At 46.1% G+C, this 44,136-nt stretch carries 27 protein-coding genes, 4 tRNA genes and 2 pseudogenes; 20 read left to right on the top strand and 13 right to left on the bottom strand.

The window, feature by feature from the left end; translation table 11 throughout:
- The first annotated feature begins 10 nt into the window (after positions 1-10).
- From L876_RS0114400 to L876_RS0114370, 7 genes are all read left to right on the top strand, one after another.
- Positions 11-5,464, top strand: a complete 5,454-nt coding sequence (locus L876_RS0114400) for a VCBS domain-containing protein (protein ID WP_037428834.1) — start codon at positions 11-13, stop codon at positions 5,462-5,464.
- 131 nt (positions 5,465-5,595) lie between these two features.
- Positions 5,596-7,776, top strand: a complete 2,181-nt coding sequence (locus L876_RS0114395) for a type I secretion system permease/ATPase (protein ID WP_028764451.1) — start codon at positions 5,596-5,598, stop codon at positions 7,774-7,776.
- Positions 7,769-9,151: an HlyD family type I secretion periplasmic adaptor subunit gene (locus L876_RS0114390; RefSeq protein WP_028764450.1), complete on the top strand. Its 1,383-nt coding sequence runs from the start codon at positions 7,769-7,771 to the stop codon at positions 9,149-9,151. Before L876_RS0114395 ends, L876_RS0114390 begins: the two co-directional genes overlap by 8 nt.
- 32 nt (positions 9,152-9,183) lie before the next feature.
- The gene (locus tag L876_RS0114385; protein ID WP_028764449.1) at positions 9,184-10,596 is read left to right on the top strand and encodes a TolC family outer membrane protein; all 1,413 of its coding nucleotides are present in this window, start codon (positions 9,184-9,186) and stop codon (positions 10,594-10,596) included.
- Positions 10,596-11,201, top strand: a complete 606-nt coding sequence (locus L876_RS0114380) for an OmpA family protein (RefSeq protein ID WP_028764448.1) — start codon at positions 10,596-10,598, stop codon at positions 11,199-11,201. The genes L876_RS0114385 and L876_RS0114380 overlap by 1 nt, the downstream gene beginning before the upstream one ends.
- 23 nt (positions 11,202-11,224) lie before the next feature.
- Positions 11,225-11,932, top strand: coding sequence for a transglutaminase-like cysteine peptidase (locus L876_RS0114375; RefSeq protein WP_028764447.1), 708 nt, complete (start codon positions 11,225-11,227; stop codon positions 11,930-11,932).
- Between the two features lie 8 nt (positions 11,933-11,940).
- Entirely contained in the window at positions 11,941-13,860 is a 1,920-nt protein-coding gene (locus L876_RS0114370; RefSeq protein ID WP_028764446.1) for a bifunctional diguanylate cyclase/phosphodiesterase, read from the top strand.
- A 315-nt stretch (positions 13,861-14,175) separates the two neighbouring features.
- Here L876_RS0114370 and L876_RS0114365 read toward each other — a convergent pair.
- From L876_RS0114365 to L876_RS0114350, 4 genes are all read right to left on the bottom strand, one after another.
- Positions 14,176-14,252: transfer RNA gene (locus tag L876_RS0114365), tRNA-Pro, on the bottom strand.
- A gap of 58 nt (positions 14,253-14,310) precedes the next feature.
- Positions 14,311-14,387: transfer RNA gene (locus tag L876_RS0114360), tRNA-Pro, on the bottom strand.
- Between the two features lie 15 nt (positions 14,388-14,402).
- A tRNA-His gene (locus tag L876_RS0114355) sits at positions 14,403-14,478 on the bottom strand.
- Between the two features lie 45 nt (positions 14,479-14,523).
- A tRNA-Arg gene (locus L876_RS0114350) sits at positions 14,524-14,600 on the bottom strand.
- A 218-nt stretch (positions 14,601-14,818) separates the two neighbouring features.
- Between L876_RS0114350 and L876_RS0114345 the strand changes: the two genes are divergently transcribed.
- Positions 14,819-17,464: a sensor domain-containing diguanylate cyclase gene (locus L876_RS0114345; protein ID WP_028764445.1), complete on the top strand. Its 2,646-nt coding sequence runs from the start codon at positions 14,819-14,821 to the stop codon at positions 17,462-17,464.
- An 18-nt stretch (positions 17,465-17,482) separates the two neighbouring features.
- On the opposite strand, the gene rep is transcribed toward L876_RS0114345, so the two are convergent.
- Positions 17,483-19,495 (bottom strand): DNA helicase Rep, encoded by a 2,013-nt coding sequence (gene rep / locus L876_RS0114340; RefSeq protein ID WP_028764444.1) that lies wholly within the window; start codon positions 19,493-19,495, stop codon positions 17,483-17,485.
- Between the two features lie 170 nt (positions 19,496-19,665).
- Here rep and L876_RS0114335 point away from each other — a divergent pair.
- The 8 genes and pseudogenes from L876_RS0114335 to L876_RS0114300 form a co-directional block, all read left to right on the top strand.
- Positions 19,666-20,082, top strand: a pseudogene (locus L876_RS0114335) (efflux RND transporter permease subunit); the annotation flags it as partial.
- 164 nt (positions 20,083-20,246) lie between these two features.
- Positions 20,247-20,498, top strand: coding sequence for a ubiquinone biosynthesis accessory factor UbiK (gene ubiK / locus L876_RS0114330; RefSeq protein ID WP_028764442.1), 252 nt, complete (start codon positions 20,247-20,249; stop codon positions 20,496-20,498).
- A 159-nt stretch (positions 20,499-20,657) separates the two neighbouring features.
- The gene (gene creD / locus L876_RS0114325) at positions 20,658-22,031 is read left to right on the top strand and encodes a cell envelope integrity protein CreD (protein WP_028764441.1); all 1,374 of its coding nucleotides are present in this window, start codon (positions 20,658-20,660) and stop codon (positions 22,029-22,031) included.
- 75 nt (positions 22,032-22,106) lie between these two features.
- Positions 22,107-22,895: a phosphatase PAP2 family protein gene (locus L876_RS0114320; protein WP_248674627.1), complete on the top strand. Its 789-nt coding sequence runs from the start codon at positions 22,107-22,109 to the stop codon at positions 22,893-22,895.
- A 10-nt stretch (positions 22,896-22,905) separates the two neighbouring features.
- Positions 22,906-23,382, top strand: coding sequence for an Lrp/AsnC family transcriptional regulator (locus L876_RS0114315; protein ID WP_028764439.1), 477 nt, complete (start codon positions 22,906-22,908; stop codon positions 23,380-23,382).
- A gap of 277 nt (positions 23,383-23,659) precedes the next feature.
- A pseudogene (locus L876_RS21820) lies at positions 23,660-25,017 on the top strand (sodium-dependent transporter).
- Positions 25,018-25,148: 131 nt separating this feature from the next.
- Entirely contained in the window at positions 25,149-27,041 is a 1,893-nt protein-coding gene (locus L876_RS0114305; RefSeq protein WP_028764438.1) for a hypothetical protein, read from the top strand.
- A gap of 350 nt (positions 27,042-27,391) precedes the next feature.
- Positions 27,392-27,769: a hypothetical protein gene (locus L876_RS0114300; protein ID WP_081730718.1), complete on the top strand. Its 378-nt coding sequence runs from the start codon at positions 27,392-27,394 to the stop codon at positions 27,767-27,769.
- A gap of 66 nt (positions 27,770-27,835) precedes the next feature.
- Here the strand turns inward: L876_RS0114300 and L876_RS0114295 are convergent, their stop codons facing one another.
- The 7 genes from L876_RS0114295 to ilvC all read right to left on the bottom strand — a co-directional run bounded on the left by L876_RS0114295 (position 27,836) and on the right by ilvC (position 37,628).
- Positions 27,836-28,978, bottom strand: coding sequence for a pyridoxal-phosphate-dependent aminotransferase family protein (locus L876_RS0114295; protein ID WP_028764436.1), 1,143 nt, complete (start codon positions 28,976-28,978; stop codon positions 27,836-27,838).
- Between the two features lie 231 nt (positions 28,979-29,209).
- A complete protein-coding gene (ilvA, locus tag L876_RS0114290; RefSeq protein WP_028764435.1) occupies positions 29,210-30,760 on the bottom strand; it encodes a threonine ammonia-lyase, biosynthetic in 1,551 nt (516 codons plus the stop codon).
- A gap of 1 nt (position 30,761) precedes the next feature.
- Positions 30,762-32,612 (bottom strand): dihydroxy-acid dehydratase, encoded by a 1,851-nt coding sequence (gene ilvD, locus L876_RS0114285; protein WP_028764434.1) that lies wholly within the window; start codon positions 32,610-32,612, stop codon positions 30,762-30,764.
- 142 nt (positions 32,613-32,754) lie between these two features.
- A complete protein-coding gene (locus L876_RS0114280) occupies positions 32,755-33,678 on the bottom strand; it encodes a branched-chain amino acid transaminase (RefSeq protein ID WP_028764433.1) in 924 nt (307 codons plus the stop codon).
- Positions 33,679-33,703: 25 nt separating this feature from the next.
- The gene (gene ilvM / locus L876_RS0114275; RefSeq protein ID WP_028764432.1) at positions 33,704-33,961 is read right to left on the bottom strand and encodes an acetolactate synthase 2 small subunit; all 258 of its coding nucleotides are present in this window, start codon (positions 33,959-33,961) and stop codon (positions 33,704-33,706) included.
- Complete coding sequence (ilvG, locus tag L876_RS0114270; protein ID WP_028764431.1) at positions 33,958-35,631, bottom strand: acetolactate synthase 2 catalytic subunit; 1,674 nt, start codon at positions 35,629-35,631, stop codon at positions 33,958-33,960. The genes ilvM and ilvG overlap by 4 nt, the downstream gene beginning before the upstream one ends.
- 515 nt (positions 35,632-36,146) lie before the next feature.
- Complete coding sequence (ilvC, locus tag L876_RS0114265; protein ID WP_028764430.1) at positions 36,147-37,628, bottom strand: ketol-acid reductoisomerase; 1,482 nt, start codon at positions 37,626-37,628, stop codon at positions 36,147-36,149.
- A 168-nt stretch (positions 37,629-37,796) separates the two neighbouring features.
- Between ilvC and ilvY the strand changes: the two genes are divergently transcribed.
- The 3 genes from ilvY to L876_RS0114250 all read left to right on the top strand — a co-directional run bounded on the left by ilvY (position 37,797) and on the right by L876_RS0114250 (position 40,632).
- Positions 37,797-38,678 (top strand): HTH-type transcriptional activator IlvY, encoded by an 882-nt coding sequence (gene ilvY, locus L876_RS0114260; RefSeq protein ID WP_028764429.1) that lies wholly within the window; start codon positions 37,797-37,799, stop codon positions 38,676-38,678.
- 66 nt (positions 38,679-38,744) lie between these two features.
- Entirely contained in the window at positions 38,745-39,560 is an 816-nt protein-coding gene (locus L876_RS0114255) for a substrate-binding periplasmic protein (protein ID WP_028764428.1), read from the top strand.
- A 247-nt stretch (positions 39,561-39,807) separates the two neighbouring features.
- The gene (locus L876_RS0114250) at positions 39,808-40,632 is read left to right on the top strand and encodes a GGDEF domain-containing protein (RefSeq protein ID WP_028764427.1); all 825 of its coding nucleotides are present in this window, start codon (positions 39,808-39,810) and stop codon (positions 40,630-40,632) included.
- Positions 40,633-40,693: 61 nt separating this feature from the next.
- On the opposite strand, the gene paeA is transcribed toward L876_RS0114250, so the two are convergent.
- Positions 40,694-42,028, bottom strand: a complete 1,335-nt coding sequence (gene paeA, locus L876_RS0114245; RefSeq protein WP_028764426.1) for a polyamine export protein PaeA — start codon at positions 42,026-42,028, stop codon at positions 40,694-40,696.
- Between the two features lie 422 nt (positions 42,029-42,450).
- Between paeA and L876_RS0114240 the strand changes: the two genes are divergently transcribed.
- A complete protein-coding gene (locus L876_RS0114240) occupies positions 42,451-43,974 on the top strand; it encodes a YifB family Mg chelatase-like AAA ATPase (RefSeq protein WP_028764425.1) in 1,524 nt (507 codons plus the stop codon).
- The last annotated feature ends 162 nt before the right edge of the window (positions 43,975-44,136 follow it).

Here is a 44,136-nt window from a genome sequence, read left to right as displayed (position 1 = left end):
CAGCGTTCCGGTGATCACTTACACCACCAATACCGGTGCAAGTGCGACCTTAACCATTGAAGTCACCCCTGTTGATGATGCCTCTGTGCTGGCTAACGACAGCAACACCATTGCAGAAGATACCGTCGCCACTGGCAACGTATTGGATAACGACAGCGATATCGACAGCGACTTGTCAGTGGTTAGCTTCACTGTTAACGGCGAAACCGTTGCAGCGGGCACCACGGTTGAGGTGGAAGGCGGCTCATTAGTCATCAATGCCGATGGCACCTACACCTTCACCCCGAATGACAACTGGAACGGCAGCGTTCCGGTGATCACTTACACCACCAATACCGGTGCAAGTGCGACCTTGATGATCACTGTAACTCCAGACGGCGACATCCCTGTGTTCGCCGGTGACGACAGTGGAGCGGTTACCGAAGATGCCAGCAACCCAACCCTGACTGACACTGGCCTCCTCACCATTGATGATGCCGATGCAGGTCAGTCTGTATTCCAAGCCGGTAACGGCACGCCGAGCAATGGCGCACTGGGCAGCTTAACCATCGATACCAATGGCAACTGGACGTACAACGTTGCCAACGCCGAGGTGCAGTACTTGGCTGAAGGCGAGACCAAAGTCGAAACCTTTGTGGTACTAAGCGAAGATGGCACCGAGCACACCGTCACCATCACCATCACGGGCACCAACGATGTGCCAACTTTGTTGCCTGACACTGGCAGTGTGACAGAAGATACTGCGGTTAACGTCGATGGAAACCTCATCACCTCGGGCATCTTAGATGCGGGCACGGACGGCGATGCAGGTGAAGACAAGTTCACCGCAGACACATTGACGGGCCAATACGGAACCCTGTCCGTCGACGCTTACGGCAACTGGATCTACACCGCTGACAACAGCCAAAGTGCGATCCAAAACCTTAATAGCGGAGAGTTCTTAACGGAAGAGTTTAAAGTTTATAATGCAGACGGTGTAACTTGGACAACCGTCACCATTACAATTAATGGTGTTAATGATGTTTCCGGCGGCAGCAATGTCGACTTGACGGTCGATGACGCTAACACCCTAGGCTCTGCGACAGATAGTGACAGTGCAGGCCTTAGTTTCACTGCGGGTGCACATGATGTTACGGCATTTGCATTTACAAACTTAAACGACATTACTGTAGATGGTTTAGATGGCAACCTTACTTGGTCATTAGATGCATCAGGCAATCTAATTGGTAGTATCGGCAACACTGACGTACTGCAGTTATCCTTAACTGGCAACGCAATCTCAGCAGGCAATGCAGGATCAGTAAGTGTTTCGGTAACCTTGCTTGATAACCTGTCTCACAATGTATCTGTTAATGACCTTACGGTTGATGGCATCACTGTAATTGCAACTGATGCATCTGGTGCTACAGCTACAGGCACTGTCTCGGTTAAAGTGGTCGATGATGGTGTAGACCTAACGCCACAGGATCTTGTTGGCAATAATGCGGTGGGTCAGTATGAAGGTGTTATTAACGTCGATGGTGCAGATCAAAACTATAGCGCAGATCTGTCGAGCAATATTTCCGGTGGTGGCACATTCTCAAATTCAGGAATTACTGCGGGAGGGTTAACCGTCTTCTATTATGTCGATCCAAGCAACCCAAGTATCTTAATCGCGTATTCTGATGCCAGTGCTACACCTTCGGCTTATGATCCTGATAATAACGGTCAATCCATAATATTTACCTTATCGATAGATCCAAATAGCGACAGCTATCAGCTTGATGTCGTACGCCCAATTGACCAAGTAGAAACGATTACCGTTGCAGATATGAGTGGTGGTAAAGGAGGTAACACTCCAGCAGCTTATGTCACATTCGATGGAACTAATTACATTATAAACAACGATATCAGTGATGTAGATCCAACCCATGAGATGATCTTCACGCTTACATCAACTTCTGGTTTAGTCTCTAGCACAGTCAACGGTAATACCAATGGGTTTGGTGTACAGAACGCTTGGGTAGACCAAGGCGAAGCGCTAATCGTAGACTATGCCGATAATGTCGCCTCCGCATCGATTCAGTTTGAGGGAGCGACTTACGCTCACTTTAAAGCCTATGATGCAAACGGAAACCTGCTGGGTGAAGGTGATATCACTAGTGGTCAAGTGATCAGTAACTTGGGTGAAATTAGTTACATAGAGGTGTCCACGAGTGCACAAGGTAACCATGCGAATTTCCAATTTACTGGCACCTCAGCACAAAACATCGTTACTGAGACGACGGATGTCGATCTTGATTTCAATGTGACGGTAACAGATAGCGATGGCGACAGCGCAAACGGTTCTATTCATGTTGACCTCAATGCTCCAGGCACAAACACACCGACATCGCCAACAGCGTTGACAACTGGTGCTATGTCCTTGCTCAGTGAAGGCGATCTTTACAGTAATGGTTCCGATGCTGACTCCCAGCAATTACGCTTTAAGTCTGGCAGTGAATCTATTACTTCATTCCAGTTTGGCAACACAGATAACATCCAAATATCTGGTGTTAACGCAAACATTAAATGGTCATTTAATGACAATGGCCAGTTAATCGGCACTTTTATGGGGAAAGAGGCTATCAGCCTAACTCTAAATGGCGGCCGTATTGAGAGTGGTGAAGAAGGCAGCGTATCGGTAACAGTAGAGCTCTTAGATACCTTCCCTCACAATGTTAGCGCAGAAAACTTAGTCATTAGTGGTATTGATGTGATTGCTGTTGATGCACAAGGCAATAGCGCTACATCTAGCATGACTGTTCAGGTAGCAGATGATGCTCCGGAAATCGCTGATGCTGCCACTGTAGCTGTATCAGATACCGACATCCCTGATGCACTAGTTGGCAGTTTCTCCCTAACAAATAGTCGGGGTAGTAGTAGTGACCTAGATTTTGATGGTTTCACTATCACAGCGAGAGGTTTCACCTCTGCCACAGATTCAACGCTAACAGAATCTAACATATTCGGTAACAGTAGTGGCATCGGTGTTCAAAGTGTTAACTCTCCGTACCTTAACCTAGCAGGCGAAGTTGATTTCCGTCAGTTTGCTGATGGAACATCAGCATCAGAAGAAGTCATTATTACGCTTGATGCAGGCAGGCTTGCTTATGGTGTAAACATTGATTTCGATAATATGTTTCGCGGCGAGCGTGAAGTTGGCGTAGTCGATTTTTACCGTGATGGACAGCTTATAGGCTCGCAAACTTTTAGCTCTAATGCTGACAGCGGAGACTATGCCGAACGATTTAACGTAATGCAGGGTGGTTTCGACCAAATGGTTATTCGAGCACTCGATAATGGCGTTAACAATCCGAGTGACAACAGCGATTTTGCAATCAAGAGAATCGAATTTTTAGGCTATGACGATATCGCTTCTGGCTACGCTACTGGTTCGGTAGATACCGATTGGGGAGCTGATGGTATAGGCTCTCTGGTATTTGATGGAACGGATGAGAATGGCTTATTTACTAGTGATGGTCAAAGCATCTTGACCTCACTGTCAGGTAATACACTCTTAGGCCAGACAGATTCGGGAGAGCTGGTATTTAAAGTCGAGTTTACCCCAAGCACTGGCCAGTGGGAGTTTTATCAATATAAAGCTATTGAACAAACATCCGATGGGCAGTTGGACTTTAACGTATCCGCGACCGATTCTGATGGAGATAGTGCAGAAGGTCATTTTGCAGTAACACCTCAGGTTGTAGTGCGCGATTACATTCAAACAAACGGTACTGACGGTGACAACACGATTGATGGTTCAGAAAACCATGACGTAATAGTGAGTGATACCTCTGGTATTCAAATTGTGCAAGGTGAAAACTATAATATTGCGTTCATCCTTGATTCTTCTGGCAGTATGAGTAGTGCAATTGAAGCAGCTACATCTCAGTTATTACAAGTATTTACAACACTGCAGTCAAGTGCAACGGGCTTACACTCTGGTGTGGTAAATGTTCTACTTGTCGATTTTGATTTTGATGCCAACATATCTCTATCAGTGAACCTTGCAGACCCTAACGCACTCGACACCTTAACTCTTGCTTTAAGCAAAATTAGTGACGATGGATGGACCAACTATGAAGCTGCATTTGATGCTGCTATAGAGTGGTTCACCAATGGAGATGCTGCAAGCAACAATGGTACTAACCTCACTTATTTCATTACCGATGGTGAGCCAAATTATTATATGAAAGAGACTCCAATTACTGATATTGAAGTGTTGGACTATAAATATAGCAGCGATATGGGCTTAGCTGATTTAATTCATCTTTATACCCCAGGACAAGCTTTAGTTTACAACGGGCTTGAGATTATCGCAGCAAACGGCATCGTTTATGAGTGGAAAGAGAAAGGTAATAATAATGGCTGGGGCAGTAAAACAGAAATAGGCCAATTAGAACTAGACGCCAATGGTAACTACTTCGTTGCGATACCTACTGAGGGATCTAATGAAGCGGTAAGCGGAGCTCAGAGCGCATTCCAAGTACTAGACACTCTTTCTAACGTCGAAGCTATCGGCATTGGCAGCGGCATCAGTCTCAACAGGTTAACCCCTTATGATTCTGATGGTAATGTTGCTACTAATATTGATGCGAGCAAGCTGGCCAGTGTTATTTTAGGCTCAGAGCAATTATTGCTCCAAGGCGATGACACAGTAAACTCAGGCGATGGCAACGACATCATCTTCGGTGACATAGTGGCATTTGATGGCATCGAGGGACAAGGCTACGCTGCACTGCAAAAATTTGTTGCGCAACAAACTGGTGAAAATCCGGCTGACGTTTCTATTCAAGATGTTCACGAGTATGTGTCAGCAAATCCATCACTGTTTGACACATCACGTAGTGATGATGGTAACGATATTCTCGCCGGTAACCGAGGGGATGATATTCTCTTCGGCCAAGGTGGTAATGACGAGCTTCATGGCGGTAGTGGTGATGACCTATTAATAGGCGGAAGTGGTCTGGACCATCTTATTGGTGGTTCTGGGTCTGACACCCTTATCGGTGGATTAGGTGACGATACCTTAACGGGTGGTACTGATGCAGACACCTTCGTGTGGCAGCAAGGTGAGTCTGGTACTGATCACATTACCGATTTCGATATCAATCAAGATAAGCTAGATCTAAGTGACCTGTTGCAAGGTGAGAGCGGTGATAATTTGTCTAATTACCTGCATTTCAGTTTCAATGAAGGTAATACTACGATATCTATCAACGCTGATGGAGATGGTGACACCGATTACGATCAGTTTATCGTGCTAGATGGCGTTGACCTCAGTTCACTTGGTAATACTGATGGGCAGATAATCAATAGTTTATTAGGAAATAATGGCGAGGGGGCGCTCATCGTTGATCAATCCGACGACATAGCTACACAAAGTAGTGCATCCGAACAGAACTTGTTAGATCTGAATGACTCACCAATAATGATCCCTTAACAAATGGAGATAATCGCACTAGTGAACGCCAGAGTTAGCTAGTGCGATTATTACTTTTGTTATGTGAACGTATTACTTCTATAATTGTTTTACGATAAATATTAATAAAATCTTAAGGATAAGTTTTTAAGGTGCAAGCATCAGCGTCTCCAAAAACTGAACAATGGACAGTTTCAGCCTCCCAAAGAGTGACTGTCGATCCCTTGTTAGACAGTTTAGTGTTATTAACCGAATACTTCGGCAGCCCCTGCTCTAGCGAGTCATTAGCCGCAGGGCTACCGCTGTCTGGCAGTGTATTAACACCTGAACTGTTACCACAAGCCGCTGGACGTGCCGGACTTGCAGCAAAACTCACCCGCAAAGGCCTAGATCAAGTCTCACCGATTTTTTTGCCTTGTATTTTGTTACTCAAAGACAAAAAAGCCTGCTTATTGCGGGAAATCGATATTGATAATGATAAAGCTGTCATTCAACTGCCTGAAACTGGCGGAGAAGAACAGCTCTCTATCGAAGAGCTTGAAGCAATTTATGTGGGTTATCTGTTTCTGGTTAAACAGCAATACCGCGGTGACATGGGCTTTGACCTGCACCTTCATGACAATAATGGCCACTGGCTGGTGCAAACGCTTAAAGACTCCGCCCCCATTTATCGTGACGCCCTGATCGCATCGGTTCTGGTCAATCTCTTTGCACTAGTCTCTCCATTATTCATCATGAATGTCTATGATAAAGTGGTGCCTAACCTCGCTTTCGAGTCCTTATGGGTACTCGCTATCGGTGCAGGTATCGCTTACATTTTTGACTTAGTGATGCGGCAGCTTAGGGCCTACTTAATTGATGTTGCCGGTAAAAAAGTTGACATCATTGTCTCATCTCGGTTGTTTGCTAAAGCGATAGGTATCCCACTTGAAAAGCGCTCTCCTAGTGTAGGTGGCATGGCAAGACAACTGGGGGAATTCGATAGTATTCGAGAGATTTTGACCTCGGCGACGATAACCACATTAGTCGATCTGCCCTTTGCAATATTCTTTGTCATCGTCATTTATATTGTGGCAGGCGACCTTGCATTAATCCCCCTCATTGGCGGTGCAATCATTATTATTTACACGCTCATTATGCAGCCACGTTTAAAGGCTGCTATCGAGGAGAGTAATAAGTTTGCCAGTTTAAAACATGGTCACCTTATCGAATCTCTCGCATCGCTTGAGTCAATAAAATCCAGTGGCGCTGAAGGTTTAGTGCAAAAAAGCTGGCAACAGATGATTGGGCACACGGCCAATTGGCAATTAAAAGCCAAGAAGATCTCCACCTCAGTCACGAATGTTGCTAACTTTACAGTGCAACTGTCAGTCGTATGCGTGGTGATACTTGGTGTGTACCGTGTTGCTGACAACGCTATCTCTATGGGTGGCATTATCGCGGCGGTGATCCTCTCTAGCCGTGCTATCTCTCCTATGGCTCAGCTGGCTGGATTGATGACTCGCGGTAACCATACCGCTAGCGCGCTACGACAATTAGATCAAATCATGACGCAAGAAGATGAGTTTGAAAACAAAGGTCATCTTGTCAGTAAACAACGTCTGCAAGGGCAAATCAATGCGGATCACATCAGCTTTAACTACCCAGGTTCAGAGCGCCCCGTATTGCACCCTATGTCCGTCTCTATCACCCCTGGTGAGCGCGTTGCAATTATTGGTCGTAACGGTTCAGGTAAAAGTACCCTAGCAAAACTATTAGTGGGTCTCTATCAGCCCTCTAAAGGTAGCTTACGCTATGATGGGTTAGATTCGGCGCAAATCCACCCTACTGATTTACGCAGAAACTTTGGATACTTACCTCAAGATATCACCCTATTTCACGGTACCATACGTGACAATATTCTATTTGGTACACGTCAGGTGACTGAACATCAACTCATTCGAGCCGTTCAGCTTTCAGGGGTTAATCAGTTTACCGACATTGAAACCGAAGGCTTAGATCAGCAAGTGGGCGAAGGCGGTCAATCGCTATCTCGTGGCCAGCGACAAACCATCGCCCTCGCACGAGCAACACTGAATGACCCACCAGTATTGTTAATGGATGAACCGACCGCTAGCTTGGATGCACGCGCTGAAAAACAGTTTATTCGTGCCATGCAAAATGTCACAAAAGAAAGAACCCTTTTGCTAATCACTCATAAAATGCACTTACTTAACTTAGTGGATCGCATTATTGTGTTAGATCGTGGGCATATTGTCGCCGACGGTCCTAAAGAAACCGTTCTTAATCAGCTCTCCAAAGGGTTATTAGCGGGAGGGCCGAAGAGTGAGTAAGCACCTAACTACCCATGAACTAGAAATGGTCGATGACGTGTATGGTGCGATGATGACTGATGCACCAACAAGCCATAGATTGATCATTTGGGCACTCTCTGCATTAGCGCTATGCTTTTTACTTTGGGCCTATTTTGCTGAGCTTGATCAAGTCACTACAGGAATGGGAAAAGTGATCCCCTCCTCTCAAATTCAAGTAATTCAAAGCTTAGATGGCGGCATTATGCAGGACCTCTATGTACAAGAGGGGATGGTGGTCACAAAAGGTCAACCACTCGTGCGCATTGATGATACCCGTTTTCGCTCCGATTTCGCCCAGCAAGAACAAGAAGTCTACAGTCTACAAGCTAATGTATTGCGTCTGCGTACCGAGCTTAACAGCATCACCATTTCCGATATGGCTTCTGACTGGCGAGAGCAGGTCAAAGTAGTCAAGCAACCACTGCAATTTACACAAGAGTTAGTTGAAACAGAGCCTGATTTAGTACGCCGACAAACAGAAGAGTATGAAGGTAGACTCGACAATCTCAGTAATCAATTAGAAATTCTTGCAAGGCAGATACAGCAGAAACAGCAAGAAACCCAAGAGCTCGCGTCTAAAATCAGTACACTCACCACGAGTTTCCAACTGGTCACGCGAGAATTGGAGCTTACGCGCCCCTTAGCAGACAAAGGCATTGTACCGGAAGTCGAGTTACTCAAACTTGAACGTATCGTGAATGATATACGTGGCGAGCTCGCGTCAGTCCGCTTATTGCGACCAAAAGTAAAAGCCTCTCAAGATGAGGCGATTTTAAAGCGTCGTGAGGCGGTATTCGTCTTTACCGCAGAGACTCGCACACAACTCAATGACATGCAAACCCGCTTGTCACGTATGACCGAGGCGCAAGTTGGCGCTCAAGATAAAGTGAGCAAGGCGGAAATCGTTTCGCCAGTCAATGGTACAATTAAAACCGTCCACATCAATACGCTCGGCGGCGTGGTGCAACCCGGTATAGACATCATCGAGATTGTACCGTCAGAAGATCAGCTACTGATTGAAACCAAAATTGTTCCAAAAGATATCGCATTTTTACATCCTGGCTTACCCGCCATTGTCAAAGTTACCGCTTATGACTTCACCCGTTATGGTGGCTTGAATGGCGTTGTAGAGCACATTAGTGCCGATACAACACAGGATGAAGAGGGAAACAGTTTCTATCTTGTAAGGGTTAGAACTGAACTATCAAGTTTAACGAAAGACGATGGAACCCAGATGCCTATTATTCCAGGCATGTTGACCTCGGTTGACGTAATAACTGGGCAAAGATCAGTTCTTGAGTACATACTTAATCCAATTTTGAGGGCAAGAGATTCTGCCCTGCGTGAACGTTAAGTTCACAACAAATAACCAGGGGGGTTAACCTAATGAGAAAGCAAACTGTACATCACCTAAAGCGAAGCGCCATGGCGCTAGCGATTAGTGCGATGTTGATACCAGGTATGGCCGCTAGCCAAACGCTTGAACAAGCTGTAGCGCATACGCTGGATACCAATCCCGATATCCGCATTGCCTTTAATCGATTTAAAGCACGTGAAGAACAAGTCAATCAAGCTATCGCTGGCTATATGCCTACTGTCGATATTAGCGGTGGGTATGGCTGGGAACAAACCAATAGCCCATCGAGCCGTCGTAAAGCAGGTCAGGGCGACGTGGACGATGAAGGTGTTATCGAGTTGATGCGTGGTGAAGTTGGCTTTAGCATCAAGCAGATGTTATTTGATGGCTTCTACACCTCAAGTGAAGTTGACCGCTACAGCTTTGAAGCAAGCGCCGATCAATGGGCACTGTTTGCTGCTGCCGAAGATATGGCGTTAGATGTGGCTAAAGTCTACGTCAACTATATCCGCAGTGAGCAAGTACTTACACTTGCAGAAAAAAACCTGCAAAGCCATAAAGATATTTACGAACAGATTAAACAACGCACTGACTCAGGGCTAGGTTCGATTGCTGATTTATCGCAAATTACTGGTCGTCTTGCGCGTGCCAACGCTAATGTGATTTCAGCTAAGAATAATTTCTATGATGCCAAAGCACAATTTATGCGCATTGTAGAAAAAGCGCCTGAAAATTTAATAGTACCAGTGCCTGATGACGATATGTTGCCAACAGATCTCAACAATAGCCTCAAGGTTGCACAAGAGAGTCATCCAATCCTTAAGTCAGCGGCTAGTGATATTTCTGCAGCAGAAAATGAGCGTTCATCCGCCCAGTCAAACTACTACCCTAAGCTTTCGTTAGAGCTTGGCGGCAATTGGAACGACAACTTAGACGGTGAAGACGGCTACTCTGCATTCGCATCGCAAAATGTTGGTGGTCACAGCAATGATCTCGTCGCGATGGTGCGGGTTAAGTACAACTTGTTTGCTGGCGGTAAAGATCTCGCCCGAGAAAAAGAAGCCGCTTATAAAGTCGGTGAAGCGAAAGAGATCCGTCAGCGTGCTTATCGCCAAGTGATCGAGGGGGTTAACCTCGCTTGGAATGCCTATGAACTATTAGAGCCTCAAAAAATGTATATCCGAGACCATGTTGTGGCGGCAAAAGATACCCAAGTCGCCTATAGCCAGCAGTTTAATCTTGGCCAACGCACTCTACTCGATTTATTGGATACCGAGAACGAGCTGTTTGAGGCACGAAAAGATTATCTAGAAGCGGAATACGATGAAATCATCGCTGAGTACCGTATCTTAAATGCTACAGGAAGACTATTGGAATCACTTCGAGTGACACGCCCAGACGTTTGGCAAGGTGAGCGTGACTACGAAGGGGGAGTAAAATAATGAAAGCCCTATTAATTATACTCAGTATCGCACTTATTGGTGGTTGTTCTATGCGTGATACCGTAAATATGGACACACCAACCAACCAAGTATTCGATCTCAATGATAACGATAAAGATGGCGTCATTGTCGCTCGTGAACGATGCAACGATACCGTCATGGGAGCAACCATTGATAACTATGGCTGCGGTAAAATAAAACCCATTAATGAGCGACAAGAACTCAAGATTCTTTTCGCTAACGACTCTTACTATATCGATCCGCAATATTATGATCAGGTAGAAACTATCGCTACATTTATGCGAGAGTACCCAAACACTAAAGTGACCATTGAAGGCCACTGTAGTAAAACGGGTTCTTATGATCACAATTTAGCACTATCTCAAAACCGCGCTAACGCTGTAATATCAACGTTATCAGAGCGCTTTGGTATTGAAGCAGATCGATTAACCGCTATCGGCTACAGCTATGACAGACCGGTTGATCCAACGCATACGCAGATGGCTCACACACGCAACAGACGTGTTATTGCAGAAGTCACAGGCGAAGATACGACCGCAGATATGAAATGGCATATCTATACGGTAGATGAAGAAGTTAAATAATACGTCGTTAAAAGTCGGGGAAGATGAGCGCTAAACACCGCAGGCATAAGCATTATCAAAAGGTCTGCCACTTTAGCATTGTGGCAGTGACTTTTGGTATCTCTTGCCTTTACGCTTCTCCGACTCAAAAACTCGACGTTAACCATATCACCTCTACATTAGAGGCAAGATATGGTGAGCGTGCTGGAAAAAGAGTTAATGCTTGGTTCAAGGTGCTTGAAGAGTCAAAAGGTCTTAGCGAGCAAGAGAAGATTGTTAAGGTAAACAATTTTTTCAATCTTTTTCGATTTATCGATGACATCAAACTCTGGGGTGATAGTAATTATTGGGCTAGCCCTATGGAGTTTATCGGCGTAAATGGTGGTGATTGTGAAGATTTCTCTATCGCTAAATACTTCACTCTACTACAACTGGGCATACCCGATGAGAAGTTGCGGATCACTATGGTCAAAGCGACCTCAGTCAATCAATACCATATGGTGTTAGCCTACTATGAAACACCAGGTTCAATCCCCTTGGTACTGGACAACTTAGATCGACAAATAAAGCCCGCAACACAAAGAAAAGATCTCATTCCTGTTTACAGTTTTAATGGTCGACAGCTGTGGTTAAACAAAGAGAAAGGACGCGGTGTACTGGCAGGTTCATCTTCTCGTCTTGAAAAATGGAATGACCTTAAACACAGATTGGGTGTTGAGAGACTCAGAATGCCCAAATTAAGATTGGAGTAGCTAGAACAATGACACTGTTTCGACAGATATACTCACTGCTGTTCGGCTTGTTTCTCGTAGTCGTTATGAGCCTAGCCTATGTGCAATTTACTGAGACACAGAGTTTCTTAAGTAAGCAGATGGAATCGGATCTTAACAACACCAGCAACAGCCTGGGCATTATGCTAGTACCCGACCTCGAAGCCGGTGATATCGTGGGTGCTGAAACCCTGATCAATGTCATCTTTGAAGGTGGCTACTATCAGCAAGTAAAGCTCACCTGGTTGGTCGATGGAAAACAACAAGTTTGGGAAAACGACCTTAAAATTGATGGTGTACCGCAGTGGTTTATTGATTTAGGTTTCTTTAAGACCATCAAACGAGAGAGCACTATTACCTCAGGTTGGATTCAGCTGGCGAATTTAGAAATCACCGCTCACCCAGGATTTGGTTACCATGAATTATGGCGCTCACTGACAAACGCCATCATCATGATATCGATACTTTTTTTAATCGCGATCATGCTGGCCCGCTTTGGGTTAACTTGGATCCTTAAACCCTTACACGACATCGCCGAACATGCCACAGATATCGCCCACCGAAAATTCGGACCAGATATGGCCTTACCTAAAACCTCTGAACTTAAATCAGTGGTTTCTGCTTTCAATAGCATGTCACACCAACTTAAACAGATTTTTAGCTCCCTAGATGAAGAGGTCTCCGAGTTAAGAAAGAAAAACCTTGTCGACCAAGTCTCAGCACTCCCCAATCGTCAGTATATGATGGGCCGTCTCAATAGCTGGTTAGGTGAGCCCAATAATGGCTCGTTAATGATGGCTAAGTTTGATTGGCTCGAAGATGTTCATGGCAAGTATGGCTACCAAGTTCGCGATGAAACTATTCGCTTACTCTCTGAAAAAATGAAAGAGCAACTCGACGAAATTGCGCCTTCTGTTATCGCACGAATTGCCGCCTATGAGTTTGCCTTCCTTATAACCAGTGGTGAGCAAGAAGTATGCAGTAAATACTTACATACACTTATTAGAACGGTGAATCAGGAGATATCTAAGGCTGGTTGTAAGCCTAATGAGCAGTTTTATATTGGTATCGCCCAGCGTACTGACGACATGAATGTGTCACAGATTTTGGCGCAAACCGATAATGCACTACAAAAAGCTATCGCCGATGATAAGGTGTTCCACTGGTTTGAAAGTAACGAAAAACAGCTTTACACCAGAGAGCAGTGGCGAGAGCACTTAAGCTCAGCGATCAAAAACAAGAACTTTCAATTTAAATGGCAACCGGTTTATCTCACAGAGCGTGACGAGATAGTACAGCGCGAACTTTATTGTAAATTAGAAATCGCTGGCAAAGAGATCCATGCGGGGCAATTTATGCCTTATGTGGAGTTGCTATCTTTAGGCTCTCTGCTCGACCGGTGCCTCATCGAAACTATTGCTGATAGCGGGTTACTTGATAGAAATCATGAGCCTGTCGCTATTAACTTAACGTTCCATAGTTTAAGTGACAAGAAGTTCCACGAGTGGCTTAATCATTTCTTACGCAACCATCGCTTGGCAAAACGTATCGTCTTCGATATCCCTGAAGCTGGGGTATACAGTGACCCTGAGTCGTGCGAAGCACTTTGCCATATCATTCGAGACAATGGGGCACACTTTGGTATTGACCACTTTGGGCGTCAATTTGGCTCAATGGCCTACTTGCAAACTCTCAGACCGAGTTACGTCAAATTGGATCAGTCTTTCGCCTTTTATGATGAAAGTGAGCACAGCAGTGAATTATGTCGCGCACTGGTTAACGTTGCTAGAGGCCTGGATATCCAAATCATTGTCACAGGGATTCAGGAACAGCCACAGCTGGCACGTTTCGAGCCATTGAAGACCAATGCCTATATGGGCTTTATCTATCCACCAGAGCCCGTTGAGTAGTCAATAACACCTATCAGCATAAAAAGGCTGCCTTACGGCAGCTTTTTTATTGTCTACGATACTCATTGGTGGGGGCCAAAACGAAAAAAGCCTGCTGATTTTTCAGAAGGCTTTCGAAAGTAGTCGGCAATGAAAAGCGTGAGGATTCGAATCTCTGACGCTTTGACCCGCTACCCCTCAATCCGCTACCTCTCAATCCGCTACCCCTAAATCCGCTGACCAGAAGACTCAGTCATCGAATAGATCAGCTGGCTGAATCATTCAAAATGCTAAAACGAAAAAAGCCTTCTGATTTCTCAGAAGGCTTTTCGAAAGTGGTCGGTGATAGAGGATTCGAACCTCTGACCCTCTGGTCCCAAACCAGATGCGCTACCGGGCTGCGCTAATCACCGAAAATCTTTAATCTTACTTAACTTACAAATACCGAGCATTGCTCGCTACTTTATAATGTGGTCGGTGATAGAGGATTCGAACCTCTGACCCTCTGGTCCCAAACCAGATGCGCTACCGGGCTGCGCTAATCACCGAATATTAAGAAGAAGTGGGGTGACTGATGGGACTTGAACCCACGACAACCGGAATCACAATCCGGGGCTCTACCAACTGAGCTACAATCACCACTGATTTTAATCTTCTTACTGCTAACTTAACCTCAAACCCAACTGGTGCACCCAGAAGGATTCGAACCCTCGGCCTCACCCTCCGGAGGGGTGCGCTCTATCCAGCTGAGCTATGGGTGCCTGCCTTGTTAGCGCCGCATATAGTATGGATTATTTAACGGCACGTCTATAGCTATTACGGTTTTTTTTATGCGTTTGCTCAACTTTTAACAGATTTAGGCCTTTTACGATGGTGTTGGGGTCAAAATTATGACTTGGTGATGGTGCTTTTTTATGCTATCAATAGCTATTACCTCAAACCTAATCAATAAAAATAAATTTAAGCGATTGGCGGAGCCATGTTTAGGGAAAAAACAAACCAATACTCGCCACGAGAAATTGGTCGGTTATTTAAAAGGATTAAACGCTTAAAGAGCCTCGCTCGAAAATACAAGCGTTCAGAAATCATTCAAAATACTCTGTTAGATATCTCAAATCTAGCAGCACGTGTTGAGCACGCTGACGAATTTTACGCGGGCATTCAAAATAATCTCAATAAGCTGTTGCCCGCTGACAATTTTTTCATCGCTATCCTGAACCTGCAAACCAATAGACTCGATGTACCATTTTTCGTTGATGAAAAAGATCAACACCCCAGCAAGCTCTATCCAAGCGAAGATATCTCTCAAACCCTACATAGTGGCTTAACAGGTTATGTGCTTAAGCATCAAACCCCCCTCCTTTGTGATAATGAAAAATATGAACAACTGATTGCCAATAACGAAATTGTCAGCAGAGGTTCCTCTTGTCATCAATGGTTAGGTGTGCCCATTTTTAGTGGTGAGCAAACCATTGGGGTTTTAGCGGTTCAAAGTTACAACCCAGCCATTTGCTATGGTGACATAGAAATGGAGCTGATGACCTTCATCAGCCAACATGTTGCCGGGGTTATTGAACGCGTTCAATATCAGCACAATCTAGAAGCAGCCATCGAGTACCGAACTAAAGAGCTCAGCGTGGCTTACGATAAGTTGCAACGAGAAGTCACTGAGCGCCGTCGAGCAGAGAAATTGCAGAAGTCGCTTTTCGAAATAGCAGAACTATCGAATGCAGATCTTGATGACAGCACTTTCTATGCGGAGTTACATCAAATCATTAGTCATCTGCTGCCCGCAAACAACTGTTATATCGCATTGCTCGATGACACAGGGCGCAACTTGCAATTTCCTTTCTACGTCTCACAGCTCAACGTTGGTCAACCTCAGAACCGTCCGTTAGCTGATGGCTTAACCGAGTATATTTTAAAGCATAAGCGTCCTTCATTACTCGATAGTGGTGATATCAAATCACTGATACAGAACAAGCTGCTATACGCCAAAGCACCACAGCTCAACTACACAGAAACTATCTATCAATGGATTGGTGTTCCACTGTTTATTCAAGGCGTCGTTCGAGGAGCGTTAACCATTTATAGTTTTAGCGACTCCCAAACCTACCAAGAGAAAGATCTCGGTCTGCTTACCTTTGTGTCACAGCATATCGCCTCTGCAATCGAACGTAAGCTATCAGCTCAATCACTGCAGCAAAGCTATGAACAGTTAGAAGAGAAAGTCGTTGAACGCACTCGTGCATTAGCCACACTAAATCAAGACCTTGAAAAAGAGATTGCCCAGCGTTGTAAGGTGGAGCAACAGTTGGTGCACGATGCAAGTCATGACACATTAACTGGCTTGCCAAATCGCGCCATGTTTTTAGAACGACTCGCTCAAGCCGTTAAACATGTCAGGCGGCATGACTCAGACAGGTTTGCACTATTGTTTATTGACCTTGATCGTTTCAAATTAATTAACGATACCTTAGGTCATATCCAAGGGGATCGATTCCTGATTGAAACGGCGCGCAGATTAAACCTTTGTATCCGAGAAAACGATACCTTAGGACGCATTGGCGGCGATGAGTTTGTCATTCTGTTAGATTCGATTAATAACAACCATGATGCCATTGAAGTAGCAGAAAGAATTTTAGGAGAGTTAGCCACTCCCTATCAGTTAGCGAATCAGAGTTTCACCTCTGGCGCGAGTATTGGCATCGCCTTTAGCGGTAAAAACAATACCGACACCAGCGAGTCACTGCTTAAAGATGCCGATGCAGCTATGTATCAAGCTAAGTCCAACGGTAAAGGTTGCTATGTGATATTTGACGATAGCACTAGTCATCAGCAAGCATACGATGTCACCTTAGAGATCGAGTTGCGCGAAGCGCTCAAGAAAAAAGCCCTCGCGCTACAGTACTTTCCCATTATGACTCTAGACTCCCAAAAAGTGGTTGCTCTTGAGCCACGCCTGTATTGGCAACATACTCAGTTAGGCAAAATTAAACAGGCACAGCTGGCGAATATCGCCGAGCACTGTAACTTACTTAAAGAACTCGACCTTTATCTCATCGAGCAACTCAACGACGACTACAACAAACTCAGTGTTAGCATGAATGCCGACACCCATGTGCACCTCAATATTTCCAGTCAACATCTCAAGCATAAACATGCGGTGCGTAAATTAAAAAATCGAATAAAACAGAGCTTTTTTCCAAGTGATCACATCTGGGCCTTTTTTGATGAAAAGGCGTTTGTACAAGACAGTGAAAGCCACATTAATGCATTTGATACGCTAAAAAAACTCAACGTCAATATTGGGCTCAGCGCCTATGGCAGCGCCCATTGTGCCCTAAGCAGTTTAAGTTTTTTACCCTTAAGCGGACTAAAGCTCGATCCAAGCTACATCAGCCACTTGAATCATCCTCAGCATAAAAACCTGCTTAAGGCCCACCAGCTTAGCGCCCAAGCATTAGAGCTCGAACTGTATGTTGATGGGGTAAAAACTGACCTGCAACGACAACAGTTAGCGAGCTTAGGCTTTTCACTCGGTCAAGGTCAGGCATTAGGTGAAACGCTAGATAGCACAAGACTCGAGCCTCCCAAGCATCACGAGACAAACCGTTACGCCTAAGCGGTTATCTAACATGCTCTATTTCTTAAACATATCTCGCAAGTTAGCAATGTTGCTTTTGCCCGATTGTACTCGCTGCTCTTCAGTCTGCGCGGGTTTACGATGCTCCCAAATCAGATCATCTTGCGGTAGTTCCATTAAGAAGCGACTAGGCTCACAGCGCATCACTTCACCAAACTGACGACGTTCACGACAGATCATAAACCATAGCTCTTTTTGCGCTCGCGTGATGCCAACATACGCGAGGCGGCGCTCCTCCTCGACATTGTCTTCATCAATGCTGGATTGATGCGGCAAGATACGCTCTTCAACGCCCACCATAAAGACGTAAGGAAACTCCAGTCCCTTAGAGGCGTGCAAGGTCATTAATTGCACCTGATCGCCGGCTTCATCCTCACTGTTGCGCTCCATCATGTCCCGCAAGGTCAAACGCGTGACCACTTCAGGCAGCGTCATCCCCTCATCGAGATCATCCCCTTGTAGCATCTCCGTTACCCAACGATAAAGCTCAGAGATATTTTTCATGCGCATCTCGGCTGCTTTGGCACTGGTACTGGTTTCATAGAGGTAGTCTTCGTAATTGATATTACGAATCAGATGTTTCACCGCTTCAACTGGCTCGCCTCGATTAGCCTCTTCACCCGTATCAACAATAAACTTACCAAACTTATACAGGGATGCCATCGCCGCTGGTGGCAAATGATGGTTCAGTTCAGATTGAAAAATGGCCTCAAACATGGAGATCTGTTTTTCATTAGCATAGTTGCCTAAACGCTCTAATGTCGCAGGACCAATACCACGCTTGGGCAAGTTAACCACCCGCAAAAACGCATTGTCATCATCGGGGTTTACCACCAGGCGCAGGTACGCCATGATGTCTTTAATCTCTGCACGACCAAAAAATGAGGTACCACCACTTAACTTGTAGGGAATACGGTTGGTCATTAATGAGCGTTCAAGCAAGCGAGACTGATGATTACCCCGATACAAGATGGCGTAATCACCATACTGGGTCTTACCCATAAACTTATGCCGAATCATCTCAGCAATCACTCGCTCAGCCTCTTGCTCCTCGTTGGCCGCCATTAATACTCTTAGCGGTTCACCGTAAGCTAGTTCACTAAACAGCGATTTGTCATATACATGAGGGTTGTTGGCAATCAAAATGTTCGCCGCGCGCAATATGCGCTGACTAGAGCGATAGTTCTGCTCCAGCTTAATCAATCTCAGTGAGGGAAAATCTTTACCTAATAGCACCAAATTTTGAGGCTTAGCGCCGCGCCATGAGTAAATCGATTGATCGTCATCCCCCACCACGGTAAAGCGTGCACGCTCACCCACCAGCAGTTTAACTAACTCATACTGACTGGTGTTGGTGTCTTGATACTCATCCACCAGCAGATATTGAATCCGCTTCTGCCAGCGTTCCCTCACCTCTTGATTGTGCCTGAGTAACAGCGTGGGAATCAGGATTAGATCGTCAAAATCCAGCGCATTATAGGCTTTCATGTGCTGTGCATAACGCTGGTAGAGAAGCGCGAACAACTGTGCCTGCTCATCTTTAGCTATCTTTCTCGCTTGTTCTGGGATGACCAGATCACCTTTCCAATTAGAGATAGCCGTCATCAACATACGCAGTAGATCTTTATCGCCATCTAACTCATCTTCGGTCAGCTCTTTGAGCAATGCCAAGCTGTCTTGATCATCAAACAGTGAAAAACCCGGTTTGAGTCCAACCACCTTGTATTCACGCTTTATGATCTCCAGACCTAAGGTATGGAAGGTCGAAATCCACAATCCACGCGCTTCTTTACGTCCCATAGACTGCGCCACACGCTCTTTCATCTCGCGAGCGGCTTTATTAGTAAAGGTCACGGCAGCAATAGTGCGAGCCTGATAACCACACTTTTGCACCAAGTATGCGATTTTATTGATGATCACACGCGTCTTACCACTACCGGCACCCGCCAATACAAGGCAGGGACCTGAAACATAGTGTACGGCATCATTTTGACCGGGATTGAGCTTCATGAATTGATGACTACCAAACTAAACAAGCACATTTAAATCAGCCAGTGATCATACCAGAATCTCTCTTATTTCGATGCCAAAAATATTGGCTCATTTTTTATATTAGTCTGCTTGTTGACGCAGATGAATGCTGCAAGCCGCCGCAACTTAGCCTTCCAATCTAACCGCTTTCAGTTAAAGACCCACTGGCTATCTTACTATTGGTACCTTTGGCCATTAGTGATGCACTAATCGCGCTTGGCTGGACTCATATTTTTGGCCCATCGTCGATGCACATCTATACCCAAGTTGGGCTTATCACCAAACACGGGATTTTGATGTGTGAAGTGGCAAAAGAGGAGCTGCTTCATAACGGCTTGAGTAAGCTTGACGCCATTAAGCTGGCGGCTACGATTCGACTGCGCCCTATCTTGATGACAACGGCGGCCATGATGGCAGGTTTGATTCCACTCCTATTTGCCGTTGGCGCGGGGGCTGTGGCACGCTTTAATATTGGTTTAGTGATCGTATCAGGCTTAGCTATCGGTACACTATTCACCCTGTTTTCCTTGCCTGTTATCTATGTCTATCTGGCAGAGAAGCACTAACCTTTACCAGTGTTTGATGAAGAATTCGCCCAGCCAGATAAGGGGTAGCTATCGCGAAAGTCACAAAAGGCCTAGTATAGCTAGGCCTTTTTATTTCTAATCCCAGCTAGCTCAGGTACAATTCTCAACCATACATACTTGATGGCCAAGAGCAGACTTAGACAATGATTAATCCAAAGAAGATCGAAGAAGTTGCCAAGCAACTTAGCGACAACCTACCTAGCGGCCTAAAGCAATTTGCAGGCGAGTTTGAAGACAAGAGCAAGCAGATATTACAAAATCAGTTGATGAAACTTGATGTTGTTTCCCGTGAAGAGTTTGATGTGCAGCAACATGTGCTGTTAAAAACCCGCGAAAAGCTAGAAGCCCTACAAGCACAAGTTGATGCTTTAGAAGCAAAGCTTAATCAAGAATAAGCCCTTACTGATTTAAAAAAGAGCGCAATGCGCTCTTTTTTATTGCCTCTTTTTCGCCACCATTGATCACCAGTCTGCCCCCCTTATCTCCTTTTAACCTGATTAAATATAGCCAAACACCATAACGCTAGATACCGATCGGTATAAGAGGGAATTTATATGTTAAACCGCATAGGACTTAGCCATAGTCCGTTAAGCCAAAAAATACTTTTCATCGCACTGTTAACCCTAGGCTCACTCATTCCCCTAGGGTTAGTCATGGACATGACCTTTGACAGACAACAGCTTTATAATCAGGTGGTGGCGGAAATTGGCCAATCATGGGGGGAGCAACAAGAGATTGCAGGCCCAGCGCTTGTGCTCCCCTATACCTATGAGATGATTCAAGAAAGCTTTAATGAGCAGGGTAAGCTCACTAAAACTCGGCATACCGTCGATAGTGAATTTATTATTTTACCCACAGATCTCAACCTTGATATCAGTCTTAAACATGACTTTCTCTCTCGGGGAATTTTTCAATCTTTGGTATATAACGCCACCCTATCAGGTTCTGCTAACTTCGATATCGGCAAGATTGACCTACCAAATATCGTCAATACGTATCCTGAGCGTGCACGACTGGTATTTGGTATCTCAGCAAATCAAGCTATCGACAGTATCGACCTATTTAAACCACAACTCCCCCCAAGCAGCGGTGGGGCTCAACAGCCGATTGAGCAAAGTAATACGCTGATGCCGGGTACCGGACTTGGCCAGCTATCAGGCCTTGATAGAGGCTTTCATCAAGCAATTAACTTACCCGAAAGCACAAAGCAATTAAATCTGGCTTTCACTATCAATCTACGAGGCTCTCAGGGGCTGAGTGTGTTGCCTACAGGCCAACAAACCACAATTAACCTTAATGCCGATTGGCCCCACCCTAGCTTTAGTGGTCTACTTCCCATGGCTCGCGAAATCGACAGCAATGGATTTAGCGCAACATGGAATGTGAGTCATTTAACCCGTAACTATCCGCAGCGCTTTAGTAAAAACAATCAAATCAACTTACGCGAGGTCAACGCCCACACCACACTATTTGAGCCAGTTACTCACTACGGAAAAATTGAGCGAGCAGTAAAGTATGGCCTGCTTTTCATCATCCTCACTAGCATCATGTTGCTGATTTTTGAGTTGGGCCAAGCACAGTCGCTATCTACCATTCAATATCTATTGGTCGCCAGTGCCATGACGCTATTCTACCTTGTGCTGTTGTCACTCTCAGAACATATTAGATTTGGCTATGCCTATCTGATAGCCGCCGCTATGCCGCTATTTTCGGTTTCAATCTATATTGGCAGCGTCACTCGCAGCGCCAAACGAGGAGGAATAATGGCGGCCATGCTCATCGCCCTCTATAGTGTGCTTTACTCCATTCTAAAACTCGAAGATTATGCACTATTGATGGGCACAGGTTTATTAGTCGTGGTGCTGGGAATTTTGATGTATATCACCCGACATAGCCCAGAAGACCTTGTAGAGATGAAGCAAAATTAATCTCAGTTTATGTCGCTAAGGCTAGCCAGCCCAACATGGACAGGTTAGCCTTGCTGTTTTTTGTGAGGCCTCTCTTTGACACTTTCATTACGCCGAAAAATCTATCTGTTACTTGGGTGGATGTTGCTTATCAGTGTGCCAGCCATACTACTGCTAACTCACACAGCCATGTTTCCACTCATCTCACTTAATTCATCCCAGGCAGAAGGCCTCTATTGGTTGACCTCTTCTGGCACAGCGCCATTTGGCGTACTTACCGTCTTAGTCTTGCTCGGTTTGTGCTTTAGACAAATATCCAAAGCCCACTTTCTGCCACTGTTTATCACGGTCTCTATTAGTATGGTATCGACCTTAGCGCTCAACCAGTTTCTAAAACCGTACTTCAGCGAACCTAGACCCAATGCCCAATTACTGCATCAGCAACAATTGCTCAATATTAACGAGTTTTATCAACTAGCCCCAGCGCAACGCAAACCTGTTATCAACCATGCCGTCAATCAATTCACCACTGACCCCCATAATTTGCAATTGTCGCCTCTTATCGCCAGTCATTGGCGGAATGAAGTCGGCTTCGCTTTCCCCTCTGGGCATACGCTATTTGCCGTGACCTTATCTATGGTAATGAGCTACTTCCTATTGCTTAGCGGCCAATATCTATTACCATCTCTATTATGTTTGTGGAGCTTAGGTATGGGCTTTAGCCGCATGCTGCTAGGAATGCACTGGTCACAAGACGTGCTGGCCTCGACGGTTATCGGCGGTCTTATAGGTTTAGCCTGTATTTGGGGAATAAATCGATGCTGGCCTCGCCTTGCCACCTTAATCGCAACGCTCACCAATACAAAACCGTTAACCACGCCATAGAGTACTTAATATGACCCTGCAGCTAGATGATATCGACTTGAAAATACTGGCGTTGCTTCAGCAACATGGTCGTTTAGCCAATCAAGAGTTAGCCTCGCTTGTAGGGTTATCGGCGTCGCCCTGCTCACGCAGGGTTAAAGCGCTTGAAGAGGCCGGCTTTATTGCAGGTTATGCCACACTGCTTAACCCAAAGCACTTTGATCTGGAGCTCACCGCCTATATCCAGGTCCGCTTAGAGAAGCACAGCCAAGCAATACTCGATGCATTTGAGCTAGCAATGAGCAGCTACGATGAAGTACTTGAATGCTGTTTACTCACAGGTAGTGATGCCGATTATCAGCTCAAAGTCCTGGTGTGCGACATGGAAGCCTTTAAGCGCTTTCTATTAGAGAAGCTCACCACCCAGCAAGATATTGCCGGTATTCGTTCAAGCTTTGTACTGAAACAGGTGAAAAACCAAACCGCAATTCCATTACCAAAATCCTAGCCACAAGCCCAACACCTCATTAGTGTCAGGCAATAAAACCGATCTTTTGCACAGATTGGGTTTTATTTTCTGGCGCAATCAGATCGCGCTAACCGTCCCCACTCAAACCACAAAGCAAGTAAGTCTCAAGATATAATGTTAATTAGCAATAATTATCCACAAAAAGGCAAAAATACAGAAACACTCGCCAACAAAGAGCCTAAAACCAGCAGGACTTTACTATTGACCCGCTAGAATAAAGGTCTATGATTCGCCCTCTTTTGCAGGGGAGAGCACGATGAGTTCAAACGATTCCAGCCATTTTAGTTCAAGAATTGGCTTCATCATGGCCGCAGCAGGTAGTGCCGTCGGTGTCGGCAATATTTGGGGGTTTCCAACGCAAGCAGCAACCCATGGCGGCGGTGCATTTCTACTGGTTTATCTGGTGCTCATTCTTATCCTCGGCTACCCCATGCTGGTTGCAGAGTTAATGATTGGTCGTCACGGCCAAACTAACCCCGCAGACGCCATGGCGAATATTGGACGCTCAACATTCAGCCGCCAAGTCGGTAAGTTTATTGGCTTTGCCTCTATTATCACCGCCAGCTTAATCTGCACTTTTTATATGATTCTATCAGGCTGGTTTGTCAGCTTTGCTATTGCGCCCATTGCCCAGCTTTCGGGCTTTGAACCAATGGCAAACTGGTTAATGGCCTTCTCGGTTGAACGAAACCTGTTATTCACTCTTATCTTCACCTTGATGGTTGTTCTGGTCATTCGCCAAGGTGTGCAACAAGGAATTGAGCGCTGGTCTAAACGACTCATGCCATTACTGCTGTTGATATTGGTAATAGGCGTTGGTTATATTCTTACGCTACCCGGCGCGTCTGAAGGGTTAACTGCGCTATTGGTCCCTGATTTTAGCCGAATTTGGGAAACCGAGGTGCTAGTCGGCGCACTAGGGCAAACCTTCTTTTCATTGACCATTGGAACTGGCGCGATGATGGTATACGGCGCTTACCTTAACAAGCAGGAAAACATTGCTACCCTCACCGCTTACGTCACCTTAACGGATACGAGTGTGGCCTTTCTTGCAGCGTTAATGATCATCCCAGCCATGTATGTGGCACAGCATAATGGCGTGCAGATCTTCAGCGCCGACGGCAGCTTATTAAATGCCGACACGCTGGTATTCACGGTATTACCAGCCCTGTTTGACACCTTAGGGGGGGCCTAGGGCCGCTGATTGCTATCATCTTTTTCATACTAATGACCATTGCGGGCTTAACATCTGCAATATCGATTGTCGAAGTACCGACCAGCTACATTGTTGAGAAAGCCAACATAGAACGCCACCGCGCCACCTATTTAGTGGCAGGAGTGATCACGCTGCTGTCTATTATTATGGTGTTAAACTTTGAGCTGCTGTTTGGCTTTATGATCACCGCCACCACTGAACGCGCCCAACCTCTTATTGCCCTAGGTATCGCCATCTACCTGGGCTGGGTATGGAACAGAAACAGCCTGATTACCGCTATTCGCGCACAAGATGGTGCCAATGCCGATGGTCTTTTTTGGAAGATTTGGCCTGTTTACGTAAAATTTGTTTGCCCAGTCTTAATCATTCTTATCATAGTGCAACTGATCTCAGGTTAGTTTTCCATTACCCTCAACAGGCAAGCGTAAGCTTGCCTGTTATCGCAGCTATATTATGACGAACACTAATGCTACTATTCCCATATAAAACATAACTATAATTGTATTCTAGTTTTAAGGATTGAAACTAAATGAAGAAGGTCATTGTCGCCGTAGTCGTCTGTATAGCTGTGCTATTTTGGTTTAACCAAACCCCATCTACTAGCTCGTCGCCGTTAAATGACAGCATAAACACAAACCCACCCCTCTCATCACCCGTCACTCTCGATAGTGAATCCGCTCAACCAGAGGTTAACGCGCCTAAGGATTATCAAAGCTGTAAGTTACTTATCGAATCTAACAAAGAAACACGATGGAATTGGGCTAGAAAGATCGAATGGGCTCAATGGTTAGACAAGGGGTATTCTATCGATGATATCACCTTGGCTATCGATCACTTTTTAAACTCAAACTTCGCTGCGAGTTGGCGAGCTGAACAGCTCAAAAAGAACTCGAAACTTAAACAGCAGAATCAAAATCTAACAGAGAAAGTAAAAGCCTTAGCACCTGACTTACCTACTTTTGTTCGAGTCGAGAGAAGTATTCCTCAACCTCAAATAGATAATATTGCATCACTCAGCCAAGCTGACGCGCTAGCCCTGATTAAAGAAGTAAAACTCACCATTGAGGATGTTGATTGGTTACTGAAACAAGATTCACTAGATGAGCCGCTGTTGTTACTAGCCGTTAAACAAATAGATGATACTGACGCGCTTATCGGCTTTGGCGAAACGCTACGCCTTATCGATACCGCAGCCTACTATGGCAGAGAGCAAATCGTCACAGCTCTACTGGCAAAAAACAGCGTGCTCAGTGACGATGCCTACCTTGGCACAACCATGGAGTATGCCCTTGCCCGTCTAGATTACTATTTCCGCATGGATACCCCTTTAGAAGATGAGTTAATTGCAAAACAAGCCAACATAATTAAAGCGCTTCACGGGGTAAATAGCACTGCCAACTTTAGCATTCTGTCGAAACAAAAGGCCTTAGGTTTCTTTCCTCGTCATATTTACCGTTTCGATGCACAACAAATAACACATTTACAGCAGATGTATGGCCTCACACTCACCGAAATAGCCCCAAAGGCTACCTTAGTATTCGATGCTCACTCCCCATTTTTAGCGGAACTTAACGCCAATTTTGCAACGCTAAATACAAACAGTGCCACACCTGAAATGGTGGCAAGTTGCCGATCGCTGGTTAACAAGGTCGATACTCAATGGCAGCCACATAATCTTGATTACTTTAGCAATAAACTAATCAAAGAGGGGCATGAGGTCACCGCCACAAATTTACATCACATTGATCCTGCATTAGCCGATTGCTTTGCCTATCGACAGCAGCAACACCTCCCCAGCTGGCAAGGCGTCGATAACAGCTTAAGCAGCACGGTATATGGGCTGGCGGCTAAGCGTCAGATAAATGAAGCCATTGAAATGGTTGAGAACGCGCAGTTAGAAGAGGCGGTAAATCGTTGGTTTTTCTATCAGCTATTAGGTTACAACCCTGAGTATTTCACGCTATTACAACTGAGCGAATTACGTCAAGAGACTTTCGACTACGACACTTTGTACCAAGTTGCGCGTAGCAAAACCATTTCTCTTATCAACCAAGGTTTGGACATAGACAAACTTGATTTTGCGGGTAAAAGTTGGCTAGATATTGCGATACTTGAACACGATTTCCCACTGCTCAACCATTTGGTGAATCAGCATATTAGCTACCCAGTTAAAGCTAATGGACGAGATCCGCTTTACCTGTTACTAGATACCAGCCATTACCAATTTAAGCCTGAGCATCTATTGGAGTACTTATCCTTGCTAATGCTACTTGAACCCAATATCCATCCGCATCATCAACGTTTAATGTCACTGGTACGTTTGAAATACCCTGAAACCTACACTGAGATCACCAACCAGTTTCCAGCATTAATGGTAGAAGATGACACGCCACTGCCGCCTGCGGTTTGCCTGAATTATTAAGGTTTAGCAATAGAGAAGGCACCTCTCGGTGCCTTCTCTCTATTTCATAGCCATTAAACTGGTTAGTTATCTACGACTGGTGAAAAGTCACTTTCACTTTTTGGCATCTTGCTAAAGCCCAACTCAATCCCGATCTAACTCCTCTCAAACTCATCATTATAAAAAATAAGGACATCAATTGGGCGCCTAGCATCTATTGCTATCGATGATGGATAACCCGCACCATAAAACTATAAACCATTAATTTTAAATGTTTTTGTTGAAGTGGTTTCTTACGAAGCGTATTTTTAATCCAAATAAAGTCAGTCGAACTATTTTCACTGATTTGACCACAGTAGCAAGGACAGCGCATGGAAGCTACACTCACACCAGCAAACTCAACAACGTCAGCAACCCCAGCTATTGAAGCCAAACATTCAGGGCTTGGTATTGCTTCATTTGTATTAAGCATCGTTTCGTTAGTGCTCATCTTTGGCTTATTAATTGTCGCAGGTGTACTCGAAGCCACCACTCCTGGCGGCATGAATGAAGAATCTATAGAAGCTATCGTAGTGGGGTTACTGCTATTTGCTTTTATCGGTACCGCACTGATCGCCACAGGGTTAGGTATAGCGGGGCTATGCCAGAAACAGCGTAAGAAGATATTTGCAATTTTGGGGACGATATTCTCGCTGGTCACGGTGGTCTCAACCGTGTCGCTAATCTCCTTTGGCATGACAATAGATTAGATAGCTCGGCGCGAGTGATCCGTCACTAAAAAGGGGAAGCTAAGTTCCCCTTCTGTTTGTGAGTGACTAGCTAAGTACCTCTTGTAAGGCTCTGAGACACAGAGCAACATTTTCACGTCTTGCCCCGAAGCCCATTAAACCGATACGCCATGCTTTACCAGCCAATGCCCCCAATCCCGCGCCTATCTCTAGATTATAGTTCTCCAGTAATTGCTTACGCACTAAGGCATCATCAATCCCTTCAGGAATATACACGGCGTTGAGTTGCGGCAAACGAGATTGCTCTTCAACAACAAATTTAAGCCCTAATGACTCGAGTCCATCGCGCAAGACTTGATGCATGCTCTGATGACGCATCCACGCATTTTCAAGCCCCTCTTGGGCAAGTAGACGAAGCGACTCATGAAGCGCATACAGTGCATTCACAGGCGCGGTATGATGATAACTGCGCTTACCACCCGCACTTTGATCGCCACTCCAATAGCCCATCACTAAGCTTTGATCTAAAAACCAACTCTGTACCTGTGTTTTACGGGCTTTAAGTTTTTCGACCGCCGCTGGTGAGAACGAAACGGGCGATAAGCCTGGTACGCAGGAGAGACACTTTTGACTACCTGAGTAAATCGCATCGATACCCCACTCATCGACTCGCAGCTCAACCCCACCTAATGAGGTCACCGCATCAACGATAGAGAGACAATCATGCTGCTTGGCCAGCGCACAGAGGCGTTTGGCATCTGATAGCGCACCGGTTGAAGTTTCAGCATGGACAAAAGCCAGGAATTTCGCATCTGGGTTGGCGTTTAAAGCGGCTTCAACATCACTCACAGAAACGGGCTCGCCCCATTCATTGTCAACCACAACGGCAATCGCGCCGACACGTTCAACGTTTTGGCGCATCCGCTCCCCAAAAACACCATTGCGACACACAATGACTTTCTCGCCGGGTTCGACCAAATTAACAAAGCAGGTCTCCATACCAGCACTGCCTGGGGCAGATACCGCAAGCGTCATAGCATTTTCAGTTTGGAAGGCGTACTGAATAAGCGACTTAAGCTCATCCATCATGCCGACAAAAAGGGGATCTAAGTGTCCAATAGTCGGGCGAGCTTGGGCTGCCAATACTTCGGGGTACACATCTGACGGGCCTGGACCCATCAATGTTCTACGTGGGGGATTAAACGCGTTTACTTTAGGTGCTGCTAACATCTTGTTTCCTCTTTAAAGCCGTGGCTTAAAAAGTTAGGGTTAAGGCTAACTGTCGTGTTATCAGATAACGTCCGCTCAGGCGTTAGGTTATCTCCCTACGTATTAACAGTTATTGTAGTGCCATGATTGGCATCTTATTGGTCTTAGTGCATTGCAAGATAACATAAAAAAAGGCGCTACTGCGCCCCTTTAACCGTTAAAATTTGTAGCCGCCGGCCATAAAAATAGCCATTAATCGCGGTTATCCAAAAACAGTTTATAAGCAGGACTTTGAGTCTCTTCCTGATAGACAAAGCCGAGTTCTGTTAAAAACTGCTGAAAGGCGATACTGTCACTTTCAGGTACCTCAAATCCAGCCAATACCCGACCATAGGCGGCACCATGATTACGATAATGGAATAGACTGATATTCCATTTGCTCTGTAACGTGGTTAAAAACTTAAACAAGGCCCCGGGATGCTCGGGAAACTCAAAACTAAACAAACGTTCCTCAAGCGCCTCTGGCGGATGACCTCCCACCATATAACGCACATGCAATTTGGCAGTTTCATCATGGGAGAGATCTTGCACTTCAAAGCCATCATTTTCTAAGTTAGCGATGATCTCATCAAGTTCAACCTGACCATTAGATAAACGAATACCCGCAAACACCACCGCTTTATCGCGACTAGAGAAGCGATAGTTAAACTCGGTCATAGCGCGCTTCTCTAAGAGCTCGCAAAAGCGTAAAAAGATACCTGGACGCTCAGGGACTTTAACTGCCAAAATCGCTTCTTTTTGCTCGCCCAATTCACAACGTTCCGACACATAACGTAAGCTGTGGAAGTTGACGTTAGCCCCGCTCAAGATGGCTGCCACCTTCTGCCCTTTACCTGAATCACCAATATACTTCTTTAAACCGGCCAGTGATAACGCTCCCGCAGGTTCGGCAATGGCCCGGGTGTCTTCAAAAATATCTTTCACTGCAGCGCAAATTTCGTCAGAGGTGACGGTCACCACATCATCAACATATTCGCGAGCCAACCTAAAGGGCTCTGCGCCAATCTGCTTTACGGCAACACCATCGGCAAAGAGCCCAACTTGCGGCAATACTACCCGCTCATCGGCCGCCAGCGCGGCCTTAAGACAAGCTGAATCTTCCGGCTCTACACCGATAATTTTGACCTGTGGCATCACTGCTTTGTAATAGGCTGCAATGCCTGCAATCAAGCCACCACCACCAACAGGCACAAAGACCACTTCGAGATCACGCTGCTGCTGTAACATCTCTTGCGCTACCGTACCTTGCCCTGCAATCACTGCCTCATCATCAAACGGCGCGACGTACACACGCCCCTCTGTCTTGGCCAATTGCTGGGCATGCTCGTTAGCCATATCAAAGGATTGACCATGCAAGAGTACATTGCCGCCTAGCCTACGCACCGCATCGACTTTAATGTCGGGTGTAGTTTCTGGCATCACAATCACTGCACTGATACCGCGCGCCGATGCTGACATCGCCACACCTTGAGCATGATTACCCGCTGACGCACACACCACACCGCGTTCACACTCTTCGGTGCTGAGCTCCGCAATTCGGTTATAGGCGCCGCGTAGCTTAAATGAGTGCACAGGTTGCATATCTTCACGCTTTAGAAACACCTGACACCCCAAGCGCGCGGACAACTTATTTAAGCTAGACAGTGGGGTAACCTTGGCCACATCATAGACAGAAGATAGCAATATCTTCTGCAGATAATAGTGCGCCAGATCTAACTGAGATTGTGAGGCTAATGCCAACATATTAATCCTCCAGCTTACTAACATCTCGCACAGCGCCTTTATCGGCACTGGTCGCAAGCATCGCGTAGGCTTTAAGCGCAAGCGATACCGCGCGCTGTCGACTTTTCGGCTTCCAGGCCTGCTTACCACGCCCTTCCATCTCTGCGCGGCGGCTGGCTAGCTCTATCTCACTTACAGCAAGCTTAATTGAACGTGCAGGAATATCGATTTCGATTCGGTCCCCGGTTTCAACTAAACCAATAGTGCCGCCTGCTGCGGCCTCTGGCGAGACATGACCAATAGAAAGCCCCGACGTACCGCCAGAAAATCGTCCATCGGTAATTAATGCACACGCTGCGCCTAACCCCTTTGACTTCAAATAGCTCGTTGGATAAAGCATCTCTTGCATGCCTGGGCCACCTTTAGGGCCTTCATAGCGAATCACTACCACATCGCCCGCAACGACTTCGCCGCCTAAGATGCCTGCAACGGCGTCATCTTGGCTTTCATAGACTCTAGCACTGCCCATAAAGGTATGGTTGGCTTCATCTACGCCAGCGGTTTTGACGATGCAACCATCTAGAGCAATGTTGCCCGACAACACGGCTAGCCCGCCCTCTTGGCTAAAGGCAAACTCACGAGTACGAATACAGCCCTCTTTACGGTCGACATCGACACTTGGCCAGCGACAGGCCTGACTAAAGGCTTTAGTGGTTGGAATGCCTGCAGGCCCTGCTGAGAAAAACTTGTGCACCGCCTCGTCACTGCTTTGGGCAATATCATATTTAGCCAATACCGCTTTAAGATTGTCACCTGCGACATGGCTCACATCGGTATGCAATAAACCCGCGCGGTCAAGCTCACCTAAAATACCCATGACACCGCCAGCGCGATGCACGTCCTCCATGTGATATTTAGGCGTAGATGGCGCAACTTTACATAAATGGGGGACTTGACGTGACATGCGATCGATATCAGCCATAGTGAAATCGACGTCGCCCTCTTGGGCTGCGGCCAGTAGATGCAATACGGTATTCGATGAACCACCCATGGCGATATCCAATGCCATGGCATTCTCAAACGCCTTAAAATTAGCTATGTTACGCGGCAATGCAGACTCATCATCATGCTTGTAGTAACGTGTGGCAAGATCCATCACTCGGCGACCCGCCTCTAAAAACAGCTCTCGGCGATCGGCATGAGTTGCCAACATAGATCCGTTACCCGGCAGCGACAACCCTAGGGCTTCGGTTAAGCAGTTCATCGAGTTAGCAGTAAACATCCCCGAACATGAACCACAAGTTGGACATGCACTACGCTCAATTTTTTCGCTGTCTTCATCAGAGATACGGTCATCAGCAGCGGCAACCATGGCATCAACCAAGTCCAGCTTAATAATCTTATCTGATAGCTTAGTCTTACCCGCTTCCATCGGCCCGCCCGATACAAACACTACAGGAATATTGAGACGCAACGCCGCCATCAACATACCAGGGGTGATTTTATCGCAGTTAGAGATACACACTAACGCATCGGCGCAGTGGGCATTAACCATGTACTCTACGCTATCGGCGATCAACTCACGTGACGGCAAGCTATAGAGCATGCCGCCGTGCCCCATGGCGATACCATCATCAACGGCAATCGTATTAAACTCTTTTGCAATACCGCCCGCTTCTTCAATCGCACCCGCCACTAACGACCCCATATCTTTCAGGTGCACATGACCTGGTACAAATTGGGTAAAGGAGTTAGCAATGGCAATAATCGGCTTACCAAAATCGTTATCTTTTACACCTGTTGCTCGCCAAAGTGCACGAGCACCAGCCATATTGCGACCTTCGGTACTGGTAGCTGAACGTAATTTTGCCATGATACTGCTTCCTTTTTATCGTTAGGCGACATCAGATCGCCTAGCTTTGAAATTTGAGTCCTCAATAACCCCTAAGGAGTTATCAGGCTTTGAGTCATCTTATCTTAAATATCTATCAAACGAGGGATAAATCCACGCAGATTTATAGCGGTTCTAACCAACCCCATTTATCTTCGGTCTCACCATTAAACAGGCCGAAGAAACGTTGCTGAATAGCCTTGGTAATTGGGCCACGCTTGCCTGCGCCCACTTCGATGCGATCGACACTACGAACTGGTACTAGCTCAGCAGCGGTGCCTGTCATAAATATCTCATCGGCTAAGTATAAAAACTCACGTGACATCGCCTCTTCAACCACCTCATAGCCGCTATCTCTGGCAAGCGTAATGATGGTATCGCGGGTGATCCCCATTAAAATAGCCGCTGTGGCTGGCGGGGTATAAAGTTTATTTTTCTTGATGACAAACAGGTTAGCACCAGCAGCTTCACTGACCAATCCGTTAACGTCTAACGCTATCCCTTCATCGAAACCATTACGTTTTGCTTCGGTCGAAATTTGCAATGAAGATAGGTAGTTACCACCTGCTTTCGCACCCGTTGGGATGGTGTTCGGCGCTAGGCGATTCCATGACGTTACCGCCACATCAACACCTCGCTCCATGCTTTCTTCACCTAAATAGGCTCCCCATGGAAATGCCGCCACCAGTAGGTCGCATTGTGCATCTTTAGGTGGGGTGATCCCCATGCCCACATCGCCGTAAAAAGCCAATGGACGAATATAGGCACTGTTAAGCTTATTACTCAATACTGCATCACGACACGCTTGCATGGTGTCATCAAAACAGTAAGGGATAGGCATGCGGTAAATTTTGGCCGAATCATACAGGCGTTGTACATGCTCAGTGAGCCTGAAACCCGCAGGTCCTAGATGAGTATCATAGACTCTAATACCTTCAAACACTGATGTCCCATAGTGCAGCGCATGAGACATCACGTGCACCTTGGCGTCACCCCAAGGCATGATTTCACCATTGAACCAAATAAATTCTGCAGTTTTCGCGGCCATAATTTGTCACCTATCTTCTAAGCATTTATGCGTTTGCGGTTTGGGTTAGCTGCTTAGTCGATACGACTTTGCATTCTGTTACATCGATTAGTTTATTGAGCTGGTGACTAAGCTGCTCTAATGCGCGCTCACTCTCAACCACCATATCCAACTTTGTGTCACCGTTGGCGTCAAGCTGCATACCGAGTTCAGTGATCTTAAAACCACGATGGCGAGTCACTCGCAGTACCCGTTCCAATACCTCGGGTTGCTGTACTAGGGTTAGGGCTAAGTTATAGATCATGTCTGCTTCTCCATCTCATCCATCATGTCTCGGTTGCAAGCACCGGGCGGTACCAGTGGCCACACGTTATGAGCATCATCAATTCTCACATGCAGTAAAAATGGCCCTGTTGCATTTAACATCTCATCTAATGCTTGCTCAACTTCATCGCCTTGAGTAATCGTGCGACCAGGGATATCGAACGCCGATGCCATGGTGACAAAATCAGGGTTACCTGACAGGTCGGTTTCACTAAATCGCTCTTCGAAAAACAGTTGCTGCCACTGCTTAACCATGCCCAGTTTCTGGTTATCAATAAGCAAGATTTTTAACGGTATTTGGCGACGTTTGATAGTGGTTAACTCTTGGACATTCATCATAAATGAGCCATCACCTGACACCGCGACTACACAGGCGTCAGGACGGGCGACTTTAGCGCCAATCGCGGCCGGTAAACCAAACCCCATGGTGCCCAAGCCTGCACTAGACAAGTGATCTTCTGGACGCCTAAACCACATATGTTGCGCTACCCACATCTGGTGCTGACCCACATCACAAGCGATAACACTGTCTTCAGGGAGTTTATTCGCCAAACGGTTAAGCATCTTAGGGGCGAAAATTAGCTCACCAGGACGCTCATAGTTCCATTGGTGGTTGGCTTTAAGACTAGCAACTTCTGCCTGCCAAGGGGCAATCTCAAGCGACTGTGCAATCGCCGGTAAGATCTGACGCAGGTCGCCAGCAATCGCTACATCAGGACGACGTAATTTACCCAACTCCGCCACATCGATATCAAGATGAAGAACCTTGGCATGTTCAGCAAATGTGGCTAAACGTCCCGTCACTCGGTCATCAAAACGTGCGCCAACCACAATCAATAAATCACACTCTTGCACGGCAATGTTGGCAGCTTTACCGCCGTGCATGCCAAGCATTCCCAAGTAACCAGCGTCGTCGTGAGGGATACTCCCCAACCCTTTGAGTGTCGCGACCGATGGCACGCCAGTAACATCGATAAAGCCACGTAGTTGATCAACTGCACCAGCCATCCCAACACCGCCGCCCACATAGAGCATTGGCTTTTTGGCTTCACTCAACAACACTTTGGCAGCCTCGATTTGTTGCTCAGATGCTTGAGGCTCGGGGCTAATCGCCAATAGCGGCGTCTTGTAATCGAGCAGCGCAATCTGAATATCTTTAGGTATATCCACCAGCACCGGGCCTGGGCGACCCGAGGCCGCGATCTCAAAGGCACGATACAGGGTTGGAATAAGCTCATTGACATCGGTCACCATAAAGCTGTGCTTAGTGCACGACAGTGACATGCCCAACACATCGATCTCTTGAAACGCATCGGTACCGATAACGGCAGTGGAAACTTGCCCAGTAATGGCAACTAAGGGCACGGAGTCGAGTAGGGCATCGGCAAGCGAGGTGACTAGGTTGGTCGCCCCAGGGCCCGAGGTCGCGAAACAAACACCAGTTTTACCACTCGCCCTAGCATAACCAACCGCCGCGAATGCAGCCCCTTGTTCGTGACGACTCAACAGGTGCTCAACGGGTGCGCCGTAGAGTGCATCGTAGATGGGCATAATCGCGCCACCCGGATAACCAAAAACGGTAGTGACACCGTGTGCGGCGAGTACTTTGATAACGGCGTCTGCGCCTCTAATCTTCTGCCCTTGTTCCATTCGTGACTTCCTGCATTTCATTGTTTCGGGGTTAAGCGTTCAGTTCAAACCGCTAAAAACAAAAAACCCCCGGTCCTTTCGGAGCGGGGGTTCTTGTTGCAATCTTAACCTAATTAGGTTTTTCGATGCGCCATGCGATGCCCCCGCTGTGATCTAATAATCACGACGGTAATAATCTCAATAATGAGTAGGGCAGCTTGGTTAAACATGGTGTATTGGAAATTCCTAATCAGTGTGTTTGCTTAAATTCGGTGTCTACGAGAATCAATTTCTGTAGACCTTTTAATCAATACCACAAAGCCTGCGAATAACACAACCAAAACCTGCGGCTATCTCTCGAAACAGTTAATCTCTTCAACAAAAATCTACCATGAAGCGACGCTTGCTTTGATAACCTTGCTACTCATTTGACCAAATTATTCTCTATGTCCAATCATCCTCGGCGACACATAGCTTTGTTTCTATGGCACTAAGCCCACAGGGTTATGCTGGGCTTAGTCCATGGACATTATATTTTACGCTTCTTCGACAATGCGCTTCATCTCAGTCATGTAACCACGAAGCTCGGCACCAATATACTCAACTGACGTGTGACGAATCGCATCGTTCACTTCGATTAGGCGTAGATTATCAACACCATTGCCAGTGTCTTGTAGTCCACCACCTAAGTACTCTGATGACATGTTATTAACGTAATCACGTAGCATAGGTACCGCTGCGTGGTTGAATAAGTAGCAACCATATTCGGCAGTGTCAGAGATCACTACGTTCATCTCATACAAACGCTTACGCGCAATCGTGTTAGCGATAAGAGGCGTTTCATGCAGAGACTCATAGTATGCTGACTCTTCAACGATGCCTGCTGATACCATGGTATCGAACGCCAGCTCTACGCCCGCCTTAATCATGGCAACTAGGAAGATACCTTTGTCAAAATAGGCTTGCTCATCAATCGTTTCATCACACTGCGGTGCATTTTCAAAACCAGTTTCATTGGTCTCACTGCGCCACTTAAGCAGGTTTGCGTCATCATTAGCCCAATCTTGCATCATCGTCTTAGAGAACTCACCGCTGATGATGTCATCCATGTGCTTCTCAAATAACGGTGCAAGGATACCTTTAAGCTCTTCAGCCATTTCAAACGCTTTGATCTTGGCAGGATTTGATAGACGATCCATCATATGGGTGATGCCACCATGCTTAAGTGCTTCTGTGGTCGTTTCCCAACCCTGTTGAATCAACTTAGCGGCATAACCTGGCTCAATACCGTCAGCAACCATCTTTTCATAACCAAGGATGGCTCCGGTTTGCAGCATGCCGCAAAGGATAGTTTGCTCACCCATCAGATCTGATTTCACTTCGGCGATAAATGATGAGTGCAATACCCCTGCACGGTCACCGCCTGTAGCACTCGCATAGGCTTTAGCGACTTCGAAACCATCACCCTTTGGATCATTTTCAGGGTGAACGGCAATCAATGTTGGCACACCGAAACCACGCTTATACTCTTCACGTACTTCAGTGCCAGGACACTTAGGCGCCACCATGATAACGGTAATATCGGGACGAACTTGCATTCCCTCTTCGACGATATTGAAACCGTGAGAGTAAGACAATACAGCCCCCTCTTTCATCAAAGGCATGACGCTATTTACCGCATCGGTATGCTGCTTGTCTGGTGTCAGGTTTAACACTAAGTCTGCATCAGGGATTAGCTCTTCAAAGGTACCGACACGGAAACCGTTGCCTGTAGCTTTTTGATATGAAGCACGCTTCTCTGCAATCGCCTGTGGACGCAGTGCAAAAGAGATATTGAGACCAGAATCACGCATATTTAAACCTTGGTTAAGCCCTTGAGCACCACAACCTAAAATAACGATATTCCAGCCTTTGATGTAGTCACAACCTTGGCTAAATTCACTGCGATCCATAAAGCGACATTGCGCTAGCTGATCTAATTGTTGACGCAAATTCAGAGAGTTAAAGTAATTAGCCATCGGATGTTCCACCTTTGAATGAGGACGTAAAAAACTTGCTTAACCGCCTTGGCTAAGCCGTGATTGAGATCACTATAGCCGATGACTAGCGTTGCTTAAAATGATATATTCGAAACATCACATTGCATATTTTGCAACACAGGTTATTTAGTAACATAGGCGGCTTTGATGGATATTCGTACAATAAAACTCTATTTGCATCTTTCAAATAGCCTGCACTTTGCTAAAACTGCGCAGCAGATGCATGTCAGTCCGTCGACACTGAGCCGCACGATGCAAAGATTAGAAGACGAAGTCGGTGCAAAGTTATTTGAACGTGACAATCGCAGCGTGGCGTTGACGAGCGCGGGGATTGAATATCGCCACTTCGCCGAACAAACACTGGACCACTGGGGCAAACTAAAACACCGTCTCGACCCCAAGCAAGATCTGCTACGCGGCCGACTCAATTTATACTGCTCTGTCACCGCAGCCTATAGCCATTTACCTGCGTTACTCGACCGATTCCGTAACGAACATCCTTTGGTTGAGATAGCCCTAACCACTGGAGATGCCGCCAATGCGGTCGATATGGTGCGCCAAAATCGCGCCGACATCAGCATCGCAGCACTGCCAGAAACCCTTCCTGAATCACTGCACTTTATAAAAATCGATGATGTGCCACTGGTGATTATCGCTCCGACCTTTAAATGTGCCGTACAACAATTACTCACCGAATCATACATCCCCTGGGACAGATTACCCTTTATCATTCCTGAGCACGGCCCCGGACGTCGACGCATCGACAATTGGTTTAAACAGTTAGGACTGAATGCCAACGTTTATGCCCAAGTCTCTGGCCAAGAGGCGATAGCCTCTATGGTGGCTCTAGGCTGTGGCGTAAGTATTACTCCTGAGATAGTCATTCAAAATAGTCCGGTTAAAGACAGGATCCAACAACTCCCCTCTCCAGTCGCCATTGCACCATTTGAACTCGGATGTTGTAGTAAAAAAAGTCGCTCAGATGAACCCGTTTTGGCAGCTTTCCTCAAAGAGGTAACACCAATATAGCGATAAACTTAATAAGAAATTTGCTCTGCTATACTCATTGCATAGACTTAATTGGACTTTCTCAATATGAGCCACTTGCGATGGTTAATCGTGATTATCTGTTGTTTATTATTCTCCCTATTGCCTGTGGCTCAAGCCACCGAGCAAACGATCACCTTTTGCGTTGAAGATACCGAGTTTCCACCATTTAACTATTTTCAAAGAGAAAATGGCAAAAAGGGGACCAGCACTGGTTATGATATCGATCTCCTCAATCGTGTTTTTTCCGTAAGCGACTTTAAGCATCAGGTTATCGCCTTACCCTGGCGTCGCTGCTTAAAAGATGTCAAAGAAGGCACCATTGATGCGGCAATGAGTGCTTCGCTCAACCCAGAACGAAGTAGAGACTTTCTGTCTTCAGCCGCCTACTACCATTTAACGCCAAGTTACTTTTTCCTTAAGTTCAGCTTTCCAGATGGAGTGCGAGTACACAACCTCAGCGACCTAAGGCAATACGGTACCATCTGTGGGATAAAAGGGTTCAATTACCAAAATTTTGGCATCACTAAAAATGAAACAATATATGAAATTCGCGATCTCGCCCATTTGCCAGAAATGTTACAGCGCGGACGATGTCAGTTTTTTCTCGCCCGCAAGGAAACCCTTAGTGGCACTCTGGCAATCAATAGCGAATATGAGCTGTCCAAACTCCTTAGAGGGATTAGAGTACCAGGGACGCAAGCGGAGCCTTTTCATATGCTGATTTCGCATCAATCAAAATACAAGCACCAGATAAAAGCGCTATTTGACAGCAAAGTCGCTTCACTGCGAGCCGATGGTGAGCTGCAACGTATGCTTGAATACCAACTGGATCAGTTAGATAAAATCAAACCGTCTCCCTAATAGCCATCGCCTAACAAAGAAGAGCATTTAGACAATAAATGAAAGAACAGCCTCCACATGACTATTACCTTAGGTGCGCTAAAATCGTGCAACGATCACAAACTTACTACCACTCCGACCTCGCTTATTCTGCCAACATTTAGGTTAAAGCCTGTATTAAATAAACAGTTACAAAACTTGGCCTATACTTAAATTCAATTTACAAAGTTTCATACCGTCTCGACACTGAAGAGGAGCTAATGCACGCATGACAGCCGTTGCCGTATTCATTGTGTTAATCGGTTTAATGGGGCTACTGGGCTCGCTAATTCCGACTTATCAAATCTGCCACCAAAAACAGGCAGGACACCGTGGTTGGCACCTCCTGTTAGCAATGATTGGCATGTTTATTTTAGGCTACGTGGGTTTTTTATGGATGCTGATGCATAGAAACACGGCATCGCTGGAGATGGTTGTTGCTGCGGTATTTTCAGCAGGGGGCGGGTTTGTTTGGCTAGTCGTCAAAATGAGTCAAGAAACCATTTTAACCCTGCAAAACACCTTGGCCGAAAAGCACTATCAAGCCTACCACGATCCACTCACCGATCTCGCCAATCGACATCAACTGTATGAGAAAATAGACGAGCTAAGTCAAAACGAGAACACGCATTTTTGTTTTTTAATGATGGATCTTAATGACTTTAAAATGATCAACGATAACTTAGGTCACGACGCTGGCGACAAAGTATTACAGATAATCGCTCACCGAATCCAGACCATGATGCCAATGCAAGCTCTAGCCGTCAGGCTAGGTGGTGATGAATTTGCAGTTGTACTACCATCGTCTTGTATTGATCAAGCCAAACAATTAGCACAAAGTATTCAGCAGCACATCATGCAAGATATTTTATGCGAAGGCCATCGTCTAGCTGTTGGGATCAGTATAGGCATTGCATGCTACCCACAAGATGGCGAAGACAGAAAAACCTTAATGAAAAATGCCGACATTGCCATGTACAAAGCTAAGCGAAGTGGTAACACCTACGAAACCTACTCCACGAATGACGACATTAACGACTTCCCCCAATCGTAAACACTTTCAGCCAACGATGAGCGTTGAGACGAAAATATCATCATCTATCTACATGCATCACTCAACTAACCAGCTGACTAGGCTCATCAAGCAGTAACGCCTTATCTCCTTCTGTAATACGCGTAACAAGTAACTGATCGACTTTATAAGCGTCAATATCAACCACTTCAAACTTAAATCCAGCATAATTAACAAAATCAGTACGACGTGGAATTTTTCTCAGCATATACATGATAAATCCAGCAATGGTTTCGTAATTTTGACTTTGAGGAAACGACTCTATGCCGAAAGTACGCATTACATCAGTAATGGGAGTAACCCCATCCACCAACCAAGAGTGCTTATCTCTGGCGATGATCTGCTCTTCGCTCTCATGGAGTGACCATGCTCCCATTACCGCACTTTGTAAATCATTGGTGGTCACAATGCCGACCACTAAAGCATATTCGTTCATCACCACAGCAAAGTCGGCACGCGTATTTTTAAAATACTCCATACTTTCAGATAAGGTTAATGTATCGGGAATAATTGGACAGCTATGCAGTAGCGAACTGTCACTTAAGCAGATACTCTGACCATTGATTACCCTAATAAGTAGCTCTTTAGCATCCACAACCCCCTTTATCGTATCAAGCTGACCATCACACACTAAAAACTTAGTATGAGGTTCATCTGATATTTTTCGCTTGATCTCCTCTTCACTGTCTTGCAGTAAAAAGTAAATGAGACTCTCACGGGCTGTCATCGCTGAAGTCACTGGCACGGTTTGCATCTCAAACACGTTTTCCATCATCTTCTGCTCATCTTTATCTAATACGCCCGCTTCAGCCCCTGCATCCATCACCGCATAGATGTCATCAGAGGTCACCTGATCATTGCGTGCCGTTTGGATCTGTAACAACCTAAAAATTCCAGACGCTAAGCCATTAAACACCCAGACCAGCGGTGTTAGTATACGAATACACACCATCATTGGGCTTACCAGTGTGACTGCCACCAACTCAGGCATCGCCATCGCCACACGCTTAGGCATTAAATCTGCAATTAAAATAAAGAGGCTGGTTACCAAAACAAAAGACAACACGAAACTCATTTGACTCAACCAAGGATCGACAACCCAATTGGACAGCAACATATAAAAATAGGGAGTGAATGCCGACTCACCCACAATCCCCCCCATAATGGCCACAGCATTAAGCCCAATCTGTACCACAGTAAAAAAGCTGCCCGGGTGTGCTTGTAGCTGCAACACTTTTTCCGCCCTCATATCTCCCTCATCAGCCATGGCACGCAACCGAATTTTTCGTGCAGCCGCTAACGCAATTTCTGACATGGAGAAAAAGCAACTGGTGGCAATCAACAACAAGATAATCATGGTGTTATCAAAGAGACTCATTTATTTACCTAAAAAATTTTACAGCGACATTAACCTACGAGCGGCATGGCAGACATACCGCTTCGCGCAACCACTGCAAACCCAACGAGAAAAGTGCTCTAGGCTACTCAAACTAGTAACAGGATCTCTTTATCTTCCCCCGTCTAAATAGCGGTGGTTGATGCAGTAACAACGCCTGAAGAGGAGTAATAAAGCACTTAGTATTGAGTGGATGCAGATAAGTGTGGTCTGTATATCAGAAACCTAAAATTAGGCAATATAAATTCACTAAATTGGGCAAATATTGCGCACTACACCACAGTCTACAAATAGTAAGCACTGCGATTGAGAATAAATTCACACCAGCAAATGCCTGCTACACTTACTAGTATTACTGCCTCGCCACACGATAATCTCAACCAACAAAACAAAAGGATTTGTTTATGGCAATAGCCTGTGTGACCACCCGAGCCAGCCTTGGTGTCGATGCCCCTGAAGTCACCGTTGAAGTGCACCTCAGTAACGGACTACCCGCGTTCAATTTAGTCGGCCTGCCAGAAACCTCCGTCAAAGAAGCTAAAGAGCGAGTACGCAGCGCACTCATTAACGCCGGATTTGAATTTCCTCAACGACGTATTACTGTAAATTTAGCGCCAGCCGATCTGCCAAAACAGGGAGGACGGTACGATCTTCCCATCGCTATAGGTATCTTAGCCGCCTCTAAACAGATCCCCGCACAAGCACTAAAAGATCATGAATTTGTGGGTGAGCTGGCATTATCAGGCCACATACGTCACTGCCATGGACTACTGCCGGTTATCGTTGATGCGCGCAAGCAGCAAAAAATCGTGGTGATTCCGCTCGATAACCGCTGTGATGCCGACTTAGTGGGCTACCAAAAGACTTTTTTCGCTAGCCACCTACAAGCATTGAGTGAATACCTTCATGGGCAGCAATCACTCCCTAGCATCGCTACGGGGCTGCAATGGGTAGCCGAAGAGGCAACTTCGCAACAGAAATGCCTCAGCGATGTTATCGGTCAATATCAGGCTAAACGCGCACTCGAAATCGCCGCTGCTGGGAACCATAATCTACTTTTTCTAGGCCCACCAGGCACAGGGAAAACCATGCTTGCCAGCCGTATTGTGCAACTGCTGCCACCACTAGACTATGACGAGGCATTAGAGGTCGCCACAATTCATTCAGTGGCAGGGCAGACCATTCCTACCAATCAATTTTACCAGCGGCCCTTTCGCAGCCCTCATCACACCAGCTCAGCTATCTCCCTTGTCGGCGGAGGTAGTCACCCTAAGCCCGGCGAGATCTCACTGGCGCATCGTGGAGTGCTATTTCTCGACGAGGTCGCTGAATTCCCTCGCAAAGTGCTTGATTGTTTGCGAGAGCCGATGGAAACGGGAGAGGTGATTATATCTAGAGCCGCCGCTAAACTGACCTTCTCCAGCCGTTTTCAACTGGTTGCCGCAATGAACCCCAGTCCTTGTGGTGATACCGCGAATGCTCGGGCATCCCAAGATCAAATTCAACGTTATCTATCACGGCTTTCTGGACCCTTTATTGACCGCTTCGATCTCACGATTGATGTTCCTCGGCTGCCCGAAGGCACCTTGACGCAGCAACATCAGCCCACAGAAACTAGCCAACAAGTTGCCGGCAGAGTAAAGGCAGCAAGAGAGCGTCAACTTACCCGAGCAGGCGTCCTAAACGCTGAGTTAACGGGTAAACAACTCGCAGCGACTGGTGGTTTTTCGCAAACTGATCTGGAGTTCTTAGAGCAAAGCGTCAATAAACTTGGCCTGTCTGTACGCAGTTACCATCGGTTACAGCGTGTGGCGCGCACCATTGCCGATTTGGCCGAGTCTCCTATGGTTGAACGTAGTCACATTGCACAAGCTTTAGGTTACAGGGCAATGGATCGTCTACTACATAGTCTGCAGAATAGTTATTAAATCTGGGTTCAGGATTTTGGATCTGTAGCATCAACCTCGCAGGCGAGTAACTGCTAGGATATCATCGATATTTTTTATGGTTTTTGGCCATATCGGCACAGAGGTTAGCACGTGATCATTGAGCTCAAGCGCTAGGGCGAGTAACTGTTAGGATATCATCGA

The sequence above is a fragment of the Shewanella colwelliana ATCC 39565 genome (assembly GCF_000518705.1).
GTDB classification, from domain to species: domain Bacteria; phylum Pseudomonadota; class Gammaproteobacteria; order Enterobacterales; family Shewanellaceae; genus Shewanella; species Shewanella colwelliana.
The sequence above is the reverse complement of the archived record's forward strand: the minus strand, read 5'-3'. Positions and strand labels throughout refer to the sequence as shown.

Excerpts from the sequence above, each read along its gene's own strand:
- ilvY (WP_028764429.1), top strand. The coding sequence starts at position 37,797 with ATGGATATTCGTACAATAAAACTCTATTTGCATCTTTCAAATAGCCTG.
- ilvA (WP_028764435.1), bottom strand. The coding sequence starts at position 30,760 with ATGTTGGCATTAGCCTCACAATCTCAGTTAGATCTGGCGCACTATTAT.
- ilvC (WP_028764430.1), bottom strand. The coding sequence starts at position 37,628 with ATGGCTAATTACTTTAACTCTCTGAATTTGCGTCAACAATTAGATCAG.
- L876_RS0114380 (WP_028764448.1), top strand. The coding sequence starts at position 10,596 with ATGAAAGCCCTATTAATTATACTCAGTATCGCACTTATTGGTGGTTGT.
- L876_RS0114345 (WP_028764445.1), top strand. The coding sequence starts at position 14,819 with ATGTTTAGGGAAAAAACAAACCAATACTCGCCACGAGAAATTGGTCGG.
- L876_RS0114315 (WP_028764439.1), top strand. The coding sequence starts at position 22,906 with ATGACCCTGCAGCTAGATGATATCGACTTGAAAATACTGGCGTTGCTT.
- L876_RS0114375 (WP_028764447.1), top strand. The coding sequence starts at position 11,225 with ATGAGCGCTAAACACCGCAGGCATAAGCATTATCAAAAGGTCTGCCAC.
- L876_RS0114255 (WP_028764428.1), top strand. The coding sequence starts at position 38,745 with ATGAGCCACTTGCGATGGTTAATCGTGATTATCTGTTGTTTATTATTC.
- rep (WP_028764444.1), bottom strand. The coding sequence starts at position 19,495 with ATGAAGCTCAATCCCGGTCAAAATGATGCCGTACACTATGTTTCAGGT.
- ilvM (WP_028764432.1), bottom strand. The coding sequence starts at position 33,961 with ATGATCTATAACTTAGCCCTAACCCTAGTACAGCAACCCGAGGTATTG.
- L876_RS0114295 (WP_028764436.1), bottom strand. The coding sequence starts at position 28,978 with ATGTTAGCAGCACCTAAAGTAAACGCGTTTAATCCCCCACGTAGAACA.
- L876_RS0114280 (WP_028764433.1), bottom strand. The coding sequence starts at position 33,678 with ATGGCCGCGAAAACTGCAGAATTTATTTGGTTCAATGGTGAAATCATG.
- ilvG (WP_028764431.1), bottom strand. The coding sequence starts at position 35,631 with ATGGAACAAGGGCAGAAGATTAGAGGCGCAGACGCCGTTATCAAAGTA.
- L876_RS0114250 (WP_028764427.1), top strand. The coding sequence starts at position 39,808 with ATGACAGCCGTTGCCGTATTCATTGTGTTAATCGGTTTAATGGGGCTA.
- paeA (WP_028764426.1), bottom strand. The coding sequence starts at position 42,028 with ATGAGTCTCTTTGATAACACCATGATTATCTTGTTGTTGATTGCCACC.
- ilvD (WP_028764434.1), bottom strand. The coding sequence starts at position 32,612 with ATGGCAAAATTACGTTCAGCTACCAGTACCGAAGGTCGCAATATGGCT.
- creD (WP_028764441.1), top strand. The coding sequence starts at position 20,658 with ATGTTAAACCGCATAGGACTTAGCCATAGTCCGTTAAGCCAAAAAATA.
- ubiK (WP_028764442.1), top strand. The coding sequence starts at position 20,247 with ATGATTAATCCAAAGAAGATCGAAGAAGTTGCCAAGCAACTTAGCGAC.
- L876_RS0114370 (WP_028764446.1), top strand. The coding sequence starts at position 11,941 with ATGACACTGTTTCGACAGATATACTCACTGCTGTTCGGCTTGTTTCTC.
- L876_RS0114305 (WP_028764438.1), top strand. The coding sequence starts at position 25,149 with ATGAAGAAGGTCATTGTCGCCGTAGTCGTCTGTATAGCTGTGCTATTT.
- L876_RS0114300 (WP_081730718.1), top strand. The coding sequence starts at position 27,392 with ATGGAAGCTACACTCACACCAGCAAACTCAACAACGTCAGCAACCCCA.
- L876_RS0114240 (WP_028764425.1), top strand. The coding sequence starts at position 42,451 with ATGGCAATAGCCTGTGTGACCACCCGAGCCAGCCTTGGTGTCGATGCC.
- L876_RS0114385 (WP_028764449.1), top strand. The coding sequence starts at position 9,184 with ATGAGAAAGCAAACTGTACATCACCTAAAGCGAAGCGCCATGGCGCTA.